51 protein-coding genes (2 of these 51 running past the window's edge) are annotated in these 56,258 nt (G+C 74.5%); 31 read left to right on the forward strand and 20 right to left on the reverse strand.

Annotation, left to right across the window (positions count from 1 at the left end):
- The 4 genes from ACIP64_RS23075 to ACIP64_RS23090 form a co-directional block, all read left to right on the forward strand.
- A protein-coding gene (locus ACIP64_RS23075) for a GNAT family N-acetyltransferase (protein WP_401589776.1) crosses the window boundary here: on the forward strand, positions 1-299 show its 3' portion. 157 nt of this gene lie to the left of the window's left edge; 299 of the gene's 456 nt are visible here — the last part of the coding sequence; its start codon lies beyond the left edge, outside the window; its stop codon occupies positions 297-299.
- Positions 300-396: 97 nt separating this feature from the next.
- Positions 397-1,779 (forward strand): hemolysin family protein, encoded by a 1,383-nt coding sequence (locus ACIP64_RS23080; RefSeq protein ID WP_401589778.1) that lies wholly within the window; start codon positions 397-399, stop codon positions 1,777-1,779.
- Positions 1,776-2,801: a hemolysin family protein gene (locus ACIP64_RS23085; RefSeq protein ID WP_401589781.1), complete on the forward strand. Its 1,026-nt coding sequence runs from the start codon at positions 1,776-1,778 to the stop codon at positions 2,799-2,801. The genes ACIP64_RS23080 and ACIP64_RS23085 overlap by 4 nt, the downstream gene beginning before the upstream one ends.
- A 37-nt stretch (positions 2,802-2,838) precedes the next feature.
- A complete protein-coding gene (locus ACIP64_RS23090; RefSeq protein ID WP_401589783.1) occupies positions 2,839-3,618 on the forward strand; it encodes an SGNH/GDSL hydrolase family protein in 780 nt (259 codons plus the stop codon).
- 23 nt (positions 3,619-3,641) lie between these two features.
- Here ACIP64_RS23090 and ACIP64_RS23095 read toward each other — a convergent pair whose 3' ends face one another.
- On the reverse strand, positions 3,642-4,154 hold the full coding sequence (locus tag ACIP64_RS23095) for an NUDIX domain-containing protein (RefSeq protein ID WP_401589786.1): 513 nt from the start codon (positions 4,152-4,154) through the stop codon (positions 3,642-3,644).
- Positions 4,155-4,304: 150 nt separating this feature from the next.
- Between ACIP64_RS23095 and purB the strand changes: the two genes are divergently transcribed.
- Positions 4,305-5,792: an adenylosuccinate lyase gene (gene purB, locus ACIP64_RS23100; RefSeq protein WP_401589789.1), complete on the forward strand. Its 1,488-nt coding sequence runs from the start codon at positions 4,305-4,307 to the stop codon at positions 5,790-5,792.
- Between the two features lie 59 nt (positions 5,793-5,851).
- Entirely contained in the window at positions 5,852-6,340 is a 489-nt protein-coding gene (gene mug, locus ACIP64_RS23105) for a G/U mismatch-specific DNA glycosylase (protein ID WP_401589792.1), read from the forward strand.
- A 9-nt stretch (positions 6,341-6,349) separates the two neighbouring features.
- Here the strand turns inward: mug and ACIP64_RS23110 are convergent, their stop codons facing one another.
- Together ACIP64_RS23110 and ACIP64_RS23115 are read right to left on the reverse strand one after the other, a co-directional pair.
- On the reverse strand, positions 6,350-7,720 hold the full coding sequence (locus tag ACIP64_RS23110; RefSeq protein WP_401589794.1) for a glycoside hydrolase domain-containing protein: 1,371 nt from the start codon (positions 7,718-7,720) through the stop codon (positions 6,350-6,352).
- Between the two features lie 203 nt (positions 7,721-7,923).
- Positions 7,924-8,325 carry a hypothetical protein gene (locus tag ACIP64_RS23115; RefSeq protein WP_401589797.1) on the reverse strand — a complete coding sequence of 134 codons (402 nt, stop codon included), beginning with the start codon at positions 8,323-8,325 and terminating at the stop codon, positions 7,924-7,926.
- A 128-nt stretch (positions 8,326-8,453) separates the two neighbouring features.
- On the opposite strand from ACIP64_RS23115, the gene ACIP64_RS23120 reads away from it, so the two are divergent.
- Together ACIP64_RS23120 and ACIP64_RS23125 are read left to right on the forward strand one after the other, a co-directional pair.
- The gene (locus ACIP64_RS23120; RefSeq protein ID WP_401589799.1) at positions 8,454-9,611 is read left to right on the forward strand and encodes an ROK family transcriptional regulator; all 1,158 of its coding nucleotides are present in this window, start codon (positions 8,454-8,456) and stop codon (positions 9,609-9,611) included.
- Between the two features lie 158 nt (positions 9,612-9,769).
- Positions 9,770-11,392, forward strand: coding sequence for an alpha/beta hydrolase (locus ACIP64_RS23125; RefSeq protein WP_401589802.1), 1,623 nt, complete (start codon positions 9,770-9,772; stop codon positions 11,390-11,392).
- A 34-nt stretch (positions 11,393-11,426) separates the two neighbouring features.
- Here ACIP64_RS23125 and ACIP64_RS23130 read toward each other — a convergent pair whose 3' ends face one another.
- Entirely contained in the window at positions 11,427-12,191 is a 765-nt protein-coding gene (locus ACIP64_RS23130; RefSeq protein WP_401589805.1) for a GntR family transcriptional regulator, read from the reverse strand.
- Positions 12,192-12,465: 274 nt separating this feature from the next.
- Here ACIP64_RS23130 and ACIP64_RS23135 point away from each other — a divergent pair, with 274 nt between their 5' ends.
- Positions 12,466-13,212 (forward strand): SDR family oxidoreductase, encoded by a 747-nt coding sequence (locus tag ACIP64_RS23135; RefSeq protein WP_401589808.1) that lies wholly within the window; start codon positions 12,466-12,468, stop codon positions 13,210-13,212.
- Positions 13,213-13,221: 9 nt separating this feature from the next.
- Here ACIP64_RS23135 and ACIP64_RS23140 read toward each other — a convergent pair whose 3' ends face one another.
- Positions 13,222-15,060, reverse strand: a complete 1,839-nt coding sequence (locus ACIP64_RS23140; protein ID WP_401589810.1) for a hypothetical protein — start codon at positions 15,058-15,060, stop codon at positions 13,222-13,224.
- Positions 15,061-15,125: 65 nt separating this feature from the next.
- Positions 15,126-16,034 (reverse strand): RNA polymerase sigma factor SigJ, encoded by a 909-nt coding sequence (gene sigJ / locus ACIP64_RS23145; protein ID WP_401589813.1) that lies wholly within the window; start codon positions 16,032-16,034, stop codon positions 15,126-15,128.
- 198 nt (positions 16,035-16,232) lie between these two features.
- Between sigJ and ACIP64_RS23150 the strand changes: the two genes are divergently transcribed.
- The 3 genes from ACIP64_RS23150 (at position 16,233) to ACIP64_RS23160 (ending at position 19,774) form a co-directional block, all read left to right on the forward strand.
- Complete coding sequence (locus tag ACIP64_RS23150) at positions 16,233-17,681, forward strand: NCS2 family permease (RefSeq protein ID WP_401589816.1); 1,449 nt, start codon at positions 16,233-16,235, stop codon at positions 17,679-17,681.
- A gap of 471 nt (positions 17,682-18,152) precedes the next feature.
- Complete coding sequence (locus ACIP64_RS23155) at positions 18,153-19,370, forward strand: MFS transporter (RefSeq protein ID WP_401589819.1); 1,218 nt, start codon at positions 18,153-18,155, stop codon at positions 19,368-19,370.
- Positions 19,371-19,561: 191 nt separating this feature from the next.
- A complete protein-coding gene (locus ACIP64_RS23160) occupies positions 19,562-19,774 on the forward strand; it encodes a hypothetical protein (RefSeq protein WP_401589822.1) in 213 nt (70 codons plus the stop codon).
- A 688-nt stretch (positions 19,775-20,462) separates the two neighbouring features.
- Here ACIP64_RS23160 and ACIP64_RS23165 read toward each other — a convergent pair.
- The 3 genes from ACIP64_RS23165 to ACIP64_RS23175 are packed head-to-tail and all read right to left on the reverse strand — an operon-like array spanning position 20,463 to position 27,217.
- Positions 20,463-22,322, reverse strand: coding sequence for a glycoside hydrolase family 15 protein (locus ACIP64_RS23165; protein WP_401589824.1), 1,860 nt, complete (start codon positions 22,320-22,322; stop codon positions 20,463-20,465).
- Between the two features lie 57 nt (positions 22,323-22,379).
- Entirely contained in the window at positions 22,380-25,370 is a 2,991-nt protein-coding gene (locus ACIP64_RS23170; RefSeq protein WP_401589827.1) for a tetratricopeptide repeat protein, read from the reverse strand.
- Positions 25,367-27,217: an HSP90 family protein gene (locus tag ACIP64_RS23175; RefSeq protein ID WP_401589829.1), complete on the reverse strand. Its 1,851-nt coding sequence runs from the start codon at positions 27,215-27,217 to the stop codon at positions 25,367-25,369. The genes ACIP64_RS23170 and ACIP64_RS23175 overlap by 4 nt, the downstream gene beginning before the upstream one ends.
- Positions 27,218-27,499: 282 nt before the next feature.
- Between ACIP64_RS23175 and ACIP64_RS23180 the strand changes: the two genes are divergently transcribed.
- From ACIP64_RS23180 to ACIP64_RS23190, 3 genes are all read left to right on the forward strand, one after another.
- Positions 27,500-29,083 carry an alkaline phosphatase D family protein gene (locus tag ACIP64_RS23180; protein WP_401589831.1) on the forward strand — a complete coding sequence of 528 codons (1,584 nt, stop codon included), beginning with the start codon at positions 27,500-27,502 and terminating at the stop codon, positions 29,081-29,083.
- A gap of 150 nt (positions 29,084-29,233) precedes the next feature.
- Complete coding sequence (locus tag ACIP64_RS23185) at positions 29,234-29,767, forward strand: DUF1990 family protein (protein WP_401589834.1); 534 nt, start codon at positions 29,234-29,236, stop codon at positions 29,765-29,767.
- Between the two features lie 76 nt (positions 29,768-29,843).
- Positions 29,844-31,235 carry a GNAT family N-acetyltransferase gene (locus tag ACIP64_RS23190; protein WP_401589837.1) on the forward strand — a complete coding sequence of 464 codons (1,392 nt, stop codon included), beginning with the start codon at positions 29,844-29,846 and terminating at the stop codon, positions 31,233-31,235.
- Here ACIP64_RS23190 and ACIP64_RS23195 read toward each other — a convergent pair.
- Positions 31,189-32,370 (reverse strand): trans-sulfuration enzyme family protein, encoded by a 1,182-nt coding sequence (locus ACIP64_RS23195; RefSeq protein WP_401589840.1) that lies wholly within the window; start codon positions 32,368-32,370, stop codon positions 31,189-31,191. The genes ACIP64_RS23190 and ACIP64_RS23195 overlap by 47 nt on opposite strands.
- Positions 32,371-32,429: 59 nt before the next feature.
- On the opposite strand from ACIP64_RS23195, the gene ACIP64_RS23200 reads away from it, so the two are divergent.
- The 4 genes from ACIP64_RS23200 to ACIP64_RS23215 all read left to right on the forward strand — a co-directional run bounded on the left by ACIP64_RS23200 (position 32,430) and on the right by ACIP64_RS23215 (position 36,551).
- On the forward strand, positions 32,430-32,912 hold the full coding sequence (locus tag ACIP64_RS23200; protein WP_401589843.1) for an Lrp/AsnC family transcriptional regulator: 483 nt from the start codon (positions 32,430-32,432) through the stop codon (positions 32,910-32,912).
- Between the two features lie 49 nt (positions 32,913-32,961).
- A complete protein-coding gene (locus ACIP64_RS23205) occupies positions 32,962-34,635 on the forward strand; it encodes a DUF885 domain-containing protein (protein WP_401589846.1) in 1,674 nt (557 codons plus the stop codon).
- Positions 34,636-34,994: 359 nt separating this feature from the next.
- Complete coding sequence (locus tag ACIP64_RS23210; RefSeq protein ID WP_360913800.1) at positions 34,995-35,525, forward strand: GNAT family N-acetyltransferase; 531 nt, start codon at positions 34,995-34,997, stop codon at positions 35,523-35,525.
- A 216-nt stretch (positions 35,526-35,741) separates the two neighbouring features.
- Positions 35,742-36,551: an ATP-grasp domain-containing protein gene (locus ACIP64_RS23215; RefSeq protein ID WP_401589849.1), complete on the forward strand. Its 810-nt coding sequence runs from the start codon at positions 35,742-35,744 to the stop codon at positions 36,549-36,551.
- 337 nt (positions 36,552-36,888) lie between these two features.
- Here ACIP64_RS23215 and ACIP64_RS23220 read toward each other — a convergent pair whose 3' ends face one another.
- Positions 36,889-37,398 (reverse strand): rhodanese-like domain-containing protein, encoded by a 510-nt coding sequence (locus ACIP64_RS23220; protein WP_401589851.1) that lies wholly within the window; start codon positions 37,396-37,398, stop codon positions 36,889-36,891.
- A gap of 94 nt (positions 37,399-37,492) precedes the next feature.
- Here ACIP64_RS23220 and ACIP64_RS23225 point away from each other — a divergent pair, with 94 nt between their 5' ends.
- Positions 37,493-37,939 (forward strand): Lrp/AsnC family transcriptional regulator, encoded by a 447-nt coding sequence (locus ACIP64_RS23225; protein WP_401589854.1) that lies wholly within the window; start codon positions 37,493-37,495, stop codon positions 37,937-37,939.
- Here ACIP64_RS23225 and ACIP64_RS23230 read toward each other — a convergent pair.
- Complete coding sequence (locus tag ACIP64_RS23230) at positions 37,907-40,909, reverse strand: AAA family ATPase (protein WP_401589857.1); 3,003 nt, start codon at positions 40,907-40,909, stop codon at positions 37,907-37,909. The two genes, ACIP64_RS23225 and ACIP64_RS23230, sit on opposite strands and share 33 nt — an antisense overlap.
- Entirely contained in the window at positions 40,909-42,069 is a 1,161-nt protein-coding gene (locus ACIP64_RS23235; RefSeq protein WP_401589860.1) for an exonuclease SbcCD subunit D, read from the reverse strand. Before ACIP64_RS23235 ends, ACIP64_RS23230 begins: the two co-directional genes overlap by 1 nt.
- Positions 42,070-42,287: 218 nt before the next feature.
- Here ACIP64_RS23235 and ACIP64_RS23240 point away from each other — a divergent pair, with 218 nt between their 5' ends.
- From ACIP64_RS23240 to ACIP64_RS23260, 5 genes are all read left to right on the forward strand, one after another.
- Entirely contained in the window at positions 42,288-43,880 is a 1,593-nt protein-coding gene (locus tag ACIP64_RS23240) for a serine/threonine-protein kinase (RefSeq protein ID WP_401589863.1), read from the forward strand.
- 70 nt (positions 43,881-43,950) lie between these two features.
- Positions 43,951-44,889: a tellurite resistance/C4-dicarboxylate transporter family protein gene (locus ACIP64_RS23245; RefSeq protein ID WP_401589866.1), complete on the forward strand. Its 939-nt coding sequence runs from the start codon at positions 43,951-43,953 to the stop codon at positions 44,887-44,889.
- Positions 44,890-45,010: 121 nt separating this feature from the next.
- The gene (locus ACIP64_RS23250) at positions 45,011-45,529 is read left to right on the forward strand and encodes a hypothetical protein (protein WP_360917090.1); all 519 of its coding nucleotides are present in this window, start codon (positions 45,011-45,013) and stop codon (positions 45,527-45,529) included.
- Positions 45,526-45,954, forward strand: coding sequence for a hypothetical protein (locus tag ACIP64_RS23255; protein ID WP_401589869.1), 429 nt, complete (start codon positions 45,526-45,528; stop codon positions 45,952-45,954). Before ACIP64_RS23250 ends, ACIP64_RS23255 begins: the two co-directional genes overlap by 4 nt.
- A gap of 45 nt (positions 45,955-45,999) precedes the next feature.
- Positions 46,000-46,569, forward strand: a complete 570-nt coding sequence (locus tag ACIP64_RS23260) for a histidine phosphatase family protein (RefSeq protein ID WP_401589872.1) — start codon at positions 46,000-46,002, stop codon at positions 46,567-46,569.
- Here the strand turns inward: ACIP64_RS23260 and ACIP64_RS23265 are convergent.
- Positions 46,566-47,192 (reverse strand): YigZ family protein, encoded by a 627-nt coding sequence (locus tag ACIP64_RS23265; RefSeq protein WP_360917081.1) that lies wholly within the window; start codon positions 47,190-47,192, stop codon positions 46,566-46,568. The two genes, ACIP64_RS23260 and ACIP64_RS23265, sit on opposite strands and share 4 nt — an antisense overlap.
- A 352-nt stretch (positions 47,193-47,544) precedes the next feature.
- Here ACIP64_RS23265 and ACIP64_RS23270 point away from each other — a divergent pair, with 352 nt between their 5' ends.
- Together ACIP64_RS23270 and ACIP64_RS23275 are read left to right on the forward strand one after the other, a co-directional pair.
- Positions 47,545-47,952, forward strand: coding sequence for a CoA-binding protein (locus ACIP64_RS23270; RefSeq protein WP_401589877.1), 408 nt, complete (start codon positions 47,545-47,547; stop codon positions 47,950-47,952).
- Positions 47,949-48,452 carry a GNAT family N-acetyltransferase gene (locus ACIP64_RS23275; RefSeq protein ID WP_401589880.1) on the forward strand — a complete coding sequence of 168 codons (504 nt, stop codon included), beginning with the start codon at positions 47,949-47,951 and terminating at the stop codon, positions 48,450-48,452. Before ACIP64_RS23270 ends, ACIP64_RS23275 begins: the two co-directional genes overlap by 4 nt.
- Here the strand turns inward: ACIP64_RS23275 and ACIP64_RS23280 are convergent.
- From ACIP64_RS23280 to ACIP64_RS23295, 4 genes are all read right to left on the reverse strand, one after another.
- Positions 48,427-49,245, reverse strand: coding sequence for a GNAT family N-acetyltransferase (locus ACIP64_RS23280; RefSeq protein WP_401589883.1), 819 nt, complete (start codon positions 49,243-49,245; stop codon positions 48,427-48,429). The genes ACIP64_RS23275 and ACIP64_RS23280 overlap by 26 nt on opposite strands.
- A complete protein-coding gene (locus tag ACIP64_RS23285) occupies positions 49,242-49,799 on the reverse strand; it encodes a YbaK/EbsC family protein (RefSeq protein WP_401589886.1) in 558 nt (185 codons plus the stop codon). The genes ACIP64_RS23280 and ACIP64_RS23285 overlap by 4 nt, the downstream gene beginning before the upstream one ends.
- 70 nt (positions 49,800-49,869) lie before the next feature.
- Positions 49,870-50,619, reverse strand: a complete 750-nt coding sequence (locus tag ACIP64_RS23290; protein WP_401589889.1) for an acyltransferase — start codon at positions 50,617-50,619, stop codon at positions 49,870-49,872.
- 40 nt (positions 50,620-50,659) lie between these two features.
- Entirely contained in the window at positions 50,660-51,580 is a 921-nt protein-coding gene (locus ACIP64_RS23295; RefSeq protein ID WP_401589892.1) for a pseudouridine-5'-phosphate glycosidase, read from the reverse strand.
- Positions 51,581-51,636: 56 nt separating this feature from the next.
- Between ACIP64_RS23295 and ACIP64_RS23300 the strand changes: the two genes are divergently transcribed.
- On the forward strand, positions 51,637-52,188 hold the full coding sequence (locus ACIP64_RS23300) for a gamma carbonic anhydrase family protein (RefSeq protein ID WP_401589895.1): 552 nt from the start codon (positions 51,637-51,639) through the stop codon (positions 52,186-52,188).
- A 10-nt stretch (positions 52,189-52,198) separates the two neighbouring features.
- Here ACIP64_RS23300 and ACIP64_RS23305 read toward each other — a convergent pair whose 3' ends face one another.
- Entirely contained in the window at positions 52,199-52,867 is a 669-nt protein-coding gene (locus ACIP64_RS23305; RefSeq protein WP_401589898.1) for a DedA family protein, read from the reverse strand.
- 272 nt (positions 52,868-53,139) lie between these two features.
- On the opposite strand from ACIP64_RS23305, the gene ACIP64_RS23310 reads away from it, so the two are divergent.
- Positions 53,140-53,940, forward strand: coding sequence for a hypothetical protein (locus ACIP64_RS23310; protein ID WP_401589901.1), 801 nt, complete (start codon positions 53,140-53,142; stop codon positions 53,938-53,940).
- Between the two features lie 53 nt (positions 53,941-53,993).
- Here ACIP64_RS23310 and ACIP64_RS23315 read toward each other — a convergent pair whose 3' ends face one another.
- Positions 53,994-54,446 (reverse strand): DUF4442 domain-containing protein, encoded by a 453-nt coding sequence (locus ACIP64_RS23315; RefSeq protein ID WP_360917053.1) that lies wholly within the window; start codon positions 54,444-54,446, stop codon positions 53,994-53,996.
- 72 nt (positions 54,447-54,518) lie between these two features.
- Between ACIP64_RS23315 and ACIP64_RS23320 the strand changes: the two genes are divergently transcribed.
- Both ACIP64_RS23320 and ACIP64_RS23325 read left to right on the forward strand, forming a co-directional pair.
- Positions 54,519-55,517: a hypothetical protein gene (locus ACIP64_RS23320; RefSeq protein WP_401589904.1), complete on the forward strand. Its 999-nt coding sequence runs from the start codon at positions 54,519-54,521 to the stop codon at positions 55,515-55,517.
- Between the two features lie 87 nt (positions 55,518-55,604).
- Positions 55,605-56,258, forward strand: partial view of an MFS transporter gene (locus tag ACIP64_RS23325; RefSeq protein WP_401589907.1) — the 5' portion only. 684 nt of this gene lie beyond the right edge of the window; 654 of the gene's 1,338 nt are visible here — the first part of the coding sequence; the start codon lies at positions 55,605-55,607; its stop codon lies off the right edge, out of view.

Consider the following 56,258-nt stretch of genomic DNA (forward strand, 5'->3'; position numbering starts at 1 on the left):
GCGACGGGGAACTCGTCGGCACCGTGATCGCCGGCTTCGACGGCTGGCGCTGCCACCTGTACCGCCTGGCCGTGCACCCGCGACGGCGCCGGCAGGGCGTCGCGACCGCGCTGCTGGCCGCGGCCGAGGCACGTTTCACCGCGTTCGGCGGCCGCCGCGGGGACGCGATGGTCCTGGTGCGCAACGAGCGGGCCCACCATGCCTGGCGGTCGGCGGGCTACCTGCCGAACGAGGAGTGGCGGCGCTGGACCAAGCCGCTGGTCGGCGTGCGCCCGCCCGGCCCGCCTGCCGCCGGGTAGCGCGCCCGGACCGCGCGGGCTCGCGCCGCCTCCCCCGACGGCAGCAAAATCGCGCGCGCCACCGTCCGCTGACCGATCATGGGATCGAGGTGTCCCGATGACCGAAGTGCTCCTGCTGGCCGTCGCGCTGCTGCTCACCCTGGCGTGTGCGGTCTTCGTCGCCGCGGAGTTCTCGCTGACCACCGTCGAGCGCGCCGATCTGGAGCGCGCCGCGCGGGCCGGTGAGCGGGGCGCGTCCGCGGCGCTGCGTGCCGTGCGCACCCTGACGCTGCAGTTGTCCGGGGCCCAGCTCGGCATCACCGTCACGGGCCTGGTGATCGGCATGCTGGCCGAGGGCTCCATCGCGAAGCTGCTGGCCGGGCCCCTGCGTGCGCTCGGGATGCCGCGGTCGGCGGCGTCGTCGCTGGCGCTGGTCCTGGGCACGGCGGTCTCGACGGTCGTGCTGATGGTGGTCGGCGAACTGGTCCCGAAGAACTGGGCGATCTCCCGCCCGTTGCCGGTCGCCAGGGCCGTCGCCCCGGCGCAGCGGGCGTTCACCACCGCCTTCGGCCCGCTCATCCGGCACCTCAACAACTCGGCCAACCGCATCCTGCGGCGCCTGGGCATGGAGCCCGCGGAGGAGCTCGCGTCGGCCCGCAGCCCGGAGGAGCTGGTCGCGCTGGCCCGGCACTCGGCGCGGGCCGGGGCCCTGGAGGCCGACACCGCCGAACTGTTCGTCCGCACCCTGGGCCTGGCGGAGCTGACCGCCGAGAACGTCATGACCCCCCGCGTCCAGGTCGCCTCCCTGGACGAGCGCGCGAGCTGCCAGGACGTCGCCGACGCGACCCGGGCGACCGGCCTGTCCCGCTTCCCCGTGCACCGGGGCGGCTTGGACGACGTCATCGGCATCGTCCACATCAAGGACGTGCTGGCCGTGCCGGCCGAGCGCCGGCCGGGCCATCCGCTGACGCCGCTGCTGCGCGAGCCGCTGCTGGTGCCCGAGTCGCTGACCGTGGACCGGCTGCTGGACCGTCTCGCCGGGGACACGGGCATGGCCGTGGTCATCGACGAGTACGGGGGCACGGCCGGGGTCGTCACCCTGGAGGACATCGTCGAGGAGGTCGTCGGCGAGGTGCGGGACGAGCACGACCCGCAGGAGACGCCCGACCTCGCCTTCGTCCACCGGGACCGCACCGGCCGCCGGGTCTACGACGCCGACGGCGCCACGCGCACCGACCAGCTGGCCCGGATCGGCCTGCGGGCGCCCGAGGGTCCGTACGAGACGCTGGCCGGGCTGATCGCGGAGCGGCTCGGCCGGATCCCCGTCACCGGGGACGTCGCCGAGGCCGCCGGGTGGGTGCTGGAGGTCACCGACGACACCGGGCGCCGGGCCGCCCAGGTGCGGCTGATCTCCCCGCCGCCGGGCGAGGGCGCGCCTGCCGGCGGGGATGCGGCGGCGCCGGGGGACGGGACCGGCGACGGCGCAGCGGGGGTGCGATGACCTTCCTGCAGATCCTCGTCGGCCTGCTGACGCTGGTGGTGAACGCGTTCTTCGTCGGCGCCGAGTTCGCCATGATCTCCGTGCGGCGCAGCCAGATCGAGCCCCGCGCGGAGGCCGGGGAACGCGGCGCGCGACACGTCCTGTGGGGACTCCAGCACCTGTCGCCGCTGCTGGCCGCCGCACAGCTGGGCATCACGCTGTGCACCCTGGTGCTGGGCATCGTGGCCGAGCCCGCCATCGAACACCTGCTGTCCCCGCTGTTCCAGGCGCTGCACGTGCCGGAGAACGCGGTCCATGTCGCGTCGTTCGCGATCGCGCTGACGCTCGCCACGTACGCGCACATGCTGCTGGGCGAGATGGTGCCGAAGAACATCGCGCTCGCCGAGCCCGAGCGCACCGCGCTGGCGCTCGGGCCGCCGCTGGTGACGCTGGCACGGGCGCTGCGCCCGGTGATCTTCACGATCAACGCGTTCGCCAACGGGCTGCTGAAGCTGTTGCGGGTGGAGCCGAAGGACGAGGTCGCGGCCGTGTTCTCCGACGACGAGCTGGCCCGGATGGTCACCGACGCCGGGGCCGCGGGACTGCTGGACGAGCGGGCCGCGATCCGGCTGCAGGACGCCCTCGAACTGGGCCGCCGGCCGGTGGGCGAGGTCGTGGTGCCTGCCGACCGGGTGGTGGTGGCGCGCTCGGACATCAGCCCGGAGGGGCTGGAGCGGCTGAGTGCGCGCTCGGGGTTCTCCCGCTTCCCGGTCACCGAGGAGTCCGGCCGCGTCCTGGGCTACCTGCATGTCAAGGACGCCCTCGCCTGCGGTCCGGCCCGCCGCGACCTGCCGTTCCCGCGCGCCGCGATCCGGCGCATCACCCGCGTGGGCGCGGCGACGCCGCTGGACGACGTCCTGGCCGCGATGCGGGCCAGCGGCGCGCACCTGGCGGCGGTGGTCGACGACCAGGGGCGGGGCATGGGCCTGGTGACGATGGAGGATGTGCTCAAGCAGCTGATGGGGCACGCACCGGCCCCCTGAAGCAGCCTCGGAGCGGCCCGGTAGGATCACGGCCGCCATGGAGATGACCGCCACCCACACCAGCTTCGTCGCGCTCGGCGACTCCTTCACCGAAGGCATGTCGGACGCCCTGCCGAACGGCACCTACCGCGGCTGGGCCGACCTGCTCGCGGGCCGGCTCGCCGCCCACAGCCCCGACTTCCGCTACGCCAATCTGGCCGTGCGGGGCAAGCTCATCCAGCAGATCGTCGACGAGCAGGTCGAGACCGCGGCCTCGATGGGCGCGGACCTGGTGACGCTGGTCGGCGGTCTGAACGACGTGCTGCGGCCCAAGTGCGACGTCCCGCAGGTGTGCGCGCTGCTGGAGGAGGCCGTCGAGCGGCTGGCGCCGAGCTGCGGGCAGCTCGTCCTGATGCGCAGCCCCGCCCGCCGTGGCCCGGTCGCGGCGCGTTTCCAGCCGCGCATGGAGGAGCTGTTCGCCTTCATCGACCAGCTGGCCGCCCGGCACGGCGCCCTCGTCGTCGACCTGTACGGCGCGGACGTGCTGGGCGACCCCCGCCTGTGGGCGGACGACCGGCTGCACCTGGACGAGGAGGGCCACCGCCGGGTCGCCGAGGCGGTCTGGCAGACCCTCGGCCACACCCCGCGCTTCGACTGGACCGAGGCCCTGCCCGTCGGGATCAAGCTCCCCTGGACGGCCCGCCGGACGGCCGACCTGCGCTTCACCCGGCAGCACCTGGTGCCGTGGATCGGCCGCCGCCTCACCGGCCGCTCCTCCGGCGACGGCCTGGCCCCCAAGCGCGCGGAACTGCTCCCCCTCCCGGCCGCCGACGCCTGAGCGGCGGCCCCGGTGCGGGGCCCTCACCACTCCTCCGGGGGCACCGGCCGGTCCGCGGCGACGTACCGGCTCAGTACCTCTTGGCTGTCCGGAGTGAAGACCTGCCGTCGCATGAAGCCCGACAGTTCGCTCCTGGTCATCCAGTCGTGCCAAACGAGCTCGTCCCCGTCGGGCCTGACCCGGCCGAGGACGACGGCCTCGTGGATCGCGAGCCAGTGAGGGCTCAGGCCGCCAAGGCTCAGGAACTTGACCACGAGGCGAACCGGCACCTGGACCCCCAGCTCCTCCCCCAGCTCGCGGGCTGCCGCAGCTTCGTACGACTCGCCCACGGCGACGGCACCGCCGACCGCGACCTCGTAGTGCCCCGGGAAGCGGGACACCTGCCCGGAACGCCGGTGGACGAGGAACCGTCCCTCTCGATCGCGGCACATCGTCACGGCGATCCGGTGCAGCCAACCCCGGCGGACAGCCTCGGCGCGGCGCACCACAGCCACCACGAGATCGCGTTCATCGACCTGTTCGACCCACTCGTCCATGGGCCGACGATCGCAGCCCCCTCTGACACCACAGCGACGTCCGCCGCCTGATGTGCGAAGCCGACCCGTCTCGGAACACCGCACCGACCTCGCGCGGACGACCACCAAATGGACGGCTGAGCGTTTCTGACCTGGCCTTTCCACTCCCCCATGGGCGTGGGCGGCAACCATGGACGCCGGGTAAACTCTCGCTACGTGACTTCCAAGCCCCGCATCCCCGACGTCCTGGCCGGCCGCTACGCATCCGTGGAGCTCGCCACCCTGTGGTCCCCCGAGCAGAAGGTGGTGCTGGAGCGCCGTCTGTGGCTGGCGGTGCTGCGGGCGCAGAAGGACCTCGGGATCGAGGTGCCGGACGAGGCGATCGCGGACTACGAGCGGGTGCTGGAGCAGGTGGACCTCGCGTCCATCGCGGAGCGCGAGAAGGTCACGCGGCACGACGTCAAGGCCCGTATCGAGGAGTTCAACGCGCTCGCGGGCCACGAGCAGGTCCACAAGGGCATGACCTCGCGCGACCTCACGGAGAACGTCGAGCAGCTGCAGATCCGGCTGTCGCTGGAGCTCGTGCGCGACCGCAGCGTGGCCGTGCTCGCCCGCCTGGGCCGGCTGGCCGCCGAGTACGGCGAGCTGGTCATGGCCGGGCGCTCCCACAACGTCGCCGCCCAGGCCACCACGCTCGGCAAGCGGTTCGCGACCGCCGCCGACGAACTGCTGGTCGCCTTCGCCCGCGTCGAGGACCTCCTCGGCCGCTACCCGCTGCGCGGCATCAAGGGCCCGGTCGGCACCGCGCAGGACATGCTGGACCTGCTGGGCGGCGGGGCCGAGGGCGAGGCCAGGCTCGCGGAGCTGGAGCGGCGGGTCGCACAGCACCTGGGCTTCTCGCGCGAGTTCACCTCGGTGGGCCAGGTCTACCCGCGCTCGCTGGACTACGACGCCGTCACCGCGCTGGTGCAGCTGGCCGCCGCGCCCTCGTCGCTGGCCAAGACGATCCGGCTGATGGCCGGCAACGAACTGGTCACCGAGGGCTTCCAGCCCGGCCAGGTCGGCTCCTCGGCCATGCCGCACAAGATGAACACCCGCTCCTGCGAGCGCGTCAACGGCCTGGCCGTCGTCCTGCGGGGCTACGCCTCGATGGTCGGCGAGCTGGCGGGCGACCAGTGGAACGAGGGCGACGTCTCCTGCTCGGTGGTGCGGCGTGTGGCGCTGCCGGACGCGTTCTTCGCGCTGGACGGCCTGATGGAGACCTTCCTGACGGTGCTCGACGAGTTCGGTGCCTTCCCGGCCGTCATCGCCCGCGAACTCGACCGCTACCTGCCGTTCCTGGCGACCACGAAGGTGCTCATGGCCTCCGTTCGCGCCGGGGTCGGCCGCGAGGTCGCGCACGAGGTCATCAAGGAGCACGCGGTGGCCTCCGCGCTCTCGATGCGCGAGAAGGGCGCCGACCGCAACGAGCTGCTGGACCGGCTCGCCGAGGACGAGCGCATCCCGCTGGACCGCGCGCAGCTCGACGCCCTCATGGCGGACCGGCTCTCCTTCACCGGCGCGGCGTCCGCGCAGGTCGCGGAGGTCGTCCGGCGCGTCGAGGAGGTCACGTCGCGGCATCCGCTGGCGGCCTCGTACCGGCCCGGGGCCATCCTCTGACGACCGGCAGGCCCACGCAGGACGAGCTGGAGGCCGCCCGCGAGCGCACCGTCCCCGATGTGATCGCGGACGGTCTGCGCGTGCTCTTCTGCGGCATCAACCCCGGTCTGATGTCCGCCGCCACCGGCCACCACTTCGCCCGTCCCGGCAACAGGTTCTGGCCGGTGCTGCACGGCTCCGGGTTCACGCCGCGGCGGCTGGACCCGTCCGAGCAGCAGGAGTTGCTGTCGTACGGGCTCGGGATCACCAATGTGGCGGCGCGCGCCTCCGCCCGCGCGGACGAGCTCAGCAGGGCCGAACTCGTCGCGGGCGGCGCGCTGTTGACGGAGCGGGTGCTCCGGCACCGGCCGCGCTGGCTGGCGGTCGTGGGTGTCACCGCCTACCGGGTGGCGTTCGCCGATCCGCGTGCCGCGATCGGTCCGCAGGAGCGGACGATCGGCGACACGCGGGTCTGGGCACTGCCCAACCCCAGCGGCCTCAACGCCGGATGGACGACGGCGGCGATGGTGGAGGAGTTCGGGCGGCTGCGGGCCGCGGCCGGTGACTGAGTCCCGGCCTCAGCAGCGCGGCACCGGCTTGCTGTACGTGGTGCCGCTCGGCGAGGCCACGTAGTGGTCCGAGACGTAGCGGCCGCTGTCGAGCCGGTCCCAGATCTTGGTGGTGCCCACCTTGGTACCGCTCCGCTGGCACACCACCCACGCCAGCCCGCCGTTCGGTGCCTTGCCCTGGGCGGCGTACGAGGTGCCGGGGCCGCTCCGCTGGGTCAGTCCGCCGCTCGCGGTGATCTGGTACGGGTAGACGCAGCGCGGGACGGGTGAGCTGTAGCCGGTGGTCGAGGGCGTGCTGACGTAGTGGTCGGTGACGTAGGTGCCGTCGCTCAGCTTGTCCCAGACGGCCGTGGTGCCGACCTTCGGGCCGGGTGTCTGGCAGAGGACCTGGAGTGTGGAGCGGGACGCGTGGGTCCGCACGACGGGGTAGCTGTCGGACGGCCCGGAGCGGGCGTTGAGGACGCCGGGACTCGTCACCGTGTAGGCGTACGCGACGGTGGCGACGGGGGCGTCGAGGCGGTCGTTGTCGATGTTGACCGTGACGCCCCCGTAGGTCTCGTCGTGGCTGCCGCGGTACTGCTTGGCCCGCTGGTGGACGGCCCACTTGGCGTCCGGCACGCCCGTCCAGCCCTTGAGGGTGTCGGCGCCGTCGTAGCGCGCGATCCACAGGGCGTCGGGGCGGGCGTAGGACGCCGAGGTGAAGACGTCGGCGAGCTGCCCGGCCCCGAGGTTGAGGTTCATGTAGACGCCCGAGACGTAGCCGAGGCGGTGCAACTCCTTGGTCCAGGCGGACAGATAGCTGAGCACGGCGGTGCGGCAGCCGGTGTCGGACTGCGTGTAGTTCTCGATGTCGTTGTAGAAGGCGCTGCCGGGCCGCATGCCGAGCGCCTTGGCCGCGGCGATGGCGTCCCGGGCCGCGGTGGTGCCCTGGGTGCGGGCGGTCGCCGCGGTGCGGCTGATCTTCGCGTCGGTGGGGCGGCCGCCGCACGGCGGCTGGAGGCCTTTGTGGATCGGCAGCAGGCGCCACTTCAGCCGGGAGACGGAGGTGACCCAGGCGGCCGTCAGTTCGGGCTGGGCGCAGGTGCGGTTGACGCCGCTGATGTACACGCCGAGCGCGCGGTACGGCGAGGCGTTCCACGCCTGGATGGTGGTCAGCGGCGGGGCGGTGCAGGCGTCGAAGGCGAGCCCGGAGTAGCGGGTCGCGGTGGCCCCGGCCGGATAGCCGGTGCTCGTGGCGGGTTCGGCGGCGGCGGCCGGTGCGAGCACCAGGGCGCTGACGACGGCCAGGACGGCCGAGAACACGGCGGCCGGCAGGCGCCGCAGGCGACGCCGGAGGGCGCGGAGGGGCGGTTGGTGAACGGTACGGCGCGGGTGCGGCATGGGCGGTTCCCCCTGGATGGCGCGACGCGCCGCGGATCCGGTGGGCGTCCGGCCGTCCGTCCGCCGGGGCGTTCGGTCCGCCGGGCGGACTTCGGGGCCTGTCCGGGCTCGTGCCGCCGCGCATGATGTCGCGTCAAGCTGTTCCGTACGCAGCGTAGGCGCCCGGTCGCGCCACCGTCGAGCACTACGGGCGGGAAGCCGCCCTAAGGGATGAGGTCCGTGTCGGCGACGGCGGCGAGCAGATGGGGTGTGGCGTCGGCTATCGCTATCCAGTGCCGGCCGACGCGCCAGGTGAAGGCCTCGTCGGCGTGGCCGCTCAGGACCGCCAGCGGCGCCGGCACGGCCTCGCCCAGCGCCGAACGCTCCAGGTACGGCCGGAGGTCGACCATCGTGGCCGGTCCGCCGTAGCGGCCGGTCAGGGCCGACACGAGGGACTCGCAGGCGGCCCCCACGTCGTCCTCCCACTGCGGGAGCAGCCCTTCGTCGGCATCGCGGCAGCCGTCCCCGGCGGCGAGGTCCGCGAGGTGGAATCCGGGGTCGCCGCCGGCCGCGTCGAGGCGGGCGCGCAGCGCCTCCACGGCGGCGAGGTGACGTACGAGATCCATGGGAACAGTAAACCTCCCGGGTCCGACACTTGACGTCCCGTCACGGAAGGGACCGCCGGGCCACTCGCCGCGGGCGGCCCGGACGGGTACGATCCGGCCAACACGCGCGCACGCTGGGAGGACGTACTTTGGCGGGGCTCACCGGCGGGGATCCGTCCCTGCTCCGGCGGATCAATTCCGCTGTGGTGCTGCACGCGCTGCGTGGTGCCCCCGGGCCGAGCCTGACCGAACTGGTGCACAGCACCGGGCTGTCGCGGCCGACCGTGGAGGGCGTGATCGAGGGCCTGATGGAGTCGGGCCTGGTGGTCGAGGCGCCGCAGGAGCCGGGGGACGCGCGCAAACAGGGGCGGCCGGCCCGCCGGTTCCGCTTCCATGCCGAGGCGGGGCATCTGCTGGGCATCGAGATCGGGGCCCGCCAGGTGCGGGCGCTGCTGTCGGACCTGAGCGGCCGGGTCCTCGGTTCGCTGGCGCACGACGTGGCCGACGCGACTCCCGCGGAGGAACGGCTCGAACGGGTGCGGGGCACCGTCGCCGAGCTGCTGCGCAAGGCGGGAGTGGCGCGCAGTACCTTGTGGGCGGTCGGCGTCGGCAGCCCGGGGATCGTGGAGACGGACGGCGCGGTGCGGCTGAGCACGGCCCTTCCGGGGTGGACGGGCCTGCCGCTGGGCGAACGGCTGCGCCGGTCGTTCCGCTGCCCGGTACTGGTGGAGAACGACGCGAACGCGGCGGCCGTGGCGGAGCACTGGAAGGGCGCGGCCGTCGGCACCGACGACGTCGTCTTCGTGCTGGCCGGGCTCAGCCCGGGCGCGGGCTCGCTGATCGGCGGCCGGCTGCACCGGGGGTTCGGCGGGGCGGCGGGCGAGATCGGCGCCCTGCACCTGCTCGGCCGCGAGGCGACCCCGGAACGCCTGCTGTCGACGACCGGCACACCGCTGCACCCGCTGGACGAGCCCGCGGTGGCCGAGGTCTTCGCGCTGGCGAGGGCGGGCGACGCGCAGGCCCGTGAGGCCGTCGAGCGCTTCCTGCACCGCCTGGTGCACGATGTGGCGGCGCTCGTGCTGGCCATCGACCCCGAACTCGTGGTGATCGGGGGCTGGGCGGCCGGACTGGACGGTGTCCTGGAGCCGCTGCGCGCCGAGTTGGCCCGTTACTGCCTGCGGCCGCCGGAGGTGACGCTGTCGGCGCTGGGGCAGGAGGCGGTGGCCACCGGCGCGCTCCGGCTGGCCCTGGACCACGTTGAGGAGCAGCTCTTCGCGGTGGCGCGCACGTCCCTGCTCAACCGCTGAGCGACCTCCGGAGCCGGGGCGTTTCGAGAGCAATTCGGGGGAAATCTCACGACTCATCGGCCTGCCTGTTTTGCCGGTTTGTCCGACCAGCCGACGATCCCTGTCATCGGCAGTTGACGCCGCGCCGCGGTGGCGCGGCCGGTGGAAGGGCGTCCCGCGTGCGGCGAGCTGTGATCCTGGGTGTGTCCGTGGTCCTGGCGGCGGGGGCGCTCACCGCGGCACCCGCCTCGGCCTTCATGCCCGATCCTGTGGACGACCCCTTGCGGGCGGCTGGTGTCGCGCTGGCCGCCGACGCGGCCGCGGGCGCGGGCATCGCCTTCGGCCCCTGCCCCAAGGACAGCGGCATGGCCGCGCCGGTGCAGTGCGGCAAGGTCGCGGTGCCGGTGGACTACGCCCAGCCGAACGGCCGGCGGATCGAACTGCTGGTGAGCCGTCTGCGCGCCACCGGTCCGGCCTCGGGCCGGCAGGGCGCGCTGCTGTTCAACCCGGGCGGCCCGGGCGCCCCCGGGCTGTGGTTCCCCGCCGTCGGCCTGAAGAGCGCCGGCCCGGTGACCCGCAAGGTGTGGGCGACGGCCGCCAGGACGTACGACCTGATCGGCTTCGACGCGCGCGGGGTCGGCCACTCGGCACCCATCTCCTGCGTACGCCCCGAGAACTACTTCCACGCGCCCTCACCCGACCCGCGGACCGCCACCACGGCCGTCAAGAACCGGGAGCGCGCCGAGGCCAGGACCCGCGCGGACGGCTGCGGCCGCCGCTCGGGGGCCCTGCTCGCCCACATGACGAGCGCCGACATGGCACGCGACATGGATGTCATCCGCGCCGCCCTGCACGAGAGCCGCATGAACTACTACGGCGTCTCGTACGGCACCTACCTGGGCGCGGTGTACGCCACGCTCTTCCCCCGCCATGTGCGCCGCATGGTGCTGGACAGCGTCGTCGACCCGGACCCGCAAGGCGTCTGGTACGGCACCAACCTCAGCCAGGACGTGGCGTTCGAGGGCCGCTGGGCCGACTGGCGCGCCTGGGTGGCCCGTTACGACTCCGTCTACAAGCTCGGCTCCACGCCGAGCCGCGTGCAGGCCTCCTTCGACCTCGCGATGCGCAAGCTGGCCAAGAAGCCCGCCGGCGGCTCCGTCGGTCCCGGCGAGCTGCACGCGACCGCCGAGAACGCCGCCTACTACGACCAGCGCTGGGTGGTCTTCGCGTACCAGCTCTCGCGCTATCTGCACGGCGACGACAAGCCCCTGGTGGCCGCGGCCACCCCCGACCGGTCCGGGGCGAAGGACGCGGAGAACGGCGACGCGGTCTACCTGGCCGTGCAGTGCTCGGACGCCGCATGGCCGCGCGACTGGGCCACCTGGGACCGCGACAACTCGCGCCTCGCGCTCCGGCACCCCTTCGAGACCTGGCCCAACGCCTGGATGAACCTGCCGTGCGCCACCTGGCCCGCACCGGCCGGGGAAGCGGTCGACGTCGGCGCCCTGGCCGCCGAGCTGCCGCCGGTGCTCCTGACGCAGTCCGAACGGGACGCCGCCACACCGTACGAGGGCGCGCTGGAACTGCACCGCAGGCTGCCGGGCTCCCGGCTCATCACCGAGGTGGGGCGCGGTTCGCACGGCCTGGTCAGCATCTGGAACCAGTGCCTGGTCTCACGTGTCGACCGCTACCTGACCTCGGGCAGCGTCGGCGACGGGGACGTGCGCTGCGCCGGGCACCCGGTGCCCGTGCCGTCGGGCGCGCAGGGCGCGAAGGACGCCAACACGGGCCGCTACTACTGACCCGGCGGCCCGGGGGCGCGCCCCGGCGGGTGCCTCAGGAGGCCGCCGCGTGCCGATCGCCGTCGTGGTGGGTGATCTCCATGGCACCGCTGTCGCCGAAGGTGAGCCGGCAGGTGTCGGCCCGGTAGGTGGCGACGGCCACGGCGGCGGCACGGCCGCCGCTGAAGTAGCGGGTGGTGACGACGAGGACGGGGGCGCCGGGCAGCCGGTCGAGCTGCTTGGCGTCCTCGGCGCGGGCCGAGCCCAGCTCCACCGCGCGGTCGTCGCCGTCGAGTTCGAGGGCGTGCAGTGCGCGCAGCACTGCCGGGGCGTGGCCGGCGGGCGTCAGGTCGTCGCCGAGGCCGGGAACCGAGGACCGCGGCACGTAGAGCAGCTCGGTGGCGACGGGCTGGCCGCCCATCGCGCGCACCCGGCGGACGGTGTGGACCGGCTCCTCGGCGCCGGTGCCCAGAGCGGCGGCGACCGCGGCGGGAGCGGCGGCCTCGGCGCAGCCGACGGTGCGCCACGCGTCACCCGCGGCGCCCGGCCAGGTGCCCTGGGAGGGACCGACGGAGACGCCGACGCGGGGCGGGGCGACGGTGGTGCCGACGCCGCGGCGGCGCTGCAGGCGTCCTTCCAGCTCCAACTGCTCCAGTGCCTGGCGCAGCGTGGCCCTGGCGACGCCGAACCGGGCGGCGAGGTCGCGCTCGTTCGGCAGGATCTCCCCCACCGCGAACTCCGAGTCGAGGGCGTCGACGAGCACGGTCTTGAGGTGCCAGTACTTGGGCTCCGGCACATTCTCGAGCTGCGTGGTCCCCACCCTGATCCTCCGCAATCGGCCTGGCCCCACCGGGGGTTTGTTCAGCCTTGTTTCCGAACGGCTCTTTATTAAAGGTTCTTGCACTACTAGGGGACGATAGGGCCGCCCTGCGGCTTGGTCAAGACCAATGCTCGCCGCCCCGGGCGGATCCGGCCGCGCCCGCCGTGCAGCGTTCACATGGTGTTCGCGCCCGTCACAGGCCGTTCGCACCCTGGTAGCGTTCGCCGCCGCCACCGGCACGTGGCGGATACACCGACGGCGAGGGAGCACGGTCATGGCGGCGGTCACGGTGGTCACCGGAGGCGGGCGCGGCATCGGGGCGGCGGTGGCGCTGCGGCTCGCGCGCGACGGGCACGCCGTGGGCATCGGCTACCAGCACGCGCGCGAGGAGGCCGAGGAGGTCGCCCGGAAGGTGCGCGAGGCGGGCGCCGAGTGCGTCGCGGTGCAGGGCGACACCAGTGACGGGGAGCAGGTGGAGCGGCTCTTCGACACCGTGCGGGAGCGGCTGGGCGCGATCACCGGGCTGGTCAACAACGCGGGCGTGACCGGGCCGCTCGGCCGCTTCACCGAGACGCCGGTCGAGGAGATGCGCCGGGTCGTCGACGTCAACGTGATGGGCGCGATCCTGTGCGCGCGCCGGGCCGCGCTGGAGATGTCCACGCGGCACGGGGGCGGAGGCGGCGCCATCGTCAACATCTCGTCGGGCGCCGCGACTCTGGGCAGCCCCGGGGAGTACGTGCACTACGCGGCCAGCAAGGCCGCCGTGGACGCCCTCACGCTCGGCCTCGCCAAGGAGCTCGCCCCGGACGGCGTGCGGGTCAACTCGGTGCAGCCCGGCATGATCGTGACCGGCATCCACGCGGCCATGGGCGACGCGGAGCGGCCGTGGCGGAACCGGGACCGGGTGCCCATGCGGCGGCCCGGGGAGCCGGAGGAGGTGGCCGGCGCGGTGGCGTGGCTGATGTCGCCGGAGGCGTCGTACACCACCGGCGCGGTGCTGCGGGTCTCGGGCGGGCTGTAGCCGCAGGGGTCACGCGCCCGCCGGTGCCTCGTCGTCGTCGGCGCGCGCGGGATCCTCGCTCTCGATCGCGCGGACCACGTCCTCCGCCAGCGCCGCGACCGCCGGGATGACACCCGGGGCGGCGAGCGCGAGGTGGCACAGCGACCAAGTGAGCGTCACCACACGGGTCTCGCGGGCCTCCAGGGCGTCCATGAGACGGTAGGAGACCAACTGGGCGGCGTCCTCGCGGGCCGCGGGATCGACCCAGGCGGTGGCGACGATCGCGAGTGCGGCCGCCTCGCACACCCAGTCCTCGGCGTTGCCCAGCACGTCGGCCAGGAGCGCACGGCGCCGGGACCCCGCCCACGGCTCGTCGGTGCGGTGGTGGGCGAGCCCCAGGCACGCCCAGACCTGCACGGCGCGGATCCACAGGTCGGGGGCCTGCGCCGCGAGCGCCCGGCCGAGTTCGTCGTCGCGCGGGGCGGGCGGGTGGACCAGGACGCCCAGCAGGTCCTCCGGGTCGAGGGCCGACAGCACCACCGCGTCGTCGTAGGCGGCGGGCAGATGCGGCCAGCCGTGCCACGCGACGCGGCGCACCGCCTCGGCGGCCTCGGGCGACGGGGGCTGCACGGCGGGGTGCGCGGTGGTGCCCTCGTACGCCCACAGCGGTGTGGCCACCGGGCGGGGCGGCACCCGCAAGTCCGGCTCGGGCACGTCCTGGACGGCGAGGGCGGCACGCGGGAAGGCCGTGCGCAGGGCGAGCAGCGCGCTCGGGGGCTCCAGGGCGGAGACGGTGAGCCCCAGTTCGGCGTCGGCGGCGACCCCCTGCTCCAGGGCCTGGTGGAGCAGGCTGACGATCGCCTCGTTGCCGCCGGGAATCCAGTTCAGCCAGGGGCGGCCGCGGCCGAGGCGGGTGAGGAGTTCGCCGGCGTACGCGTGGTCCGGGGCGTCGCGCAGGTGGTCGGCGAGCGCGACGAGGTGCCGCGTGCCGCCGTCGAGCGCGTGGCGCAGGGCGTGCGCGGCCGGGGCCGCCTTGGGGTGGGCGGGGTCGGCCGCGGCGGCGCGTTCCGCCCATTCCAGGCCCTCGGCCGGACGGCCGAGGGCTTGGAGCAACTCGGCGATGTCGATGCACAGATCGAGGTCGGAGGGGTCGCGCAGCGCCTCGCGGCGCCACACGTCGAGTGCCTCCTCGGGGCGGCCCGCGCTGCGCAGCGCGTAGCCGAGCATCACGGCGGCGGGGTGGCAGGGCTCCAGGGCGTACGAGCGCCCGGCCCAGGCGACGGCGTCCTCGGCGCGGCCCATGCGGCGGGCGAGCGTGGAGCCGCACCACAGGAGCATGGTGTGGTCGGGATGGCGGGCAACGCTCGCGCGGAGCAGGTCGAGCAGCGGTACCAGGGGCGCGCGGTGCTCCTCTTCCACCGGGTCGGGCAGGCGGGGGGCCACGCCGGCGGCGGCGCCGGCGACGGTGTCCGGGTCGACGAGCTCCGCGATGTCCGGGCGGCGCAGCCAGGCGACGTCCAGCCACGGCCGGTCCGGCTCGTGGCCCGCGCACTGGGCGAGCAGGCCCAGTGCCTCGTCCCACCGCCCGGCGACCGCGCACAGGTGCCCGCGTGCGGCGACCGTCCCGATGTACGCCCGCTTCTCCGGCTCGAACCAGTCCAGGGCCTTCTCGGCGCCTCCGGCGCGGGCGGCGAACTCGGCCAGTGCCTCGTGTGTCTCCGGCAGACCGGGATCCCGGGCGAGCGCGTCCTCCAAGTGGCGTGCCGCGTGGGTCAGATCGCCGTCCGCCAAGGCGATCCGGGCGGTCGCGACCTCCCCCTCGGCCTCCAGCCGCCCGGCGTCCCCACGCTCTTCGGACCGATCAGCCATGGCAGCTCCCCACCTCACCCCTGCGCCGACTCCGGCACCCTAACCGAGCGCTTCCGCCCCACCTGTCACAGGGCGGGAGCCGATGACGCGAGGCCGGTCAGCTTGCCGGGGTTGGTGAGCACGTAGACGGTCGTGACCAGGCCGTCGGTGAGTTCGAGGGAGACGACGGTGTGGGGCAGGCCCCGGGAGGTGAGGACGAGGGAGGGGACGCCGTTGACCTCGCGGAGGGTGAACGCGGGGTCGGGCACCGGGGTGGGCGCGATCGCGTGGAGGAAGCGGGCGACCTTGGCCGCGGTCTCGATGACACGCCGCGGGGCCTTCTGCACGCCGCCGCCGTCGCCGACCAGCCGCACGTCCGGGGCGAGCAGCGCGAGCAGGCCGTCCATGTCGCCGCCGAGGGCGGCGGCGAGGAACCGCTCGGTGATCTCGGCGGTCGCGGCCGGGTCGGCGTCGTAGCGGGCGCGCTTCTCCTCGACGTGGCGGCGGGCCCGTCCGGCCAGTTGCCGCACGGCGGGCTCGGCGCGGTCGAGGACGGCTGCGATCCGGGCGTACGGGTAGTCGAAGGCCTCGCGCAGCACGAAGACGGCGCGCTCCAGCGGCGACAGCGACTCCAGCAGGACGAGGACCGCGAGGGAGACGGACTCCGCGAGGACGACGCGGTCGGCGGTGTCGGGCACGGTGTGCGCGAAGTCGGTGGCGACGGGCTCGGGCAGCCACGGGCCGACGTACGCCTCGCGCCGCGACTGCGCCTGCCGCAGGCGGTCGATGGCGAGCCGCGTGGTGACGGTCACCAGGTAGCCGCGCGGTTCGCGCACCGCGTCCCGGTCGGCGGCGGCCCAGCGCAGCCACGCCTCCTGCACGACGTCCTCGGCGTCGGCGAAGCGGCCGAGCATGCGGTAGGCCACGCCCGTCAGGACGGGACGGTGCTCCTCGAAGACCGCTGCGGCGGCGGTGTCGTCTCCCACGCCTCCCATTCTTCCGGGCACCCGGCAGACCGGCACGGCGGGGGGAACCGTGCGAGCGGCCGCCCTCAACGCCCCTCGTCGCCGTGCCGGTTGAGCGGTACACATTCGTTAGCGCAAGGAAACACTTCCAAAACCCGAACCGTCCGCCGGGCGTACACAATCCCCCCAACCAGCAGGCCGACCGATCGCCGCACCCCGAGGAGCAGCATGTCCGCGCAGGCCACCGACGTGGCGAAGGGCTCACCGCCCGCGCCAGGCAACCCACTTGACCGCTACTTCCGCATCGGGGAGCGCGGGTCGACCTTCGGCAGGGAGATCCGCGGTGGCTTCGCCACCTTCTTCACGATGGCCTACATCCTCGTGCTCAACCCGATCATCCTGGGAAGCGCGAAGGACAAGTTCGGGCACGTCCTGTCAACGGGTCAACTGGTCACCGCCACCGCGCTGGTGGCCGCCGTCATGACCGTGATCATGGGTGTCGGCGGCAACCTCCCGCTGGCGATCGCGGCCGGCCTCGGCCTCAACGCGGTGGTCGCCTTCCAGATCGCACCCCTGATGAGCTGGGACGACGCGATGGGCCTGGTCGTCCTGGAGGGCCTGCTGATCTGCGTCCTGGTGGTCACCGGACTGCGGGAGGCGGTGATGCACGCGATACCCCAGCCGCTGAAACAGGCGATCAGCGTCGGCATCGGCCTGTTCATCGCCTTCATCGGCTTCGTCGACGCCGGTTTCGTCAGCCGCATCCCGGACGCCGCCAACACCACCGTCCCGGTCCAACTGGGCGGCAGCGGCGCGCTGTCGGGCTGGCCTGTGCTGGTCTTCTGCCTCGGTGTGCTGCTGACGGTCGCACTGCTGGCGCGCAAGGTGAAGGGCGCCATCCTCATCAGCATCGTGACGATGACGGTGGTCGCGATCGTCGTCGACGCGGTGGCCGACATCAAGAGCTGGGGCCTGACCACGCCCAAGGTGCCGGACGACGTCTTCGCGGCGCCGGACTTCGGGCTGCTCGGGCATTTCAGTCTCTTCGGGGCCTTCGGCGAGATCAGCGTGATCACGGCCGTGCTGCTGGTCTTCACCCTCATCCTGTCGGACTTCTTCGACACCATGGGCACGGTCGTCGGCATCACCGCCGAGGCCGGCCTGCTGGACGAGGAGGGCAGGGTCCCCAACCTGGGCCGGGTGCTGCTGATCGACGGCGCCGCGGCGGTCGCGGGCGGCGCGGCCTCCGCGTCCTCCAACACCGCCTACATCGAGTCGGCGGCCGGTGTCGGCGAAGGCGCGCGCACGGGCTTCGCCAACCTCGTCACCGGCGGGCTGTTCGCGGTGGCGCTCTTCCTCAGCCCGCTGCTGACCATCGTGCCGCTCCAGGCGGCGGCGCCCGCGCTGGTGGCGGTCGGCTTCCTGATGATGACGCAGGTCAAGAACATCGGGTGGGACGACTTCGAGGTCGCCCTCCCCGCCTTCCTGACGATCGCCGTGATGCCGTTCACGTACTCGATCACCAATGGCATCGGTGCCGGCTTCATCGCGTACGTCGTGCTGAAGACCGTGCTGGGCAAGGCCAGGCAGGTGCACTGGCTGCTGTGGGCGGTGTCGGCGCTCTTCGTGGTGTACTTCGCGATCGATCCACTGGAGCAGCTGCTCGGCGTGAAGTGACCCGTCCGGTGACCGCGGGGCGGCCGTCGCGCGGCGGAGCCGCGCGGCGGTCGCGGCGGTGAAGAAGACCCCGACCGGGACGGGGGCCCCCGGTCGGGGCCGCTGGCCGGGCCGGCGCTCCGCGCGACGGCCCGTACTTGTTCGAACTACGGGCGGACCGCCGTAGTTCCCGCCGCGGTCCGTGCGGGCGGTGTGAGGTGCGGCACTCCCGCGCCGGCGCCCGGACCGGCCGGACGGCCCAGCCCCTCGCGCGGGTGAAGCGCGGCTGTCGGGCAGGCGGACGGCGGCTGTCGCGTGCGGGGTACACGCGAATGTTCGGTCTCAATTGCGCAACGACAGGTTTGAGTTGCCGTCCCCCTCTTAACCGCACCCCTAGGTGCTTGATACACATGGTTGCGCGTTCCTGTCCGTCGACGGTCGCTCCTCCCCCACGCTTGTCGCCGAGTCCTCGGCCGTCCATCAGGAACGCCCATGTCTTCGCGGACCGCGCCCCCGCGCGCCCTGCTGCCGCTCGTCGCCCTCTTCTGCGTCGGCTACCTCGCCCCGTACCTGATGCCGACCGTCGTCGGACGGCTCACCACCGGGCTCGCCCTGAGCGGTTCGCAGGCCGGCGCCGTCGGCAGCGCGCTGCTGCTGGCCTCCGCCTGCGCCGGGTTCCTGCTGGCCTCGCGGGTCGACCGGATCGGCCGGGCACGGCTGGCCAGGTGCGGTCTGCTGCTCATCGCCGGCGGCTTCGCCACGGCCGCCGCCACGCACCACGTCGCCCTGGTGGTGGCCGGCTGCGTCGCCGGGGGCTTCGGGTCCGGTACGGCGACGGCGGTGGCCGCCGTGGGCATCGCCGGGCAGCGGGAACCGCACCGGGTCACCGTGCTCGGCCTGCTGGCCACCTCCGCGGTGGCCGGCGCGCTCTACCTCGTCCTGCCGGCGCTCGGCGGCGGCCACGCCCTGCCGCTGGCCGCCATCGGCGCAACGGCCCTGCTCGTCCTGCCGCTCACCCGGTGGCTGTCCGCCGCCCCCGTCACCGCGTCCCGGTCCGAGGCCGCCGGTCCGCTGCCGCACCGCCGCTCCGGCCTGGTGCTGGCGGCGTCGATGCTGTGCTGGTCGATGGCGCAGAACGCGCTGTGGGGCGTGAGCGGCCGCATCGGCCTGGACCGGGTCGGGCTGTCGGAGGCGGCGCTCGGCGTGGTCTTCGCGGTCGCCCTCGGCGGCGGGCTGCTCGGGGTCACCGCGGCGGGCGCGCTCGGCCCGCGCCTCGGTCGCGCGCTGCCGGTGGGCCTCGGCACCGCGCTGATCGCCGGCTGTGTGGCGGTCAGTTCCTCGGCGCACGACGCGACGGCCTTCGCCGCCGGCGAGATCCTGTGGAACACGTTCTATCCCGTGGTGCTCTCCTACGCGATCGGCCTGGCCGCCTCGCTGGACGGCCGCGGCCGGTGGGCGGTGTACGCCGGTTCCGCCTCGTCCCTCGGGGTCGCCTGCGGCCCGCTCACCGGCGCCGTGCTCGGCGCGGGCCTCGGCTTCCCCGCGATGGGCGGCGTGCTCGCCGGTGTGCTCCTGGCCGCCGCCGTGCCGCTCACCGCGGTCGCCCTCGGCTCCGCCACCGGCGGCCCCGGCCGCGTCGCGATCGCGGTCCGCCGCCGCAGGTCCGCCGCCGCCGTCGCCGCCCGCTCCGAGTTGGGCCGCGCCGCCTGACCGTCCGGGTCCGGACCGCACCCTCATCCCAGTGCGGATCGGCCTCGACGGCCGTGCTGGGCCGGCTCCGCCGCCAGTAGCCGCGGGCGCGTCGCGGTCGGAACGCCGCCGCCGCCAGGCCCGGACGACACCGGCCGAACCACGCCGTCAGCCCACAGCCGATCGGCCCGGCCGTCCGCAGCCGGTGGGCGGTGTACGCCGGTTCCGCCTCGCCCCTCGGGGTCGCCCGCGGCCCGCTCACCGGAGCCGTGCTCGGCGCGCGCCTCGGCTTCCCCGCCATGGTCGGCGTACTGGCCGCTGCACTCCTGGCAGCCGCCGGCAGCCCCCGCATCGCGGTCGCGGTCCGCCGCCGCCGGAACGCCGCCGCCGTCGCCGCCCGCCCCGAACTCGGCCGCGCCGCCTGACCGCCTGGCCCGGACCGCACAGGCCGGGCAGCGCCGTCAGCCCAGTGCGAATCGGCCCGGCCGCCTCGTCCCTCGGGGTCGCCTGCGGCCGGCGGGCCGTTCACGCCGGTTCCCCCTCCCCCCTCGGACTCGCTCACGCCGTGCTGGGCCGGGTACGCCGGCTCTTCGCCGCTGGCAGCCGCGGACACGTCGCAGTCGGAACGCCGCCGTCGCCGCCCACCCCGAACTCGGCCGAGCCGCCTGACCGCCTGGCCCGGACCGCACAGGCCGGGCAGCGCCGTCAGCCCAGCGCGAATCGGCCCGGCCGCCTCGCCCCTCGGGGTCGCCTGCGGCCCGCTCACCGATGCCGCGCTCGGCGCGCGCCTCGGCTTCCCCGCCATGGTCGGCGTACTGGCCGCCGCCCGCTCTCGGCTCCGCCACCGGTGGCCCCGGCCACGTGGCGGTCGCGGTCCGCCGCCGCAGAAACGCCACCGTCGCTGCCCGCTCCGAACTCGACAGCGCCGCCTGATCGGCCGCAGCAGGCGGGCGGTGCAGGCCAGCTCGCCGCGGTCGCGGTCCGCCGCCCCTGCCCGCTCGGAGCCGGCCGCACAGGCCGGGCCGCGCCGTCACGCCAGTACAGATCGGCCTGGCCGGTCGCGGACACGCCGACGCCGCCCCGCTCACCGGTACCGGCGCCCGGGCGCCGCCGTCAGCCCAGTGCCTTGTCGAGGTTGAAGGCCGCGCTGATCAGGGCGAGGTGGGTGAAGGCCTGCGGGAAGTTGCCGCGCTGTTCGCCGGTGCGGTCGATCTCCTCGGCGTACAGGCCCAGGTGGTTGGCGTAGGTGAGCATCTTCTCGAAGGCCAGGCGCGCGTCGTCGGCGCGGCCCGCCCGGGTGAGGGCCTCCACGTACCAGAACGAGCAGATGGAGAACGTGCCCTCCTCGCCGCGCAGTCCGTCCGGGCTCGCCATCGGGTCGTACCGGTAGACCAGGGAGTCCGACACGAGGTCCTTGCCGAGCGCGTCGAGGGTGGACAGCCACTTCGGGTCGGTCGGCGAGATGAACTTCGCGAGCGGCATCATCAGCACGGACGCGTCGAGCACGTCCTCGCCCTCGGCCTGCGTGAAGGCGCCGCGCTCCTCGGACCAGCCCTCGCGCATGATCCGCCGGTAGATCGTGTCCCGGGCCCCGCACCAGCGGGCGTGGTCGGCGGGCAGGCCCCGGTGGTTGGCCATGCGGATCGCCCGTTCGATCGCCACCCAGCACATCACGCGCGAGTAGAGGAAGTTCTTGCGGCCGCCGCGGGTCTCCCAGATGCCCTCGTCGGGCTGGTCCCAGTTGTCCACGACCCAGTCGACGAGGCCGCAGACGGTGTCCCAGTGGGCACTGGAGATCGGCGCTCCCCACTTGTCGTAGAGGTAAAGGGAGTCGATCAGCTCCCCGTAGATGTCCAGCTGGAGCTGGCCGACCGCGCTGTTGCCGATCCGGACCGGCGCCGAGCCCCGGTGGCCCTCCAGGTGCGGGAGTTCGCGTTCGGGCAGATCGGTGCGGCCGTCGATGCCGTACATGATCTGCAGCGGTCCGTCGCACGGCCCGCTGCCGTCGTCCCCACAGGGCCCGAGGGCCACCCGCTCGGACAGGAAGCGCATGAAGGACTCGGCCTCGTCGGTGAACCCCAGCCGCAACAGGGCGTAGACGCAGAACGCGGCGTCGCGGATCCACACGTAGCGGTAGTCCCAGTTGCGCTCGCCGCCGATGCGCTCGGGCAGGCTGGTGGTCGGCGCGGCCACGATGGCCCCGGTGGGCGCGTACGTGAGCAGTTTGAGCGTCAGCGCCGAGCGGTGGACCATCTCCCGCCACCGGCCCCGGTAGCGGGACTTGGACAGCCAGTGCCGCCAGTAGCGGACGGTGGCCTCGAACTCGCCCTCGGCCTCGGTCAGCGGGCAGCCGCGCAGTTCGACACCCTCGCCGATCTGGTCCAGCGCGAAGACTGCGGTCTCGCCCTCGGCGAGCTTGAACTGCGCCCACACGTCGGTGCCGTCGGTCTCCATCGGCACCCCCGAGGTCAGCGAGAGGGTCTGGACCGAGGATTCGAAGATCGCCTGCACCCCGTGGATGTGCGTGGTGTGCGGCACCGTGCCGTACACGAAGCGCGGGGAGACCCGCACCCGGAACGGCAGCAGTCCGCGCACGCAGACCACCCGACGGATCAGCCGGTGGCGGCCCTCGTCGTGGGAGTCGTCCACGACCGGCATGAAGTCCTGGACCTCGCCCATGCCCTCCTCGGCGAAGAAGCGGGTGATGAGGACGTTGGTGTCCGGGAAGTAGAACTGCTTGGTCAGCGCCGGTACGTCGGCGGCCAGCTCGAAGCTCCCGCCGCGGTCGGCGTCGAGGATCGACGCGAAGATACTGGGTGCGTCGAACCGGCCGCAGCAGTACCAGTCGATGGTGCCGTCGGTGCCGACCAGGGCGGCGCTGCGCAGGTCGCCGATGAGTCCGTGGGCGGCGATCGGCAGGTACCGGTCGCCGCCCGCGAGCGCGGACGGGGATGCGGGGGCTTCTGCTGTCACGGTGGCCTCCTCGGTCGCCGGGCGAACCGGATGTAGCGACAAAAGCCACCATTCAGACTAGTCCCCCTGGGCGTCCCCGCTCTCGCCGTGCACTGCGGCCTCTGCGTCCCCGGCGTCCCCCGCACGGCCCGCGTCCTCGGCGTACTCGATCAGCGCGTTCGCCTCGGCGACGCGCCGCTCGGCGATCGCGCCCTCCCGGCCCGCGTAGCCGGCCAGCACCTCACGGGCCCGGGCCACCGCGCGTCCCGGCAGCCCGAGGTCGGCCTCCAGCCAGGCCGCCATGAGCTGGGCGGCGCTGCGGTCGTCGCCCGGCCCGAAGGTCTCGGCGGCACGCTCGGCGAAGGCCACGCCCTCCTCGTACGCCGTGCGCGCGGAGCCGTCGTCCTCCGCGTCGCCCGGCTCGTGGGCGCAGGCACGGACGACCAGCTCGCCGCTCTGCCGGTAGGTACCGGCCAGCTCCGTGCGCAGGTGGTGCGCCTCGGCCAGGTCACCGGCGGCCGTCGCGGCCTCCAGTGCCGCCTCGCCCTCGGCGGCGGCGCGCTGCATGAGGCGTCGGCCCTCCGCGACACCGCCCTGACCGTCGCCCAGGGTGATCCAGGCCCGCGCCCGCAGCGTCCTGACCACCTGCGCCGGGCGCTCCAGGCCGCGCCACAGCTCCTCGGCGCGGGCGTAGGCGCGGACGGCCTCGCCGGCCAGGCCGGCCCGTTCCAGGCAGTCGGCGGCGAGATGGGCGAGGACGGCGTGGTCCCGCTGCTCGTCCCAGCCCTTGGCGATCTCCGCGGCGAGCAGGAACTGCTCCGCGGCCGCGCGCGGCTCGTTCAGGTCCTGAAGGCACTCGCCCAGCCACCAGCGGGCCTGGACGACCCGGCCCTGGTGGTGCGCGGCCTCCAGGTCCGGCAGCGCGGTCTCCAGGACGGTGGCCGCCTCGGCGGTCCGGCCCTGCCGCAGCTGCGCGCCGCCCAGGACGAGCCGCGCCCAGGCGCCCAGTCCCTCGGCCTCGCCCGCCTCGTCGGCCCAGTGCGCGCCCTCCAGGGCGTGCCCGGCCGCCTCGTCGTTCCGGTCGCCGGCAGCGAGCGCCGAGGCCAGGACGGTGTGCAGGTGGGCGCGCTGCACCGGTTCGAAGTAGGCATCGCCGTGGTCGAGCGCGGCGCGGGCCGACGTCTCGGCGGTGGCATTGTCGTCGCACTGGAGGGAGAGGTCGGCGAGCAGCGCTTCCGCCTCGGCCGCGTACCAGGGCAGCCCGGCGTCGTGACGGACGGCGGCGGCCCGTGCGAACAGCGCGGCGGCGGTCGTCACGTCGCCGCGCGAGGCGGTCAGGCGGGCCTGGAGGACGAGGGCGTCCGCGAGCCGGGAGGCCATGCGCTCCGCGTCGCGGTGCTCCTCGGCGAACGCGACGAGCCGGGCGACCTCCTCCTCGGCCTCCGCTCCGGGGTCCCGCAGCCGGACGCGGGCCAGCAGCGCCCCGCTGAGCTGGCGCGGCGTCGCCCTGCCCGCGGCGTGCAGTGCGCGCAGGGCGTCGCAGGCGGCGTCGAGGGCCGCCAGGGCTTCGTCCGCGGGGTCTGCGGGGTCCGTGGGGTCCCCGAGCGCGGTCGCGCAGGCGGCCCGGGCACGGCAGGCGGCGGCCTCGCCCGGATCGCCCGCGGCCTCGAAGAGCTCCGCCGCGGTCTCGAAGTACGGCACGGCCGTGCCGGGGTCCTGGAAGGCGTCGATGCCCGCGTGGTCGGCGATCTCCGCACGGGCGCGGGCGTCGAGTTCCGTCCCGGTCCGCTCGGCGGCACCCGCCAGCGCGGCCCATGCGGCGCCCGCCCCGGGGTGCTGGATCCCGGTCAGCCGGCGCGCCTCCGCGAGCAGCGCGGGCACGTCGGCGGGGGCGGCCGCCGCGGGCTCGGGGGCCGCCGCGGCGGTCCGCGGCCGCTCGGGCGTCGTCAGGCGCTGCGCCCGGACGCCGAGCGGGAGCCGGTCCACCAGCGGGCGTCGGCCGAGCCGCTCGCGCACGCGGCGGCCGACGGCGTCGTTGCCGTTGCGGGCGTCGAAGCGCGCGGCGAGCGCACCCGCCTCCCGCTCGGCGTGGGCGAGCATCTCGCCGGCGGTCCAGGAGGACCCGGCCGGGCCCGGGACGGCACGGCCGGCGTGGCCGAGGTCGACGAGGCGGCGCATGAGAAGCGCGGTGGCCACATGGAAGTCCAGGTGGGTGTCCGGGTCGCCTTCGTCGGTGAAGTACGCGGGGTGCTCGGCGAGGATCTCCAGGCCGCGGGCCTCGTTGCCGGTGAGCGCGCAGAACTCGACGTGGCTGCTGACCGCGCCGCGCATGCTCTCCATGGACCGCGCCATGCGGTAGCCGCGCAGGTGGTGGGCGCGTGCCTCGTCGAGCCGGCCGAGCCGGACCAGGGGCAGCAGCGAGGAGGCCAGCACATGGTGCGGTTCGTGCGCGCAGGTGTAGGTGCCCTGGAGCACGGGTTCCCAGGTGGCCAGCGCCTGCGCGTCCTGGCCGAGGTCGGCCTGCCAGGTGCCCTGGCCGTGCAGCTCGCAGGCGTGGCAGTCGGCCATGATGTCGCGGTCGGCGGCGAGCCAGGCGGCGAAGGCGGCCTCCGCGCGGCCGGTGTCGCCGAGGTGCCGCGCGATGCGGAAGTCGCCCTGCCGCACGGCGCGTTCGGAGTGCCCGGCCAGCCGGTAGCGGTGCTCCATCTCGCTCTGCCACTTCTCGATGGAGGCGAGCGGGACGTCGGGCTGGTCGAGCATCACGCCGGCGACCCATTTGAATATCCAGTGCAGTTGACTGGTGGTGGAGCTGTCGAAGTCGGCCGGCTGCGCGTCCCACATGCGCAGCAACCGGGCGAAGGGCACGAAGAACTTGGTCCGCTCGCTGCTGTACGTGTAGGCGCTCGCGAGGTTGAAGAGGGCGTCGAGCAGCAGCGGGGTGTCGCCGGTGGCCTCGGCCTCGGCGACGAGGCGCTCGGCGCCGGCGTTGCGGGCCCGTCCCTCGGGCTCGTCGCGGTTGTGGGCCAGAGCGCGGTGCACGGCCGCGACCGCGGGGTCCTGGGTGCTCATCGGCCGTCCTCCTGTTCGCCGTCGGCGGCATGGGGCTTGGGGTCGGAGCCGGGGTCGTCCCCGGTGCGGGCGGCCCATTGGAGCAGGCCGAGGAAGGCGCGGTTGAGCAGCGCGGAGTCGGCGGGGCGCAGCGGGCGCTGGGCCATCAGCAGCGCCTGTCCGTACAGCGCCTCGGCGGCGGTGGCGGCGAGTTCGGCGTCGCCGAAGCCGCTGATGCGCCGGACCAGCGGGTTGAGGTGGTTGAGCACGAGCCGGGCGCGGGGCGCGCCGCCGCGCAGGGCGCCGAGGATGCCGGCCCACAGTTCGCCGGCCTGCTCCTCCTCCTCGGCGCGGGCGCGTTCGTGCCGCGCGGACCGGTCGTCCAGGTGCAGGGCGGGGACGGTGACGGGGTGGAAGGCGCGCAGGCTCACGTCGCAGCCCAGGGCGTCGAGGCGGGCCCGGGCGGCGGCCAGGAAGCCGGACAGGGCCAGTTCCTCGGCCGGGTCGACGGCGTCGAGGTGGGCGGTGACGGTGTCGGCGTCGAGTTCGGCGACGGGGGTGCCGGGCCGGACCGCGGGCAGCAGTTCCACCAGGTCGGCGTCGTAGGTGTAGCCACCGTTGACGACGCCGATGCCCTGGGCCGCGGCAATCGGCGCGACCTGCCGGAACTCCTCGACGGTGCGGGTGAAGTGCACGACGGGGTGGCGGCGGGCGAACTCCTCCAGCGACAGCTGCCCGTCGGTGGTCTCGAACGGCAGCCACGGCAGCATCGTGCGCAGCATGTCCGTGTCGTACCGGACCAGGGACTTGACGCCCAGATGGTGCACGGACAGGAACTGGGCAAGCCGCTCGGGCTCCCCCGCGGCCAGGCCGGTCAGCCAGGCCCGGACGCGTTCGCCCAGTGCCTCGCGGACGGCGGCCAGGGTCTCGTCGGCGTACAGGCTCTCGCGGGAGGCGGTCGGCCGCAGGCTGTCGGTGTCGACGACGCACCGGACGAAGAACGCCCAGTCGGGCAGGAGGTCGTCGGCCCGCTCGGTGAGCAGCATGCCCTTCAGGTGCACGCGGTGCCCGGCGCGCTGGGCAGGGCTGACGGCGGCGGGCAGCACGTAGCCCACTCCCCGTACCCCGGCGAGCGGGACGTCGAGGTCGATGACGTCCAGCGGGCTGAAGCCGAAACGCTCGTGGCAGTAGCGGGCGAGCGCCACGCGCCGCGCGGCCGGGCCGGGGTGCGGGCGCTCCCACACCGGCGGCCGTTCGGTCACCGGCGTGCCGCCGACCCGCACGTCGTACGGCAGCAGCGAGCCGAAGTCCTTGGCGAGCGCGGTCACGCGCTCCTCGGTGAGCCATTCGCCGCTGCCGGGCCGGGCGGTGAGGTGCACGGTGGTGCCGGGCTCGGGGCGGGCCTCGTCGGGCAGGGTGCGGACGGTGTACGAACCGTCGTCGCGGGCCGTCCACTCCACGGGCGGCGCGTCCGGCACACGGGCGGAGCGGCTGACGACCCGGATCCGGTCGGCGACCACGAAGCAGGCGAGCAGGCCGATGCCGAACTGGCCGAGGAACTCGGCGCGGGCGGACTCCAGTCCGTCGCGCTTGGAGCTGCGGCCGATGGTGGCCAGCAGGTTGTGCACATCGGCCTCGGTCAGGCCGATGCCGGTGTCCTCCACGCGCAGCCGCTCCCCGTCGGCGAACAGCTCCACGCGCGCAGGTGCCCCGGGCTGCTCGGCACGGCGCGCGGTGATGGCGTCGACGCCGTTCTGGAGCAGTTCGCGCAGGTAGACCTTGGGGCTGGAGTAGAGGTGGTGGGAGAGGAGGTCCACCAGGCCGCGCAGGTCGACCTGGAAGGTGTGCGGTGTCTCGTCTGCAGTCATGGTGTCTGCGCCGGCAAGGCCCCGGAGGGGGCGGCGCGGGTAGGGCGATCTGGTGATCGCGGCCGCCGAATGCCGCACATCGTATGGCGGCGCGGCCCGGCGTGACCAGCGGTTTCCGCGGGCGCGGGCGGTGCGCGGGGCTCGCGGTGGCGTCGCGGGCCGCCACGCCCGGCAAGGTACCGGCCGGTTGTTCACCGGTCGTTGGGGCCGACGGCACACGGCACGAGTAGGAACGGTCGCGGACACTCGACGGCCCACTTTTTGCGGACTTTGGAGGTCACGATGGCGAACGGAACAGGAAGCGGCGTCGGGCGGCGCGCAGTGCTGCGGGGCGGGCTCGCCGCTTCGGGGGCGCTGCTGGTCCCGGCGGCGGCCGCTCCCGCGCTGGCCCTGTCGGGGCGGCCGACGGCGACGTCCGGCGTGCAGAGCGGTGACGTGACGGCGACGGGCGGCCTGGTGTGGGTGCGCTCGGACCGCCCGGCGCGGATGATCGTGGAGACCTCCGCGACGGGGTCGTTCCGCAACGCGCGCCGCTGGACCGGCCCGCTGGTCGGCCCGGACACCGACTTCACCGGTGCGACCCGGCTGCACGGCCTGCCGTCGGGCGAGCAGATCCACTACCGGGTGCTGCTGTCCGACCCGCACGACCCGCGCCGCACCGGCGAGCCGGTCTCCGGCACCTTCCGGACCACACCCCGGAGCCGGCGGGCAGGGGTGCGTTTCGTGTGGTCCGGCGACCTGGCCGGGCAGGGCTGGGGCATCAACCCCGACATCGGCGGCTACCGCATCTTCGACGCGATGGGGTGCCTGGACCCCGACTTCTTCCTGTGCAGCGGCGACAACATCTACGCCGACGGGCCGATCGCCGCGACCCAGGCGCTGCCCGACGGCACCGCCTACCGGAACATCACCACCGTGGAGAAGTCCAAGGTCGCCGAGACGCTGGCCGAGTTCCGCGGCAACTTCCGCTACAACCTGCTGGACGGGAACCTCCGGGGGTTCAACGCCCAGGTGCCCTCGATCATCCAGTGGGACGACCACGAGGTGCGCAACAACTGGTACCCGGGCGAGGTCGTCGGGGCCTCGGACCCGCGCTACACCGAGAAGAGCGTGGACGTCCTCGCGACCCGCGCCCGCCGCGCGTTCAGCGAGTACTTCCCCGTCTCCACGCTGCGCCCGGGCTCCGGCGGCCGGGTCCACCGCGTGCTGCGGCACGGCCCGCTGCTGGACGTCTTCGTGCTCGACATGCGCACCTACCGCAACGCCAACTCCCCCGACGACCAGACCCGCGACCCGCAGGGCATCCTGGGCCGCGAGCAACTGGAGTGGCTCAAGGGCGAGCTGTCGCGGTCCCGCGCGGTGTGGAAGGTCATCGCCGCCGACATGCCGATCGGCCTGGTCGTGCCGGACAGCACCGAGGGGCTGCCGAACATCGAGGCCGTGGCGCAGGGCGACCCGGGCGCGCCGCTGGGGCGCGAGCTGCAGATCGCCGAGCTGCTGCGCTTCGTCAAGCACCGCCGGATCACCGGCACGGTGTGGCTGACCGCCGACGTCCACCACACCTCGGCGCAGCACTACCAGCCCTCGCGTGCCGCTTTCGCCGACTTCGAGCCGTTCTGGGAGTTCGTCTCCGGCCCGCTCAACGCGGGCGCCTTCCCGGCGAGCGCGCTGGACGGCACGTTCGGCCCGGAGCGGGTCTTCGTGAAGGCCCCGACCGCCGCGAACGTCTCGCCGGCCGAGGGCTACCAGTTCTTCGGCCAGGTCGACATCGACGGCCACTCCGGGGACCTGACGGTCCGTCTGCGGGAGCAGGACGGCAGCGTCCTGTTCACCAAGGTGCTCCGGCCGGGCCTGGTCGGGCAGTAGCCGGGCCGGGCGGCGAGGAGCGTCCCGGCGGCGGCCGTACGGTCCGCCGCCGGGACCGCGGCGCCCACTGCACGGGCGTACGCAAATCCCCCGGGCAGGAGGACGAATTCACGTCCCGCCGGGGCCGCACGACCACGTCCTGCGGTAGACATGCAGGTCGTGACCGACGAACTGACCTACGACCACCCGGGCGTCACCAGGGACCCCGGCGCGGCGACCCCGCCCGGGTTCCACCGGTTGCGGGAGCGCACATGGCTCGGCGAGGGTCCGGAGGTCATGGCGGCCGCCACCCGCGCCCTGTTCGGCTGGCGGATGCACCGCGCGGCGGGCCTGCGGGTGCCCGCGGGCACCCCGGACGCCGCGCCGGGGGTGCGGGCGCCGCTGCGCTTCGGCCCCTTGAGCGCTCCGTGCCGGGTGGTGTGGGCCGAACGGGGCCCGGAGCGGGCCGGGTTCGCGTACGGGACGCTCGCCGGACACCCCGAGCGCGGCGAGGAGTCGTTCGTCGTCGGCCGGGAGGCGGACGGCTCCGTGTGGCTTGATGTGACGGCCGTCAGTGGACCCGGCGCGTGGTACGTGCGTCTACTGGGCCCCTTGGGGCGCGTCACTCAGCGTGTCCTCGCCCGCCGGTACGGACGTTGCCTGCGCCGATTGTCGCAGGACGAAACTATTGAAAAGGGGAGTTAATCGACATGGAACACCCTTTACCCGTCGGTCACAGCGCGTTCGCGATCGCGCAACACGTGTTCGGCATGGTGTTTGCATGCCAGATTTGACGTACGCCACGACCAACTCCCGTCGGCTTCGCCACCATTGGCATCGCGGCACCGTCGGGCTCGCCGTGCTCCTCGTCGCGGTCGCGACGGCCGACCTCATCGCCGGACTCGCCGGACTCACCCGGCACGCAGCCGGCGGCGCCGTTCTGCTGGACACCCCGGCCGCCGCCCTGATCGCCACGGCCGGCCTCCACACGTGGCGGGCACGGCGCCGCGGCCACTCACCCCCACCGGCCGGCGGCACCGCCGCCACCGGGACGGCGGAGCCGGGGGAAAGCTCCGCCGCCGACCCCGCCCGGGATCCCGACCCCGCCCGCAGCGCCGGGACGGCCCTGTGGCGGATGCGCACCACCGTGCGCGACAGGCCCGGCAGCCTCGCCGCCGTGGCCACGGCACTGGCCGCCCGGGACGTGGACATCCTCACCCTCCAGACGCACCCGCTGACCGACGGGACCGTCGACGAGTTCCTGCTGCGCGCCCCCGCGGAACTGCCCGCCGGGGAACTGACCCGCACCGCGGACACCGCCGGCGGCCGCGACACCTGGATCGAGCGCGCCGACGCCCACGACCTCGTCGACACCCCGACCCGGATGCTGACCCTCGCCACCCGCACCGCGATGGACGCCGCCGAACTTCCGTTGTCCCTGCGCCAGTTGCTCGGCCGCTGCACCATCAGGTCCACCCCGTCCGGCCGGCCCGGCGGCGACATCGCCGAGGACGCGCTGGAGGAGACCGTCATGCGGCTGCGCGACCCCGCCGGAGGGACGATCACCGTGGAACGCGCCTGCCTGCCCTTCACCCCGACCGAGTTCGCCCGCGCCCGCGCGCTGGTCGAACTGGACGACCGGCTGGGTGCCCGGGTCCCCGGGCACCGGGCCGTCCTGACCCTGCCCGAGGGCAACGAGATCACCGTCCGCCGGGCCGGCCCCGAGGACCTCGCGGCCGCCCGGGACCTGCACCGGCGCTGCTCACCGGCCACGCTGGCGCACCGCTACCACGGTCCGGTCGCCGACGTGGACCGCTACCTCACCCACCTGCTCGGCCCGCGGTTCGGCCGGACCCTCGCCGTGGAGACGGTCTCCGGCCGCGTCGTCGCCCTCGCCCACCTGCTGTGGGACGGCGACGAGACCGAGGTCGCGCTGCTCGTCGAGGACGCCTGGCAGCGCCGCGGCATCGGGCTGGAACTGCTGCGCCGGCTGGTCGCGCAGGCCGTCGAGGCCGGGTGCGAGAGCGTGTACGCGGTGACCCGGTCGACCAACACCGGGATGATCGCGGCGATGCGCCGTCTGGACCTGCCGCTGGACTACCAGGTCGAGGACGGCACCCTGGTCATCACCGCGACGCTGTCACCGGCCGAGGCGAGCGCTCCGCTGCGCTGAGCGCCCGGTCCAGGTCGTCCCACAGGTCCTCGGCGTCCTCCAGCCCGACCGACAGCCGCAGCAGCCGGTCGCTGACGCCGGCACCGTGCCGGTCGTCCTCGTCCACGATGCGGTGGCTGATCGAGGCCGGGTGCTGGATCAGGGTGTCGACGGCGCCGAGGCTGACCGCCGGGGTGATCAACCGGACCCCCGCGATCACCTCGTGCGGGTCACCGGTCACCTCGAAGGCCACCATGGCGCCGCCGATCCGCGGGTAGTGCACTCGCGCCACCCGCGGGTCCGCGGCCAGCCGCGCCACCAGCGCGGCCGCCGTGGCCGACGCGGCCCGTACCCGGACCGGCAGCGTCGACAGCCCGCGCAGCAGCAGGTACCCGGCGAGCGGGTGGAGCACGCCGCCGGTCGCGAAGCGCACCTTGCGGAGCACGCGGGCGAACTCCTCGTCGCAGGCGACGACCCCGCCCAGGACGTCGCCGTGGCCACCGAGGTACTTGGTGGCGCTGTGCAGCACGATCCGGGCACCGCTCTCCAGCGGGCGCTGCAGGACGGGGGTGGCGAAGGTGTTGTCGACGAGCAGCGGCACCGTGCCGCAGGAGTGGGCGACCGCCCGCAGGTCGACCTCGGCCAGGGTCGGGTTGGCCGGGGTCTCCACGATCACCAGGCCGGTGTCGGGCCGGACGGCGTCGGCGATGCCGGCGGGGTCGGTCCAGGTGACCTCGGTGCCCAGCAGCCCGCCCGTCAGCAGGTGGTCGCTGCACCCGTACAGCGGGCGCACGGCCACCACGTGGCGCAGGCCCATGGCGGCCCGGGCCAGCAGGGTGGCGGTCAGCGCCGCCATGCCGCTGGCGAAGGCGACACCGGCCTCGGCGCCCTCCAGCCGGGCCAGCGCCGTCTCAAAGCGGGCGACCGTCGGGTTGTCGAGACGCGAGTAGACGGGCGGCCCCTGAAGGGCGGCGCCCGTGGCGGCGAAGTCGTCCAGCCGGGCGGCCTCGGCGCGGCTGTCCCGGGAGGGGTAGGTGGTGGACAGGTCCAGAGGGACGGCGTGCAGGCCGAGATCGGTGAGGTCCTCGCGGCCCGCGTGCACGGCCTCGGTGGCGAGGGCACGGGAACGGGATGAGTGCGCGGCTGTCGTGTCCATGGCCCGATGCTGAACAGCTGCCGCCCCGTAGTGGTGATGGCCCGTGTAAATTTCAGCCGGTGTCCGATTCTGTGCTTCTGGATCCGGTCGACCTCGAGATCCTGCGTCTCCTGCAGAACGATGCCCGGACGACCTACCGGGACCTCGCCGCCGCCTGCGGGGTCGCGCCGTCCACCTGTCTCGACCGGGTCAACCGGCTGCGACGCACCGGGGTGATCCTCGGCCACGAGCTGCGCGTCGACCCCGCCCGGCTCGGACGGCCCCTGGAGGCGCTGCTGTCGGTCCAGGTCCGGCCGCACCGCCGGGAGCTGATCGGCCCGTTCGTGGACCGGGTGCGGGCACTGCCCGAGTCGCGCGCGCTCTTCCACCTCACCGGCCCGGACGACTACCTCGTGCACGTCGCCGTCGCGAGCACCGGTGATCTTCAGCGCCTGGTCGTCGACGAGTTCACCTCCCGGCCCGAAGTGGCCCGCGTGGAGACCCGGTTGATCTTCCAGCACTGGGACTGCGGACCACTGCTCCCGCCCGCGTCAGCAATATGATCCGCAATGGTGATGACGCGGCCCGGCGCTCCGTACCAGGATGTTGCCCATGTCCGACACCACCAGCAGCGCACTGCCCCGCGCGGTAGCCGACGCCTACGTCGACGCAGCCACCGAACTCGACCCCATCACCGCCACGTACCTGGGCGTCCGGACCGGGCAGGACCGGCTCCCCGACTTCTCACCGGCAGGTCTGGAGGCCCAGGCGGACCTCGCCCGGCGCACCCTGGCCGCCCTCGACTCCGCCGAGGTGCCGGACGACGACGAGCGCCGCTGCGCACGTCTGCTGCGCGAACGGCTCACCGCCGAACTCGCCGTCCACGAGGCGGGCGAGGGCCTGCGCGCCGTCAGCAACCTGCACTCCCCCGTGCACGCCGTCCGCAACGTCTTCACGCTGATGCCCACGCAGACCGACGAGGACTGGGCCGCCGTCGCCGCCCGCCTGCGCGCGGTGCCGGAGGCCCTGGCGGGCTACCAGGCCTCCTTGGAGGCGGGCCTGGAACTCAAGCTGCCGGCGGGCCCGCGGCAGGTCGCCACCGTCGTCGTGCAGCTCGGCGAGTGGCTGGACGACGAGGCGGGCAGCTGGTTCACCCAGTTCGTCAAGGACGGCCCGCAGGCGCTGCGCACCGACCTGGACGCGGGCGCCGCCATGGCGACCGGTGCCGTGGCCGCGCTGCGCGACTGGCTGCGCGACTCCTACGCCGCGTCGGTCGAGGGCACCTCCGACGCGGTCGGCCGGGAGCGCTACGCCACCTGGGCGCGCTACTGGACCGGCTCCGACCTCGACCTGGACGAGGCATACGCCTGGGGCTGGGAGGAGTTCCGCCGTATCGAGGCGGAGATGCGCGACGAGGCCGAGAAGGTCCTGCCCGGGTCCACCCCGATGGAGGCGCTCGCCCACCTCGACGAGCACGGCGAGGCGATCGAGGGCGTCGACGCGGTGCGCGACTGGCTCCAGGCCCTCATGGACGAGGCCATGAACGCGCTTGACGGCACGCACTTCGACCTCGCCGAGCCGGTCAGGCACGTCGAGTCCCGCATCGCCCCGCCCGGCAGCGCCGCCGCCCCGTACTACACGGCGCCCTCGCTCGACTTCTCCCGGCCGGGCCGCACCTGGCTGCCGACGCTGGGCCGCGAGCGCTTCCCGGTCTGGGACCTGGTCAGCACCTGGTACCACGAGGGCGTCCCCGGCCACCACCTCCAGCTCGCCCAGTGGGCCTACGTCGCCGACCGGCTCTCCCGCTACCAGGCCACCATCGGCCAGGTCAGCGCCAACGCCGAGGGCTGGGCCCTGTACGCCGAGCGCCTGATGGACGAACTCGGCTTCCTCACCGACCCGGGCCGGCGCCTCGGCTACCTCAACGCCCAGATGCTGCGCGCCACCCGTGTGATCCTCGACATCGGCATGCACCTGGAACTGCGCATCCCGGACGACAGCCCGTACCGGCCCGGCGAGACGTGGACCCCGGAGCTGGGCCGCGACTTCTTCGGTGCGTACAACGGGCTCAGCGCCGCCATGCTCGACAGCGAGATCATCCGCTACCTCGGCATGCCCGGCCAGGCCATCGGCTACAAGCTCGGCGAGCGCTCCTGGCTCGCGGGCCGGGAGGCCGCCCGCGCCGCCCACGGCGACGCCTTCGACGCCAAGGCCTGGCACATGGCCGCCCTGTCCCAGGGCTCCCTGGGCCTGGACGACCTCGTCGACGAGCTGTCCCGGCTCTGACCGTGCCCGTCCGGCGGCGGTCCGCACCGCCGCCGGACGGCGGGACGCGGGCGGTGTGGCGCGTTCCGTCGAGTGACTGTCCGGTAACGCCCTGTTGACGAGGCACGGGGCGGATAGGCTGCACCTATGGGGGTGTTGCTCGACTTCTGTACGGGTCCACCGGTCCGTCCGTGCCGTGACGCGACCGGGGTGGCACGGACGGACATCGCCCGGGTGCCCGGGGTCCGCGGGACCGGCCGGCCGCCCGGCCGGCGCGGGCGCCACGAGCCTTCCCGCTCGTGCGCCCCCGGTCCCCACCGCCCACGCCGCCCGCGCCGCCTCAGCGGCACCCCCGGTCCCCGAAGGAACGGTGCCACCCGATGATCCCGCACGCCTGCCACGACGAGGGCCGCCTGGTGCTCACCCACGGCCGGATCGTCCTGCGCGAACAGCTCCCCCCGGAGGCGGCCCGGCTCGCCGACGGCAAACCGGCCGGGCTGTCGTGGATCGACGGCGGGCCCGGCGAGGGCACCGTCCTCGCCGCGGGAATGATCACGATCGCGGCCGCGGCCGGGGTGTACGCGCCGGGATGGGGGCTGTTCGTGATCCAGCGGTCGGAGGACGGCCTCGCCCTCGGCGGCATAGGCTTCCACGGCCCGCCCTCCGTCGACGACCGGGTCGTCGAGATCGGCTACGACCTCTCGGAGTCGGCACGCGGCGCCGGCTGGGCCACCGACGCCGTCCGCGTCCTCTCGCACTGGGCGCTGACCCGCGCCGAGGTGCGCACGGTGCTCGCCACGACCGACCCGGCGAACCGGCTCTCGCAACGGGTCCTGGAACGCGCCGGGTTCGGGCGGGTCGCGGACCGCGACGCACAACGAGCCTACGAACTGCGGCTGCGCGCCGCCTGAGAAGTCGGCACGCGGCGCCGACCGGGCCACCGACGCCGTCCGCGTCCCCTCGCACCGGGCACTCACCCGCGCCGACGCGCGCACGGTGCTCGCCACGACCGCCCCGGCGAACCGGCTCTCGCAACGGGTCCTGGAACGCGCCGGGTTCGGGCGCGTCGCCTGACCGGCAGCTAAATCCGTGTCGCCCGGCGGTGCGCCGGGGCATCATCGACCCTCGTGAACACCTCGGCCCGCACCCTCTTCCTCTCGCCGCGCACCACAGCCACCGGCCGCGCGCTGGCGACCGCCGCGCACCGGCGCGGCATTCCCGCGCACACCCTGCGGGAGTGGCGCGTGCCGGCCGAGCTGTCGACCGCGCCCGGCCCGTCCCTGTACGCCGGGCCGCTGTTCGCCGACGCGGTCGCGGGCGACCAGGGACTGTCGCTGGCCCTGCTGGAGGCGGACGCCGACTGGCTGGCCCGCCTACCCCTGGAGCTGACGCAACGTCATATCGAGTTCACCACCCTGGCGGAGGCCCGCGGACTGCGGCGGCCGGCCTTCGTCAAGCCGCCCAACGACAAGAGCTTCCCGGCCCGCGTGTACCGGGACGGCAGCGGACTGCCGGGGCCGGACGCGGTGGACGACGACGCGCCGGTGCTGGTCAGCGACATCGTCGCCTTTGACGTGGAGTACCGGCTCTTCCTGTGCGACGGGCAGGTGCTGACGGGCAGCCGGTACGCGACGGGCGGCGAGCTGGACGTGGCACCGCTGGACGCCGACCCCGCGCGGGGCGGAGTCCTGGACTTCGCCGCGCGGCTGTTCGCACCCGGGGTGCCCGCACTGCCCTCCGCCGTCGTGGTCGACGTCGGTCGTGTTGCCGGGAACTGGGCCGTGGTCGAGGCCAACGCGGCCTGGGCGAGCGGGCACTACGCCTGCGACGAAGATGCCGTGCTCGACGTGGTGCTGCGCGCCGCGGCCCCGGCGCAGGGGCCCGGGATGGCGGGCGACGCCCGCTTCCGACGGCCCGTCGCCACCGTCGTGCGCTGAACACCGGGCCGTCGGCCCGGGGGTACCGGCCCCTCCCGCGTACCCGGCGCGGTAAGTGCAGGCCCCGCCCTGTTCGCCGCGGGGTCGGTGCCGCGCCGGGGTACTCCCCCTCCCGGCCGGTTGGGGGGGGCCAGATAGGCACGTGCGATGACCCCGGACCACCTCTTCCGTAGGCCCGTCGCCTCCGTTGTCCGCTGAACGTCTGGCCGTCGGCCCGGACGTACCGGCCAGGCTCGACGGCGAGGCCCGGCACCGCCACCCAGCCGGGCGGCGGGCCGGGACAGCCCCGCATCTCGCACGGCGTGTTCATGGCCCCCGGTGAGGCTCGCGCCGAGCGTCAGCAGCCGCAGTCGCCGGCCGCGACGGGAGCCGCGAGCGGGTCGGCGGGCTGCCGTTCGCTGCCCGCGGCCGTCTCGTAGGCGAGGCCCTCGCGGATCCAGTACTCCATGCCGCCGAGCATCTCCTTGACCCGGTAGCCGAGCCCGGCCAGTGCGAGGGCGGCGCGCGTGGCGCCGTTGCAGCCGGGGCCCCAGCAGTGGACGACGACGGGGACGGCGGGGTCGAGGAGGGCGGGCGCCTCGTGCGGGATCCGCGCGGTCGGCAGGTGGACCGCGCCGGGGATGTGCCCCTGCTCCCAGGCCTCGGCGGAGCGGGAGTCGACCAGCACGAAGCCGGGGTCGCCGCCGGCGGCCAGCGCGCCGGCGACATCGGCGACATCGGTGTGGAAGGCCAGGCTCGCCGCGAAGTGGGCCGCGGCGTCGGCGGGCGCGGCGGGCGGCACCCGCAGCACGGGGTTGTCGGTGGTGGTGCCGGCGGCGGGCACGGAAGGCGCGGAGGTCGATGTCATGAGCAGGAATCTACGGTCGGCGGCCGGCACCCGGAAGGCACGTTCCCCGGCCTCACGGTTGCCCGGCCGGGGAATCCCCTGCTAGACACGGCCCATGACCGTGGAATCCCTTGACGCCACCGATTGGCGCATTCTGGACGCGCTCCAGCACGACGGCCGGGCCAGCTACGCCGAACTCGCGCGGGCGGTCGCGATGTCCGCCAGCGCCGTGACCGAGCGCGTGCGCCGACTGGAGGAGGCCGGGGTGATCACCGGGTACTCCGCGGTGGTCGACCTCGACCGGATCGGCCGCCCGATCCTCGCGTTCGTCCGGCTGCGCTATCCGCACGGCAACTACAAGCCGTTCCACGACCTGCTGGCCTCGACGCCCGAGATCCTGGAGGCGCACCACGTCACGGGCGACGACTGCTTCATCCTGAAGGTCACCGCCCGTTCGATGCGTCACCTGGAGGAGATCACCGGCCGTGTCTCCGGGCTCGGTTCGGTGACGACGAACGTCGTCTACTCCTCACCGCTCGCCCGCCGCGCGGTGGCGCAGTGATGAACCGCGCTGCCCCTTGACGACCTGGAGCTGCGCCGGGATGCGCTGCCGCAGGTCCGCGACATGGCTGACGATGCCGACCGCGCGGTCCCGCTCGCGCAGCCCGTCGAGCACGTCCAGGACCTCGTCGAGGGTCTGCTCGTCGAGGCTGCCGAACCCCTCGTCGATGAAGAGGGTGTCCAGCCGGGCCCCGCCCGCCTCGTCGGTCACCACATCGGCGAGGCCGAGGGCCAGGGCGAGGGAGGCGAAGAAGGTCTCGCCGCCGGACAGGGTGGCGGTGTCGCGTTCGGTGCCCGTCCAGGAGTCCACGGCCATCAGGCCGAGGCCCGACTTGACGCCGCGTGAGGCGCGGGCGTCGGTGTGCACGAGGGTGTACCGGCCGGAGGACATCCGCTGCAGGCGCACGCTCGCGGCGGCCGCCACCTGTTCGAGGCGGGCCGCCAGCACATAGGTCTCCAGCTCCATCCGCAGCGTGTTCTCGCCCGCCCCGGTCGCCAGGTCGGCCAGGCGGCGCAGCCGTGCGTACTCGGCGCGGGCGGGCGCCAGTTCACGGGTACGGGACAGCGCCTCGGCGCCGAGGCGGCCGAGGGCGTCGCAGGTCGTACGGGCCGCGTCCTGACGGGCCGCGGCACCGCGCAGCCCGCCGGTGGCGTCCTCGACGGCGCGCCGGGCGCCCTCGGGGTCGGCGGGCGGCAGGGCGGCCGCCTCCGCGACGTCCAGCGCGGTGAGTTCCGCGGTGACGGCCGTCTCCTCACGGCGGCGCTCCTCCACGCGCTGCCGCAGCCGCTGCACCTCGGCCGGGTGCAGGAGCGCCGCGGCGGCGGCCTCGGGGGTCTCGAACCCGGCCCGGTAGGCGGCGTCGGCGAGGCCCGCGTCGGCCTCCTTGAGCGCGCGGGCGGTCTCCTGCTCGGCACGGGCGGCCCCGGCCGCGGCGGTGATCCGTTCGGCCTGCGCAGCGAGAGCGGCACGGCGTTCGGCGACGGTGGCGCATTCGCCCCGGGCCCGCTCCAGTTGTCCGGTCAGCGCCGCGTGCTCCTGGTCCAGCACCTCGCGGCGGGAGACGACGGAGGCGACCCGGCTCTCGGCCTCGTGCCGCAGCCGGGTACGCCGGGTGTGCTCCGCGACGGCCCGGTCGAGGGCCTGCCGGGCCTCGGGCAGCGTCGCGGCCTCGGCGGACGCCTCGCGGAAGGCGCGCTCCAGTTCCGCGTGGGAGGCCGCGAGTTCGGCCTCGGGCGTCCGTCCCGCCTCGGCGACGGCGGCGTCGCGGGCCGCCGTGACGCGCGCGACGTGCGCCTGGGCGTTCTCGCGGGCGGCGGCGGCGTCCTGGTGGGCGGCCTGGGCGGCCTCCTCCTCGGCGCGGCCGACCTGCCGGTCCGAGGGCGTGGCCGGGTGCGGGTGCTCGGTCGCCCCGCAGACCAGGCAGCCCTGGCCGTCGCGGAGCCGGGTGGCGAGTTCGGCGGCGATGCCGTTGATCCGGGCCTCGCGGACGTCCTGCCAGTGGTCGCGAGCGTCGGCGGCGGAGTCCCGGGCGGCCCGGAGCCGTTCCTCGGCGTCCCGCAACTCCCTCTCCCGCAGGTCGCGTTCACGGGCGGCCGCGAGCTTGCGGCGGGAGGACTCCAGGGTGCCCGCGAGCTCTGCGGCACGGGTGGTGGCGGACTGGGCCGTGTCGATCCGGCGCTCGTGGCCGGGACGGGCCCCCTCCCACTCCTCCAGCCAGGCGCCGGTGTCGGCGATCAACTGCTCGTCGGCATCCGTCTCCCGCTCCAGCCGGGCGCGCTCGGCGGCGAGTTCGGCCGCACGCTGCTCGGCGCGGACGGCCTCGGCCAGGCTCCCCAACTCCTCGCGCAGGCCGTTCCCGTACGCGGTGAGCTGCTCGGCACCGGCACCTGCGAGCGCCCCGGGGAGGGCCGCGCGGGCGGCACGCTCCTCCTCGGCGGCGCGCCGGTGCCGGGCGGCGGCGCGGTCCCGCAGTTCCAGCGCGGGACCGACGCCCTCGGCCCGCCGCGCGGTCTCCAGGAGCGCCTCCTCGCGGTCCCGGAGTTCGCTCTGCCCGGCCAGTACCCCGGCGCGGCGGGACGCCGCGGCGTGCCGCCGCTGGAGGGCGTGGAGTTCGTGCACGGCCTCGGCGGCGCGCTGGGCCCGCGCGTGCCGCGTCTCGGCCGCGGTGGTGGCGAGGTCGGCGACGGCGGCCCGCTCGTGGGCCGCCGCCCGCAGGACCGCCGCCCACTGAAGGACGTGCGGGGCGAAATCCGGATGCCCCGCGTCGGCGCCCTCGGGCAGCCATGCCTCCAGGCGTTCCGCCCCCTCGCCGGCGGCCTGCTGCATCCCGTGGGCGAGCCGCAGCAGCTCGTCGTCGCCCGCCCGCACCCGCGCCTGGGCGGCGTTGCGCCGGGCCTTGAGCCATTCCTCGGCCGCCTTGAAGCGCCGGGTGTCGAAGAGCTTCCCGAGCAGCGCGGCGCGGTCGGTGGCGGTGGCCCGCAGGAAGGTCGCGAACTCGCCCTGCGGCAGCAGCACGACCTGGCAGAACTGCTCGCGGCTCATGCCGATCAGCCGCAGCAGTTCCTCCCCCGCCTCCTGGTGCGACTTGCTGAGTGCGCGCCACTGCCCAGCCGACTGCTCGCGCAGCAGCGTGACCGCCTTCTCCATGGTGAAACCGCTGCCGCGCTTCTTCGGGCGCGGCTGCTCGGGGCGGCGGGTGATCTCCAGCCGCCGGCCGCCGACGGTGAGGTCCAGCACGACCTCCGTCGGCGTGTCGGGACCGGCGTGGTCGCTGCGCAGGCGGTTGCCGGGCCGGCTGCCCGGGACCCCTCCGTACAGGGCGTAGCAGACGCCGTCCAGCACGGAGGTCTTGCCGGCGCCGGTCGCGCCGTGCAGCAGGAACAGCCCCGCCGAGGACAGCTCGTCGAAATCGACGGTGTGGCTGCCGGCGAAGGGGCCGAAGGCGGTGAGGGTCAGGCGGTGCAGGCGCATCAGTCGGTCTCCGCGCGGGCGGCGTCGGTGCGGACCGCGTCCAGGGCGTCGCGCAGGACGGCCCGTTCCGCGGTGTCGGGGGCGGTGCCGCGCACATGGGCCACGAAGTCCTCGGCGATCTGGCGGTCGCTGCGGCCGCGCAGGCGCTCGGCGTACGAGGCGAGCGGGTCCTCGTCCGCGCGCTCGGGCTCGAAGGCGAGCGCGAGCGCGTGCGGGAAACGCTCGCGCAGCCGGGCCATGGCGTCGTGCGGACGGAACGCGTCGGTCAGGGTGATCTCCACCCAGGCGTCCTCGTGGCGTGCGAGGGCGGGGTCGTCGAGCAGGTCGTCGATGCGGCCGCGGATCCGGGCGAGCCGCCGGGGCACCGGGCAGTCGACCCGCTCCGCGGCCACGGAGCCGTCGGGGCCGAGGTCCACCAGCCACATGCTCTTGCGGTGGTCGGCCTCGGAGAAGGAGTACGCCAGCGGGGAGCCGGAGTAGCGCACCCGCTCGGTGATCGTCTGCGCACCGTGGAGGTGGCCGAGGGCGACGTAGTCGACGCCGTCGAAGACCCCGGCGGGCACGGCGGCGACACCGCCGACGGTGATGTCGCGCTCGCTGTCGCTGGGCGCACCGCCCGCGACGAAGGCGTGCGCCAGGACCACGGAGCGGGTGCCGGCGGGGCGCTCGGCGAGATCGGCGCGCACGCGCGCCATGGCGGCCGACAGCACCTCGGTGTGCCCGGCGCGCTCGACGGCGAACTCCTCGCGCACCAGGGCGGGTTCGAGGTAAGGCAGCCCGTAGAGCGCGACCGGTCCGTGCGCGTCGGCGAGGACGACGGGGGTGGCGCACCCGGCCGGGTCGGTGCGCAGGTGGATGCCCGCGCGGTCGATGAGTCCGGAGGCGACGCCGAGCCGGCGGCCCGAGTCGTGGTTGCCGGAGATCATCACCGTCGGCACCCCGAGGCCGGCGAGCCGGTGCAGGGTGCGGTCGAAGAGCTCGACGGCGGGCAGCGACGGCAGCGCCCGGTCGTACACGTCGCCCGCGACGAGGACGGCGTCGACGCCCTCCGCGCGCACGGTGGCCACGAGGTGGTCGACGAAAGCCGCCTGGGCGTCCAGCAGTCCGACCCGGTGGAACGACCGCCCCAGGTGCCAGTCGGAGGTGTGCAGCAGCCTCATCGCGGCTCTCCCGCCCGCATGTCCCGCTCCTCCGGCTCTCGTTCCGTGTGCTCGGTGTGCAACGTGCTCCGCAGGGGACCCGGTGTCCCCACCCTTCCCATGCGCTTCGGAGATCAGGCTATCCGCCACCTGTGACAACGCGTCCTGGGAGTCCGAATCCGGGCAAGGTCGGTCAAGAGGCGTCCCCGGACGTGGGTGGCGCCCGTACGATGACCGCCATGACGGCGAGCGACTCCGGCAGACCCCCCGCCCCCCTTGTCGACGGCCGGTTCGAGCTGCTGGAACGCCTCGGCGGCGGGGGCATGGGCCTGGTGTGGCGGGCCCGGGACACCGCGCTGCACCGCGAGGTCGCGCTGAAGGAAGTCCGGCTGCCGGACCCGGACTTGGGGGAGACCGACCCCGGGGCGGCGGCGAAACTGCGGGAGCGCGTGCTGCGCGAGGCCCGCGCGCTGGCCCGGGTGCACCACCCCAACGTCGTTACGATCCACCACATCGTGGACACAGCGGACCTTCCACACCCGTGGCTGGTCATGGAACTGGTCACCGGCGGCACCTTCCAGGACGTGATCGCACGGGGCCCGCTGGCGCCGCACGAGGCGGCCCGTATCGGGCGCGGCGTCCTCGCCGGGCTGTGCGCCGCCCACGCGGCCGGGGTCCAGCACCGCGACGTGAAGCCGGCGAACGTGCTGCTGCGGCCCGACGGCACCCCGGTGCTCACGGACTTCGGCATCGCCACGCTCGGCGACGCCTCGCGGCTGACCACCACCGGCGGCCTCATCGGCTCGCCCGAGTACATCGCCCCCGAACGGATCCGCGGCAAGGAGGGCGACCCCGCGTCCGATCTGTGGTCGCTCGGCATGATGCTGTACGTCGCGGTGGAGGGCGCCCATCCGCTGCGCCGCGAGACCAGCATCGCCACGCTCGTCGCGATCCTCGACGAGCCCCTCCCGCCGGCGGCGCGTTCCGGGCCCCTCGCCCCGGTGCTGGACGCACTCCTCGTACGCGACCCGGGCGCGCGGCCCGACGCGGAAAGCCTCGACCGGATGCTCGCGGAGGCCGGGCGCGCCGGGACCTCCGGGCCGCAGGACCCGGTTCCGGCCCCGGTTCACCCGGCGCCCTCCGACGCCGTACCGGCCGGCTTCGGACCCGTGCCCGCGGCTTACGGGCCGCCGCCGACGCGCGACCACCGGACCACGGGCACCCCGCCTGTCCGCCCTTCCCGCCGCCGCGGCCGGGCCGTCGCCGGCGCCTGCGCCGTCGCGGCGGTCGCCCTCGCGGGCGTCCTGCTCTGGAACCTCCTGCCGGGCCTGAACGACGCCGGCGCGCACACCTCAGGGACGCCCCGCGGCACCAGCTCGTCGGACGCCGCCGGGACGCTGCTCAGCGTCTCGGGGGCCCGCTCGATGGCCGGCGTCGTCCGGGGGGTCTCGGGCGGTACCAAGGTGCTGAGGCTCACCCTGTACCCGGACTTCGCGACCTTCGACGCCCCCACGAAGTCCGACAAGACCATCTACGACGGCTCCCTCTACCGCGACGGCAAGGCGGGCCCCTGGGGGGCCGGCGGCACCATCGACCCCGACGACGCCCTGATCGACCTCGACTCCGTCAACTGGGACGCACTGCCCGCCCTGATGAAGCGGGCCGAGAGGGACTGCGGAGTGGCGCACCCGCAGTACCTGTACCTGATCGTCGAATCGGGCCTCATCGACCACGAGCGCTACATGTCCTTCTACCGAACGGGCGACCACAGCCGCACGTGCTACATCCAGGCCACGCTCCAGGGCAAGGTCACCCGCGTCATGAAGGCCTGACGCAGCCCGGACGGCGGTACGACGGCGTGGGGAGGTGCCCCGCGGCACGGCACGGCCCACCGTGGGCACGGTGAACCTACTGACACCCGCGGCCGGCACCGTCGTGATGGCGACCGCCATCATCAGCGTGGGGTTCGGGCTGACCGGCCACCGCACGCTGTCCGTCGCGGCACTCGTGGTCGCCGGCGTGCTGTGGGCCGCGCTCGCGGCGGTGTTCGCGGTACGGCTCCTGCACTGCCCGGAACGCTGGCGCAAGGAGGCGCTGACACCTCCCGCGCTGACCGCGGTGGCGGCCACCTGCATCCTGGGCACCTGCCTGTCGCAGCAGGGCCTGCAGACCGCCGCGGCGGCCGCGCTCGCCCTGTCCGCGGCCTTGTGGCCGGCGCTGCTCGTGCCGGTGCTCCGGGGCAGGCAGCGGGGGCTGCCCGGGGTGGTGTTCCTCGTCTGCGTGGCCACGGAGGCGCTGGCCGTGGGCGCCGCGACGCTGGCCCTCGCGCGGCGGCTCGACTGGCTGTGCGGGCCCGCGCTGGCGTTCGCGCTGCTCGGCGTCGCCCTCTACGGAGTGGCGTTCGGGCGCTTCGACCGGCACCAGATCCGGACCGGCTCCGGCGACCACTGGATCGCGGGCGGCGCCCTGTCGATCGTCGCGCTCGCCTGCGACCGGCTGACGGCCGCCGCCGACCCCGACGGCCCGCTCGGCTGGGCCCCGGCCCTGCACGCCCCGCTGCGCGCCGCCGCCCTGGTCCTGCTGGCCGCCGCGCTCCTGTGGCTGCCCGTGCTGGTCTACGCCGAACTCCGCTGGCCCCGGCGGCGGTACGACATCCGCCGCTGGGCCACCGTCTTCCCGCTCGGCATGACCGCGGTGTCGGCCCTGTCGGCCGCCGCGCCGACCGGCTTCCCCGGGCTGGACGTGCTCGGGCGCGTGCTGCTCTGGGTGGCGGTGGCGGCGTGGCTCCTGACGGCGGCCGGTGCGGTCCGCTCGGCGCGGCGCGGCGGAGGTTCGCCATGACCTGGGCCCGGGCGGCGCATGGTGGTGCTGCACACCGTTCCGGCACGAGGGACGTCATGCCGGGATAATTCATATGACACTAATTTCTGTCATCTCAGTCGGTACTGATATCGTCTTCATCGTGCCCCACGACGCCCAGCTGATATTCGCCGACCACGTAGGCCGCTTCTACGCGCGCCAGTACGGCTTCCCCCCGATGGCCGGGCGCCTGCTGGGCTACCTGTTCGTCTGCGACCCCGCCCAGCAGACGATCGACGAACTGAGCGACGCCCTGCTGGCGAGCCGCAGCGCGATCACCGGTGCCGTCAAGCTGCTGGAGACGTACCGGATGGCACGCCGCACCCGCGCCGCCGGCGAGCGGGTGGACCGCGTGGTCCTCGACCCGGCGAGCCAGCAGCCGCAGAACTTCGACTCGGCCGTCCACCGGGAACACGCCGCCCTCTTCCGAGAGGGACTGGCCCTGCTCACCGAAGCCCCCGCCGAACGCCGCGCGCCACTGGAGGAGATGGTCGCCCTCGCCGACTTCCTCGGCGAGCGCCTCCCCCTGCTCCTGGAGGAGTGGCACGCCCACCGCGACGCCCTCCGGGCCGCCGGGACCCTGCCCGCACCGGACGAACACCGAGGAGAGACCGCACCATGACCGACTACCTTCCCGCCGGACTCCGCGCCCTCGCCGACGCCGGCGACCGCGACGCCGTCGACCAGGTGATCGAACTGGCCGTCGAGCACGACGACATGGACCTGCTCCGCACCTTCGCCGACGCGGGACACCGGGACGCCGCCGACATACTCATCGAACTCGCCACCGAGCAAGGCGACATGGACGAACTGCGCCGCCTCGCCGACACCGGAAACAGCGACGCCACCGACCAGCTCATCGAACTCGCCACCGAACAGGGCGACATGGACGAACTGCGCCGCCTCGCCGACACCGGGAACAGCGACGCCACCGACCAGCTCATCGAACTCGCCACCGAACAGGGCGACATGGACGAACTGCGCCGCCTCGCCGACAGCGGGAACACCGTTGCGGCGGAGCAGCTGAGCGAGCTCACGGCCGTATGACGCAGGGCGGTGGCCGCGGACGGGCTCGAGGCGCATTCTGCCGGTGTGACCGTCTTCCATCTGGTGCAGCACGCCGAGAAGGAACGCCTGCCCGGCGACCCGGGGTTGACCGCCGCGGGCCGGCGGCAGGCCGCCAGGACCGCCGACCGGCTGCGGCACCTCGGCGTGCGCGCCGTTCTCAGCAGCCCGCTGCGCCGGGCGCGGGAGACCGCCGCGATCATCGCGTCCCGGACGGGGCTGCCCGTCCGGGAGGACGCCCGCCTGCGGGAGCGGATGAACTGGGACCCGTCGCAGTCCGCGGAGGACTTCCTCACGGACTGGGCCGCCTCGGTGCGGGACCGCGATGCCGTCCCGGCGTCCGGCGACTCCTCCCGTGCCGCGGCGGAGCGCCTGCGCGCCTGCCTGCTCGACCTGGCAGGAGTGCCCGGCCCGGTCGCCCTCGTCACGCACGGCGGGGTGACGGTGGACCTGCTGCGCACCCTGGCCGGTGACGACGCCGTGCCGGCCGGGTTGCTGCGCGACGGCGTGCCGTCCTGCGCGATCACCACGCTCGACGGCCTGTCCGTCGTGGACATCGCCTCGACCGCGCACCTGACGGGCCCTGGACGGCCCTAGACATCCACGTACGCGCTGCCCGAGACCTCCATCGCCGCCGAACCGGCGGAGGCGTCCGCGAGCCAGCCGCGGAAGGACTCCAGTTCCTCCTCGGGCACCCCGAGTTCGATGCGGACATCGGCCGCGTACGCCACCCCGCGCACCGCACGGCCGGCCGCGCGCAGATCGTTCTCGATGCGGCCGGCGCGCTGGTGGTCGACGACGACGGTGACCAGCGCGAGCTTCTGCCGCTCGACGGTGCCGAGCTCGTCCAGCGCGGCGGAGACCGCGCCGCCGTACGCCCGTACCAGGCCGCCCGCCCCGAGCTGGATCCCGCCGTAGTAGCGGGTGACGACGGCGACGACGTCCCGGATCTCCCGGCGCAGCAGGACCTGGAGCATGGGCGTGCCCGCGGTGCCGCCGGGCTCGCCGTCGTCGCTCGCCTTGTGCACGCGGCCCTCGGCGCCGATGACGTAGGCGTAGCAGTTGTGGCTGGCGGAGGGGTGCTCGCGGCGGACGCGGGCGATGAACTCCTGTGCCGCCGCCTCGCTCGGCACGGGCCCCAGGGCGCACAGGAAGCGCGACCGCTTGATCTCGCTCTCGTGGACGCCCGCGCGCCCGATCGTCAGATACCGCTCCACCACCCCGCCACCCTAATCCCTTGAGTGAGCAGGGCCGGAACGCCTGCGTTCGTTGCCGACGGCCCGCTTCCCCACCAGGGCGCGAGCGCGGAGGAGATCGACGAGCGTGGCCCGCAGCTCGGCGCGATCGCCCGGCCGGTCGCGAAGGAGGAGGCCCGGGTCCTCGTCGCCTGCTTCGGTCCGGACGACTGCTACGGCGTCGCCTCGACGCTCCTGCACCTCCTCGAGACCGTCCCAGCGCCTCCACGACCGCGCCGTGCACGGGGGCCTCGTCCCGGGGTCCCCGCGGGAATGGCCGGACGGGACCTCTGGTTGACTGCTGCGGAGAGTCATCGCGGGCCCGAGGGAGGACGACGTGCGGGAAGACGACGCGGCGGTACGCGAGCTGCTGACCGGTCTCGGGGACACCTGGGCCGTGGTGGGCCTGTCCAACAACACCTCGCGCGCCGCCTACGGGGTCGCCCGGGTGCTGCAGCGCTTCGGCAAGCGCGTGGTGCCGGTGCACCCGAAGGCCGAGACGGTGCACGGGGAGCAGGGCTACGCCTCGCTGGCGGACATTCCCTTCCCGGTCGACGTCGTGGACGTCTTCGTCAATTCGGAGCTGGCCGGGGCGGTGGCGGACGAGGCCGTGGCGATCGGCGCCAAGGGCGTCTGGTTCCAGCTGGACGTGATCGACGACGCGGCGTACGCGCGCACGGAGGACGCGGGCCTGGTCATGGTCATGGACCGCTGCCCGGCGATCGAGATCCCGCGCCTCGGATGACCGCGAACTCCCCCGTACGCCCCGCCCGCCCCGAGGACGCCGCCGAGCTGGTGCGCCTGCGCCGGCTGATGTTCCAGGCCATGACGGGCCGGGACGAGGCCGGGGCGTGGGAGGCCGCCGCCGAGCGGCAGGCGCGGGAGCAGCTCGCCGGCGGTGCCGGGAGGGAGCTCGGGGCGTTCGTGGTGGACGGCGACCCCGGCGCGGGGCCGCACCTGGCGGCGTGCGCGGTCGGGCGGCTGGAGCAGCGGCTGGCCGCGCCCTCGCACCCGGACGGGCGCTTCGGCTTCGTGTTCAACGTCTGCACCGATCCCCGCTACCGGGGACTGGGCCACGCGCGGGCGACGACGGGCGCGCTGCTCGCGTGGTTCGCCGAGCGCGGCGTCACGCGGGTCGACCTGCACGCCACGCCCGAGGCCGAGGCGCTGTACCGCAGCCTCGGCTTCGCCGAGCACTCCATACCGCTGTCGCTGGACCTCAGCCGGCCGCGGGTTCCGCGATGAGGGCCGTGCCGACCCGGCGGAAGCCGATACGGCCGTAGATCCGGGCCACGTCCTCGTCACCCGCCGACAGGAACACCGTGCCCATGCCGCGCGCCCTGGCGTGCGCCACGAGTACGGAGGTCACCGCGAGCGCGAGGCCGCGGCGGCGGGCGCTGGGCAGCGTGCCGACGGCGACGATCTCGCAGACCTCACCGACAGGGTTGTACTGCCCCGCGCACAGCGCTGTCGTGCCGTCCACCGCCGCCGCGTGGACGGTCAGGCCGTCTTTGACCCGCGCCTCGGCCGCCGCGAGGGCCGCCGGGGCGGCGTGCAGCACGCGGGCGGCGTCCAGTTCGCCGGTCCCGGCCGGACCGATCGCGGCGCCGGGGTGCGCGAACGCCAGGTGGGGCACCGTGATGGCGCCGGCGAACGCCGGGTCGCCGGGCTCCAGTACGCGGACGTCCACGCCGTCGACGGGCACGGGAGCGGCGCCGGCCGCCCCCGGGTCGAGCACCATCAGCGGATGCGCGTGCACGTGGAGGCCCGAGGCCTCCGCCGCCTCCCGCAGGCCGGGCGTCGTCTCGGCCACCCACTCGAAGCACTCCGGCACGCCGAGGGCCCGCTGCCGCTCCCGCACCTTGTCCACGTCCGCGCGCCCGACCCGGCCGTCCGATCCGAGCGCCGGCCGGGCGTAGTACGGCCAGCCGATCCCGTCGCGGACGAAGAGGGTCAGCGGGCCGAAGTCCTCGGCGCGGGCGGCGGCCCGGGGCACCGCGTCGTAGTAGCGCTCCAGGCGCGCCAGCACCTCGGTCACGCCGTGACACCCAGTTCCTCGACGACCTGCACGCCGGGCAGGGAGGCCAGCGCCTTGCCGGGCAGGAGCAGCTTGCCGCGGCGCCTGCCGCTGCCGATGATCACGTACGGCGTGTCCGTGACCGCCGCGTCGACCAGCAGCGGCCACGCGGCGGGCAGCCCGACCGGGGTGATGCCGCCGTACTCCATGCCGCTCTCGCCGACCGCGGTGTCCATCGGCGCGAACGAGGCCTTGCGGACGCCGAGATGGCGCCGGACGAAGCCGTTCACGTCGGCCCGGGTGGTGGCCAGGACCACGCACGCGGCGAGCGTCACGTCCTGGCCCCGCTTGCCGGCGACGACCACGCAGTTGGCGGACTGGTCCATGCCGACGCCGTAGGCCTCCGCGAAGACCGCCGTGTCCGCCTTCTCGGGGTCGGTGTCGACGAGGAGCACCTCCTCCACCGGTACCTCGCCCTGCCAGGCGGTGAGGGCCGCGGCGACGGGCTCGGGCAGCAGGTCGAGCCGCTGGACGGCCGGAGATACGTCGGTGAAGGTACCGATGGGTGCGCGCATGTCCGGCACGCTAACAAAGACGCCCAGTTGATCGCGCCCACGATCCGGAGGGCGGACAGCCCGCGCGGCGTCAGCCCTCGGGTTCGAGTTCGGCCAGGGCGGCCAGGTCGGCGAGTTGCTGGTGCGTCGCGCCCGCCGGCACGGGCACGGGCGCGGGTGTGCGCAGCGGGGGCTCCCAGCCGCGTTCGGGGTCCCAGCGCCGCACGACGCGCGCCGGGGCGCCGGCCACCACCGAGTGGTCGGGGACCTCGCCCCGGACGATCGCGCCCGCCGCGACCACCACGTTGCGCCCGAGGCGGGCTCCCGGCAGGATCACCGCTCCCGCGCCGAGCCAGCTCCCGGAGCCGATCTCGACGGGCGCGGAACGCGGCCACTGCCGGCCGATGGGCTCATGGGGGTCGTCGTAGGAGTGGTTGTCACTGGTGACGTAGACGTACGGACCGCAGTAGACGTCGTTGCCGAACACCACGGGACGCGAGGCGACGACGTGGCTTCCGCGGCCGAGGACGACGCCGTCGCCGAGGCGGACGACGGGTTCGGGGCCGAGGTCGAGCCCGGGCATCATGCCGGCGGTGAGGGTGACCTGTTCGCCGATGATGCAGTAGTCGCCGAGGTGGATCCAGCGCTCGCCGAAGATCGTGCCCTGCGGGAACGCCAGCCGGGTCCCGGTGCCGATGCGGCCGAAGCGCAGCGGTCCGGGGCGTTCGGCGGTCACCGCGCCCGCGCCCTGGACCCAGCGCCAGCCGCGGTGCACCAGGCGGGAGGCGGCGCGGCGGCGCCACGCACCCAGCGGGGAGAACAGGTTCTCGTTTTTCGGCACCCGCTCACCGTATCGAGGGCCGTCGCACGCGGCCGGTCGATCAGGTGTGATGTGCGCCGCGTTCGGACCAGGCGACGGCGAGCCGTGCGGCCAGGCGCACATTGCCGCGCACCGCGGCGAGGTTGGCCTCCAGGCTGGCCCCCGCCGTGCCCTCGACGAGCCGGCCGAGGAGGAACGGGGTGACGGCCTGCCCGGTCACGCCCTGGTCCTCGGCGGCGGCCAGCGCCTCCCCCAGCACGCGGTCGTGGAGCTCCGGGTCGAGCTGCTCCTCCCGGGGCACCGGGTTGGCGACGACGATCGCGGCGGGCGGTCCGCTCAGCTCGTCCTGGGCGGCCATGACGGCCGCGACCTCCTCGGGCGTGCCGACGGTCCAGTCGACCGGCTGCCCGGAGCCGCTGAGGTAGAAGCCGGGGAATTCCACGGTCCCGTAGCCCACGACGGTGACGCCGAGGGTCTCCAGCCGCTGCAGGGTGGCGGGGACGTCGAGGATGGACTTGACCCCGGCGCAGACCACGGTGATCCGGGTTCCGGCGAGCAGCCGCAGGTCGGCGGACTCGTCCTGCTCGTGGGTCCAGCCTCGGTGCACGCCGCCGAGCCCGCCGGTGGCGAAGAAGCGCAGCCCGGCGCGGGCGGCGAGGAACGCCGTGGCGGAGACGGTGGTGGCCCCGCTGGCGCCGGTGGCGAGGGCGACGGGCAGATCGCGGTGGCCGAGCTTGCGCATGCCCTCGTCGTGGGCGACGCGCTCCAGTTCCTCGTCGTCCAGGCCGACCCGCGGCACGCCGTCGAGGACGGCGACGGTCGCCGGTACGGCCCCGGCCTCCCGCACGGCGGCCTCCAGTTCCCGGGCGACCTGGAGGTTGCGGGGGCGGGGCAGGCCGTGGGAGATGATCGTCGACTCCAGGGCGACGACAGGCGCGCCGGACTCCAGCGCGGCGATCACATCATCGGAGAACTTCAGCACGCTGTAGGCGCTACCCGCCCCGCGATCACCGCAATCGCGGGGCTACGGTGATCCCCATGACGGAGAGAGCCTTGATCGCCGCCGTGGGCGGCCACACCCCCCAGGTGGACCCGGACGCCTTCGCCGCGCCGACCTCGGTGGTGCTGGGTGAGGTGACGATGGCGGCGGGTGCCAGCGCCTGGTACCACGCGGTGCTCCGCGGCGACTGCGCGCCGATCGCCCTCGGCGAGGGCAGCAACGTCCAGGACAACGCCACGGTCCACGCCGACCCGGGCTTCCCCGCCGTGATCGGCGCGGGCGTCACGATCGGCCACAACGCGGTGGTGCACGGCTGCGTCGTGGAGGACCACGTGCTGGTCGGCATGGGCGCGACGGTGCTCAACGGCGCGCACATCGGCACGGGTTCGCTGGTGGCGGCGGGCGCGCTCGTACCGCAGGGGATGCGCGTGCCGCCGGGCTCGCTGGTGGCCGGGGTGCCCGCCAAAGTGCGGCGCGAACTGACCGCCGAGGAGCGGGAGATGATCCGGCTCAACGCGGAGCACTACGTACAGCTGGCGGGAGCGCACCGCGCCGCGTTGGCCGACGGCGCGGCGGACTCCGCGGGCTGAGGGCGGCGGCTCAGTCGGCCGTCGCGGCGACCGCAGTCTCCTCGGGCTCCTCGGGCCTCTCGGGCTCCGCGACGGCGGCCGCGGCGGCCTTGGCCCGGCGGCGTACGACGAGGAAGGACGCGAGGCCGATCAGCACGGCCGCGCCGAGGCCCACCCAGGAGAACCGCTTGAGCCAGGGCTCGGCGACGATGCCCACGTAGTAGATGACGGCCGTCGTGCCGCCCGCCCAGACGATGCCGCCCAGCACGTTCGCGACGAGGAACTTCCAGTACGGCATGCGCAGCACGCCGGACAGCGGCCCGGCGAAGATCCGCAGCAGTGCCACGAAGCGCCCGAAGAACACCGCCCACATGCCCCAGCGCTCGAAGGACGCCTCGGCGGTCGCGATGTGGCCGGGGGAGAAGTGCTTGGGGAAGCGCCGGCCGAGCCGGTCCATCAGCGGACGTCCGCCGCGGCGGCCGATCGCGTAGCCGATGGAGTCGCCCACGATCGCCCCGGCCGTGGCGCAGATGCCGACCACCCACGGGTTGACATGGCCCTGCGAGGCGAGCAGCGAGGCGCTCACGAGGATGATCTCGCCCGGCAGGGGTATGCCCAGGCTCTCCACACCGATCACGAGGCCCACCAGCAGATAGATGCTGACGGGCGGGATCGTCCCGAGCCACTCCTGGACGTGCAAGGCCGCTTCCTTCCCCTGGGGCGGTCGGGTACCGGTCGGCGCGCCGCGCGCGCACGTCGTTGCAGCGTATCCGACGTACGGCCCGGCGCGGCGCGGGTGACCGTGCGGCCGGCTCGCCGAGGGCTGCCGGCAACCCGTCGTTCACGGTGCCGCGCCCGTGCGGCGGCGCGTGCCGGACCCGGCGGCGTCCGGAACCGCGGTTGATGTCCCGAATGTATAACCATGTCCGCCACGCTGTCCGCATATGACGTGTACACCTCTAACGTCGATCCATGCCGAACAGCGGAAACGCCCAAGACGCCGAAGGACGCTACGACTTGCGCAGGGGCGCGGCCTCCTACGCGCCGATCGTCGGGGCGTTCGGCGCGCTGTCCCTCCCCACGGTGACGGTCCTGTTCACCGCCGAACGGCCCCCTGGTCAGGACACGCTGATCGCGATGGCCTGCGGGCTGCTGGTGGTGGCCATGATCGCGAGCCTGACCGGTTCGATCGCGCTCGCCGCGATCGGGGCCGAGCGCGACCATACGGCCAACCTCCCGGCGGCCGTCATGTACGCCGCCGTCCCGGTCGTGATCTCGCTGCTGTCGATCCTGGCGTCCTTCCAGGCCCTCGCGGCGGTGTACCTCCCGCACGAGAAGACGCTGTTCGCCGTCACCACGGGCGTCGGCGGACTCGCCGGCACCTACTTCACGTCCTTCGCCATCGGCGACAGCTGGCAGGCCGGGCCGCGGGACCCGGCGGTCCGGCAGGGCTGGCGGCCGTCACAGTGGATCAAGGGCAAGGACGACGCCTACCGGAAGGCCAACCGTGTGGCGATCACCAGCGCCGTACCCGCGGCCGCCGGGATCGTCCTCTACGCGCTGGGGCTCCACTTCCGGATCGGCTCCACCGGCGTCAACTGGCTCGTGGCCTGCAGCCTCGTGCTGGCCGTGGCGGGGACGTTCCTGGGGGTGCAGCGGACGACGCACGCGATGGAGGACTCGGCGCAGCGGGGCGTCCGCTCCTGGGAGGCGTACCTGACCTCGGCCACCATGGGGGTCTACACCCTCGCCGTGCTGGTCTGCCTCCCGTGAGGTACGACCCGGGCGGCGGGGAGGGGTGGCGGGGCCGCCGCCCGGGAGGGGCCTCAGGAGTTGGGGCGCAGGGTCCACACGATCGACATCTCGCCGGTCACGGCGCCGTCCTCGCGCCGGATGGCGACGGTGACCGGGAACTCGGGGCGCTCGCCCTTGTCGAGTTCGGCGACGACATCGGCGGCGGGGCGCCCGAGTTCGGCGGTGGCGGTGACCGGGCCCATGGCGAGCTTCTTGTACGCGATCTCGGCGCGCACGGCCAGGGGCACCGCCCGGGAGAGCTGGTCGGCGAAGGCGGCGAGCACGATGGCGCCGCTGGCGGACTCGGCGAGGGTGAACATGGCGCCGGCGTGGGGGCCGCCCACGTGGTTGTGGTAGTCGGCCTGGTCGGGGAGGCGGAGCACCGCGCGCTCGGCGGTGGTCTCCAGGTACTCGAGGTTGAGGGTGCGCACCATGGGCACGGTGGCCGTCAGGAGCTCGGCTATCTGCGGCTGGTTCTCGGACATGGCCGGATGTTACCAGCCGGTAATGACGGGATCCATGGAACCGGGAGGCCCCAACCCCTAGTGTTTCCAGCCATGTGGCCAGGAGAGCAGCAGCCCGGGGGACAGCAGTATCCGCAAGCGCCCGGGGGTCAGCGGTATCCGCAGCAGCCCCCGCAGCCGTTCCCCTCTCCGTACGCACCGCAGCAGCACCCGGCCTATCAGCCGCCGCCCCCGCCGTGGGGCGCGCAGACGCTGCCGGGCGGCCCCGGGGCGCCGAAGCCGCCCGGCAACCGGCGGGGCGTGGCCGTCGCGGTGTCCGTGGTCGCCGCCGCGGCGGTCGCCGCGGCCGGTGTGCTGATCGCCGTGAAACTGACCGGCGACGACTCCGGCGGCCCCGAGGCCGGCCCTTCCGCGAGCGGCGCCCGAACGGCCTCGGCGAGCCCTTCGGACGAGGCGTCCTCCGCTCCCACGGCGCCGTCGTCGCCCGCGTCCGCAGGTGCCTCCGACGAGGGGCCCGGCGCCGACGACGCCCGCGGCAACCCCGGCGACAGCGCGATCAAGCCCGTGGTCGCCGGGTGGCGGACCGTCGTCCGCGGCGACATGGGCGTCGCCTACGACGTCCCCGCGAACTGGACCGTGAAGTCGGCGGGCCTGCTCATCGGGTACGAGTGGGACAAGAACCGCATCGTCACCGGCGGCGCCGCCACCCTCGGCGAGGACTGGTGCGGCACCGACCAGCGCGGCCTGGCCGGCGTGAAGGGCGGCAAGGGCGCCAAGAGCCTGCAGTCCGAGGCGGCCAACGAGGCCTACAACTGGGCGTTCGCCAAGTACAACCAGGAGGGCGGGACCAAGCTCACGCAGTCCGCGACCCGCGCCTACAAGAACCGTCAGGGCGTCGGCGGCTGGATCTCCAGCACTCGGGCGACCGGCATGAAGGGCAAGTGCGCGGCCGACGGCACCGCCTACAGCTTCACCTTCCTCGGCAAGGACAAGGAGGTCCGCTCCTGGATCCTGGTCGTGGACGGCTTCAAGGGGGGTCCGGACGCGGCGACCGTCGCCAAGGTGCGCGACAGCGTCCGCCTCATCGGCTGAGCACGCTGTAGTAGGCGGGCCCCGAACCGCCGGGCCCTGCGCGAAATGGACTTGGCAGACGGCAGCCCGGGCGACCATAGTCCCCGGGTGACCCCCGCAGCCTCCCGCCTCCGCGTGCCCCGCTTCCCCGACTGGGCGGGGCGCAACTTCCGCCTGCTGGCCGCGGCCGCCTTCGTGACCAACCTCGGCACTTCCGGCGCCGTGGTCGCCTCGGCCTTCGCCGTCCTGCGGGCCGGCGGCGACGGCACGGACGTGGGCCTGGTCGCGGCGGCACGCACGGTGCCGCTGGTGGTCTTCCTGCTCATCGGCGGCGCGGTCGCGGACCGGCTGCCCCGGCACCGGGTCATGGTCGCCGCGAACTGCCTGAACGCCGTCTCCCAGGGCGTGTTCGCCCTGCTCGTGCTCTCCGGTGACGCCCGCATCTGGCAGATGGCGGCGCTGTCCGCGCTGGGCGGCACGGGCACCGCGTTCTTCGCGCCCGCGAACGAGGGCATGCTGCTGTCCACCGTCGACGGGGCCCACGCAGGCCGCGCCTTCGCCGTCTTCCGGCTGGGAGTGAACGGCGCCAATGTCGGCGGCGCCGCGCTCGCCGGGGCGCTCATCGCGCTCGTCGGCCCGGGATGGGTCCTGGCCGTGGACGCGGCCTGCTTCGCGTTCGCGGCGTCGCTGCGCGCGCTGCTGCGGGTGCGGCGGACGGCGGCCGCGGCCGCGCCCAGTGGCGGCCTCCTGCGCGATCTGCAC

This window comes from Streptomyces sp. NPDC088733 (assembly GCF_044751185.1).
GTDB lineage: Bacteria > Actinomycetota > Actinomycetes > Streptomycetales > Streptomycetaceae > Actinacidiphila.

Bases quoted from the DNA above. Each gene is read 5' to 3' on its own strand.
- ACIP64_RS23080 (WP_401589778.1), top strand. From the start codon at position 397: ATGACCGAAGTGCTCCTGCTGGCCGTCGCGCTGCTGCTCACCCTGGCG.
- ACIP64_RS23085 (WP_401589781.1), top strand. From the start codon at position 1,776: ATGACCTTCCTGCAGATCCTCGTCGGCCTGCTGACGCTGGTGGTGAAC.
- ACIP64_RS23090 (WP_401589783.1), top strand. From the start codon at position 2,839: ATGGAGATGACCGCCACCCACACCAGCTTCGTCGCGCTCGGCGACTCC.
- ACIP64_RS23095 (WP_401589786.1), bottom strand. From the start codon at position 4,154: ATGGACGAGTGGGTCGAACAGGTCGATGAACGCGATCTCGTGGTGGCT.
- purB (WP_401589789.1), top strand. From the start codon at position 4,305: ATGGGCGTGGGCGGCAACCATGGACGCCGGGTAAACTCTCGCTACGTG.
- ACIP64_RS23110 (WP_401589794.1), bottom strand. From the start codon at position 7,720: ATGCCGCACCCGCGCCGTACCGTTCACCAACCGCCCCTCCGCGCCCTC.
- ACIP64_RS23115 (WP_401589797.1), bottom strand. From the start codon at position 8,325: ATGGATCTCGTACGTCACCTCGCCGCCGTGGAGGCGCTGCGCGCCCGC.
- ACIP64_RS23135 (WP_401589808.1), top strand. From the start codon at position 12,466: ATGGCGGCGGTCACGGTGGTCACCGGAGGCGGGCGCGGCATCGGGGCG.
- ACIP64_RS23140 (WP_401589810.1), bottom strand. From the start codon at position 15,060: ATGGCTGATCGGTCCGAAGAGCGTGGGGACGCCGGGCGGCTGGAGGCC.
- sigJ (WP_401589813.1), bottom strand. From the start codon at position 16,034: ATGGGAGGCGTGGGAGACGACACCGCCGCCGCAGCGGTCTTCGAGGAG.
- ACIP64_RS23150 (WP_401589816.1), top strand. From the start codon at position 16,233: ATGTCCGCGCAGGCCACCGACGTGGCGAAGGGCTCACCGCCCGCGCCA.
- ACIP64_RS23155 (WP_401589819.1), top strand. From the start codon at position 18,153: ATGTCTTCGCGGACCGCGCCCCCGCGCGCCCTGCTGCCGCTCGTCGCC.
- ACIP64_RS23170 (WP_401589827.1), bottom strand. From the start codon at position 25,370: ATGAGCACCCAGGACCCCGCGGTCGCGGCCGTGCACCGCGCTCTGGCC.
- ACIP64_RS23175 (WP_401589829.1), bottom strand. From the start codon at position 27,217: ATGACTGCAGACGAGACACCGCACACCTTCCAGGTCGACCTGCGCGGC.
- ACIP64_RS23180 (WP_401589831.1), top strand. From the start codon at position 27,500: ATGGCGAACGGAACAGGAAGCGGCGTCGGGCGGCGCGCAGTGCTGCGG.
- ACIP64_RS23185 (WP_401589834.1), top strand. From the start codon at position 29,234: ATGCAGGTCGTGACCGACGAACTGACCTACGACCACCCGGGCGTCACC.
- ACIP64_RS23190 (WP_401589837.1), top strand. From the start codon at position 29,844: ATGCCAGATTTGACGTACGCCACGACCAACTCCCGTCGGCTTCGCCAC.
- ACIP64_RS23195 (WP_401589840.1), bottom strand. From the start codon at position 32,370: ATGGACACGACAGCCGCGCACTCATCCCGTTCCCGTGCCCTCGCCACC.
- ACIP64_RS23205 (WP_401589846.1), top strand. From the start codon at position 32,962: ATGTCCGACACCACCAGCAGCGCACTGCCCCGCGCGGTAGCCGACGCC.
- ACIP64_RS23210 (WP_360913800.1), top strand. From the start codon at position 34,995: ATGATCCCGCACGCCTGCCACGACGAGGGCCGCCTGGTGCTCACCCAC.
- ACIP64_RS23220 (WP_401589851.1), bottom strand. From the start codon at position 37,398: ATGACATCGACCTCCGCGCCTTCCGTGCCCGCCGCCGGCACCACCACC.
- ACIP64_RS23225 (WP_401589854.1), top strand. From the start codon at position 37,493: ATGACCGTGGAATCCCTTGACGCCACCGATTGGCGCATTCTGGACGCG.
- ACIP64_RS23230 (WP_401589857.1), bottom strand. From the start codon at position 40,909: ATGCGCCTGCACCGCCTGACCCTCACCGCCTTCGGCCCCTTCGCCGGC.
- ACIP64_RS23235 (WP_401589860.1), bottom strand. From the start codon at position 42,069: ATGAGGCTGCTGCACACCTCCGACTGGCACCTGGGGCGGTCGTTCCAC.
- ACIP64_RS23240 (WP_401589863.1), top strand. From the start codon at position 42,288: ATGACGGCGAGCGACTCCGGCAGACCCCCCGCCCCCCTTGTCGACGGC.
- ACIP64_RS23255 (WP_401589869.1), top strand. From the start codon at position 45,526: ATGACCGACTACCTTCCCGCCGGACTCCGCGCCCTCGCCGACGCCGGC.
- ACIP64_RS23275 (WP_401589880.1), top strand. From the start codon at position 47,949: ATGACCGCGAACTCCCCCGTACGCCCCGCCCGCCCCGAGGACGCCGCC.
- ACIP64_RS23285 (WP_401589886.1), bottom strand. From the start codon at position 49,799: ATGCGCGCACCCATCGGTACCTTCACCGACGTATCTCCGGCCGTCCAG.
- ACIP64_RS23300 (WP_401589895.1), top strand. From the start codon at position 51,637: ATGACGGAGAGAGCCTTGATCGCCGCCGTGGGCGGCCACACCCCCCAG.
- ACIP64_RS23310 (WP_401589901.1), top strand. From the start codon at position 53,140: ATGCCGAACAGCGGAAACGCCCAAGACGCCGAAGGACGCTACGACTTG.
- ACIP64_RS23315 (WP_360917053.1), bottom strand. From the start codon at position 54,446: ATGTCCGAGAACCAGCCGCAGATAGCCGAGCTCCTGACGGCCACCGTG.
- ACIP64_RS23320 (WP_401589904.1), top strand. From the start codon at position 54,519: ATGTGGCCAGGAGAGCAGCAGCCCGGGGGACAGCAGTATCCGCAAGCG.